The 54837-nt window shown below is 65.9% G+C and carries 60 protein-coding genes and 1 tRNA gene (2 of these 61 running past the window's edge); 39 read left to right on the top strand and 22 right to left on the bottom strand.

What is annotated here, in order from left to right:
• From C7I84_RS21285 to C7I84_RS21275, 3 genes are all read left to right on the top strand, one after another.
• Positions 1-971: the 3' portion of an NAD(P)/FAD-dependent oxidoreductase gene (locus C7I84_RS21285; protein ID WP_106774233.1), read on the top strand. 355 nt of this gene lie to the left of the window's left edge; the window shows 971 of its 1326 coding nt (coding positions 356-1326); its start codon lies beyond the left edge, outside the window; the stop codon is at positions 969-971.
• A 302-nt stretch (positions 972-1273) separates the two neighbouring features.
• Positions 1274-1738, top strand: coding sequence for a (2Fe-2S)-binding protein (locus C7I84_RS21280; protein ID WP_106774232.1), 465 nt, complete (start codon positions 1274-1276; stop codon positions 1736-1738).
• Positions 1735-3930 (top strand): xanthine dehydrogenase family protein molybdopterin-binding subunit, encoded by a 2196-nt coding sequence (locus C7I84_RS21275; protein WP_106774231.1) that lies wholly within the window; start codon positions 1735-1737, stop codon positions 3928-3930. The genes C7I84_RS21280 and C7I84_RS21275 overlap by 4 nt, the downstream gene beginning before the upstream one ends.
• Positions 3931-4312: 382 nt before the next feature.
• Here C7I84_RS21275 and C7I84_RS21270 read toward each other — a convergent pair.
• Positions 4313-4387, bottom strand: a tRNA-Gly gene (locus C7I84_RS21270).
• Between the two features lie 191 nt (positions 4388-4578).
• On the opposite strand from C7I84_RS21270, the gene C7I84_RS21265 reads away from it, so the two are divergent.
• From C7I84_RS21265 to C7I84_RS21250, 4 genes are all read left to right on the top strand, one after another.
• Complete coding sequence (locus C7I84_RS21265) at positions 4579-5079, top strand: prolyl-tRNA synthetase associated domain-containing protein (RefSeq protein ID WP_106774230.1); 501 nt, start codon at positions 4579-4581, stop codon at positions 5077-5079.
• Between the two features lie 57 nt (positions 5080-5136).
• Positions 5137-6102, top strand: coding sequence for a thioredoxin (trxA, locus tag C7I84_RS21260; RefSeq protein ID WP_106774229.1), 966 nt, complete (start codon positions 5137-5139; stop codon positions 6100-6102).
• A gap of 186 nt (positions 6103-6288) precedes the next feature.
• Complete coding sequence (locus tag C7I84_RS21255) at positions 6289-6960, top strand: LON peptidase substrate-binding domain-containing protein (protein WP_106774228.1); 672 nt, start codon at positions 6289-6291, stop codon at positions 6958-6960.
• 14 nt (positions 6961-6974) lie between these two features.
• The gene (locus tag C7I84_RS21250) at positions 6975-7193 is read left to right on the top strand and encodes a Trm112 family protein (RefSeq protein ID WP_207771049.1); all 219 of its coding nucleotides are present in this window, start codon (positions 6975-6977) and stop codon (positions 7191-7193) included.
• Positions 7194-7368: 175 nt separating this feature from the next.
• Here the strand turns inward: C7I84_RS21250 and C7I84_RS21245 are convergent, their stop codons facing one another.
• The 3 genes from C7I84_RS21245 to C7I84_RS30670 are packed head-to-tail and all read right to left on the bottom strand — an operon-like array spanning position 7369 to position 13104.
• Complete coding sequence (locus tag C7I84_RS21245) at positions 7369-10758, bottom strand: error-prone DNA polymerase (protein ID WP_106774227.1); 3390 nt, start codon at positions 10756-10758, stop codon at positions 7369-7371.
• Positions 10755-12257: a Y-family DNA polymerase gene (locus tag C7I84_RS21240; protein WP_425351371.1), complete on the bottom strand. Its 1503-nt coding sequence runs from the start codon at positions 12255-12257 to the stop codon at positions 10755-10757. Before C7I84_RS21240 ends, C7I84_RS21245 begins: the two co-directional genes overlap by 4 nt.
• Positions 12139-13104, bottom strand: coding sequence for an ImuA family protein (locus tag C7I84_RS30670; RefSeq protein ID WP_245428530.1), 966 nt, complete (start codon positions 13102-13104; stop codon positions 12139-12141). Before C7I84_RS30670 ends, C7I84_RS21240 begins: the two co-directional genes overlap by 119 nt.
• 181 nt (positions 13105-13285) lie before the next feature.
• On the opposite strand from C7I84_RS30670, the gene C7I84_RS21230 reads away from it, so the two are divergent.
• The 8 genes from C7I84_RS21230 to holA all read left to right on the top strand — a co-directional run bounded on the left by C7I84_RS21230 (position 13286) and on the right by holA (position 20937).
• Complete coding sequence (locus C7I84_RS21230; protein ID WP_106774224.1) at positions 13286-13708, top strand: metallopeptidase family protein; 423 nt, start codon at positions 13286-13288, stop codon at positions 13706-13708.
• Between the two features lie 111 nt (positions 13709-13819).
• A complete protein-coding gene (gene cysQ / locus C7I84_RS21225) occupies positions 13820-14653 on the top strand; it encodes a 3'(2'),5'-bisphosphate nucleotidase CysQ (protein WP_280954227.1) in 834 nt (277 codons plus the stop codon).
• A gap of 133 nt (positions 14654-14786) precedes the next feature.
• Positions 14787-16400, top strand: a complete 1614-nt coding sequence (locus C7I84_RS21220) for an ABC transporter substrate-binding protein (protein ID WP_106774223.1) — start codon at positions 14787-14789, stop codon at positions 16398-16400.
• A gap of 61 nt (positions 16401-16461) precedes the next feature.
• The gene (locus C7I84_RS21215) at positions 16462-17445 is read left to right on the top strand and encodes an ABC transporter permease (protein WP_106774222.1); all 984 of its coding nucleotides are present in this window, start codon (positions 16462-16464) and stop codon (positions 17443-17445) included.
• Positions 17442-18269, top strand: a complete 828-nt coding sequence (locus C7I84_RS21210) for an ABC transporter permease (protein WP_106774221.1) — start codon at positions 17442-17444, stop codon at positions 18267-18269. Before C7I84_RS21215 ends, C7I84_RS21210 begins: the two co-directional genes overlap by 4 nt.
• Positions 18266-19051, top strand: a complete 786-nt coding sequence (locus C7I84_RS21205) for an ATP-binding cassette domain-containing protein (protein ID WP_106774220.1) — start codon at positions 18266-18268, stop codon at positions 19049-19051. Before C7I84_RS21210 ends, C7I84_RS21205 begins: the two co-directional genes overlap by 4 nt.
• Entirely contained in the window at positions 19048-19836 is a 789-nt protein-coding gene (locus tag C7I84_RS21200) for an ATP-binding cassette domain-containing protein (RefSeq protein ID WP_106774219.1), read from the top strand. The genes C7I84_RS21205 and C7I84_RS21200 overlap by 4 nt, the downstream gene beginning before the upstream one ends.
• A gap of 48 nt (positions 19837-19884) precedes the next feature.
• Positions 19885-20937 carry a DNA polymerase III subunit delta gene (holA, locus tag C7I84_RS21195; protein WP_106774218.1) on the top strand — a complete coding sequence of 351 codons (1053 nt, stop codon included), beginning with the start codon at positions 19885-19887 and terminating at the stop codon, positions 20935-20937.
• A gap of 107 nt (positions 20938-21044) precedes the next feature.
• Here holA and C7I84_RS21190 read toward each other — a convergent pair whose 3' ends face one another.
• The 7 genes from C7I84_RS21190 to hemJ form a co-directional block, all read right to left on the bottom strand.
• A complete protein-coding gene (locus C7I84_RS21190) occupies positions 21045-21920 on the bottom strand; it encodes a ParB/RepB/Spo0J family partition protein (RefSeq protein WP_106774217.1) in 876 nt (291 codons plus the stop codon).
• Between the two features lie 39 nt (positions 21921-21959).
• Positions 21960-22757: a ParA family protein gene (locus tag C7I84_RS21185; RefSeq protein WP_106774216.1), complete on the bottom strand. Its 798-nt coding sequence runs from the start codon at positions 22755-22757 to the stop codon at positions 21960-21962.
• A gap of 25 nt (positions 22758-22782) precedes the next feature.
• Positions 22783-23418 carry a 16S rRNA (guanine(527)-N(7))-methyltransferase RsmG gene (rsmG, locus tag C7I84_RS21180; protein ID WP_106774215.1) on the bottom strand — a complete coding sequence of 212 codons (636 nt, stop codon included), beginning with the start codon at positions 23416-23418 and terminating at the stop codon, positions 22783-22785.
• Positions 23415-25295, bottom strand: coding sequence for a tRNA uridine-5-carboxymethylaminomethyl(34) synthesis enzyme MnmG (gene mnmG, locus C7I84_RS21175; protein ID WP_106774214.1), 1881 nt, complete (start codon positions 25293-25295; stop codon positions 23415-23417). Before mnmG ends, rsmG begins: the two co-directional genes overlap by 4 nt.
• Before the next feature lie 88 nt (positions 25296-25383).
• Complete coding sequence (gene mnmE, locus C7I84_RS21170; RefSeq protein ID WP_106774213.1) at positions 25384-26727, bottom strand: tRNA uridine-5-carboxymethylaminomethyl(34) synthesis GTPase MnmE; 1344 nt, start codon at positions 26725-26727, stop codon at positions 25384-25386.
• A 202-nt stretch (positions 26728-26929) separates the two neighbouring features.
• Positions 26930-28195 (bottom strand): transcription termination factor Rho, encoded by a 1266-nt coding sequence (gene rho, locus C7I84_RS21165; protein ID WP_106774212.1) that lies wholly within the window; start codon positions 28193-28195, stop codon positions 26930-26932.
• Between the two features lie 165 nt (positions 28196-28360).
• Positions 28361-28843 carry a protoporphyrinogen oxidase HemJ gene (gene hemJ, locus C7I84_RS21160; RefSeq protein WP_106774211.1) on the bottom strand — a complete coding sequence of 161 codons (483 nt, stop codon included), beginning with the start codon at positions 28841-28843 and terminating at the stop codon, positions 28361-28363.
• Positions 28844-29350: 507 nt separating this feature from the next.
• Between hemJ and C7I84_RS21155 the strand changes: the two genes are divergently transcribed.
• The 5 genes from C7I84_RS21155 (at position 29351) to dnaQ (ending at position 33134) form a co-directional block, all read left to right on the top strand.
• Complete coding sequence (locus C7I84_RS21155; protein WP_106774210.1) at positions 29351-30172, top strand: pyruvate, water dikinase regulatory protein; 822 nt, start codon at positions 29351-29353, stop codon at positions 30170-30172.
• Positions 30173-30308: 136 nt separating this feature from the next.
• Positions 30309-30902 carry a Maf-like protein gene (locus C7I84_RS21150; RefSeq protein WP_106774209.1) on the top strand — a complete coding sequence of 198 codons (594 nt, stop codon included), beginning with the start codon at positions 30309-30311 and terminating at the stop codon, positions 30900-30902.
• On the top strand, positions 30895-31740 hold the full coding sequence (locus C7I84_RS21145) for a shikimate dehydrogenase (protein WP_106774208.1): 846 nt from the start codon (positions 30895-30897) through the stop codon (positions 31738-31740). The genes C7I84_RS21150 and C7I84_RS21145 overlap by 8 nt, the downstream gene beginning before the upstream one ends.
• Positions 31737-32330, top strand: coding sequence for a dephospho-CoA kinase (gene coaE / locus C7I84_RS21140; RefSeq protein ID WP_106774207.1), 594 nt, complete (start codon positions 31737-31739; stop codon positions 32328-32330). The genes C7I84_RS21145 and coaE overlap by 4 nt, the downstream gene beginning before the upstream one ends.
• 78 nt (positions 32331-32408) lie before the next feature.
• Positions 32409-33134: a DNA polymerase III subunit epsilon gene (gene dnaQ, locus C7I84_RS21135; protein ID WP_106774206.1), complete on the top strand. Its 726-nt coding sequence runs from the start codon at positions 32409-32411 to the stop codon at positions 33132-33134.
• Here dnaQ and secB read toward each other — a convergent pair.
• Positions 33127-33630, bottom strand: coding sequence for a protein-export chaperone SecB (secB, locus tag C7I84_RS21130; RefSeq protein ID WP_106774205.1), 504 nt, complete (start codon positions 33628-33630; stop codon positions 33127-33129). The two genes, dnaQ and secB, sit on opposite strands and share 8 nt — an antisense overlap.
• 147 nt (positions 33631-33777) lie before the next feature.
• Complete coding sequence (locus C7I84_RS21125) at positions 33778-34281, bottom strand: FxsA family protein (RefSeq protein WP_106774204.1); 504 nt, start codon at positions 34279-34281, stop codon at positions 33778-33780.
• Positions 34282-34471: 190 nt separating this feature from the next.
• Between C7I84_RS21125 and C7I84_RS21120 the strand changes: the two genes are divergently transcribed.
• The 6 genes from C7I84_RS21120 to C7I84_RS21095 all read left to right on the top strand — a co-directional run bounded on the left by C7I84_RS21120 (position 34472) and on the right by C7I84_RS21095 (position 38534).
• Positions 34472-35173, top strand: coding sequence for a Tim44/TimA family putative adaptor protein (locus tag C7I84_RS21120; RefSeq protein WP_106774203.1), 702 nt, complete (start codon positions 34472-34474; stop codon positions 35171-35173).
• A gap of 24 nt (positions 35174-35197) precedes the next feature.
• Positions 35198-36307 carry a murein transglycosylase A gene (gene mltA, locus C7I84_RS21115; protein WP_106774202.1) on the top strand — a complete coding sequence of 370 codons (1110 nt, stop codon included), beginning with the start codon at positions 35198-35200 and terminating at the stop codon, positions 36305-36307.
• Positions 36304-36846 (top strand): Smr/MutS family protein, encoded by a 543-nt coding sequence (locus tag C7I84_RS21110; RefSeq protein WP_106774201.1) that lies wholly within the window; start codon positions 36304-36306, stop codon positions 36844-36846. The genes mltA and C7I84_RS21110 overlap by 4 nt, the downstream gene beginning before the upstream one ends.
• Positions 36843-37214, top strand: a complete 372-nt coding sequence (locus C7I84_RS21105; RefSeq protein ID WP_106774200.1) for a helix-turn-helix domain-containing protein — start codon at positions 36843-36845, stop codon at positions 37212-37214. The genes C7I84_RS21110 and C7I84_RS21105 overlap by 4 nt, the downstream gene beginning before the upstream one ends.
• Positions 37215-37264: 50 nt before the next feature.
• The gene (locus C7I84_RS21100; RefSeq protein ID WP_106774199.1) at positions 37265-37651 is read left to right on the top strand and encodes a DoxX family protein; all 387 of its coding nucleotides are present in this window, start codon (positions 37265-37267) and stop codon (positions 37649-37651) included.
• Between the two features lie 238 nt (positions 37652-37889).
• Complete coding sequence (locus C7I84_RS21095) at positions 37890-38534, top strand: NYN domain-containing protein (protein ID WP_133170128.1); 645 nt, start codon at positions 37890-37892, stop codon at positions 38532-38534.
• A gap of 6 nt (positions 38535-38540) precedes the next feature.
• Here C7I84_RS21095 and C7I84_RS21090 read toward each other — a convergent pair whose 3' ends face one another.
• From C7I84_RS21090 to hslV, 5 genes are all read right to left on the bottom strand, one after another.
• Positions 38541-39479 (bottom strand): DUF1402 family protein, encoded by a 939-nt coding sequence (locus C7I84_RS21090; RefSeq protein WP_245428534.1) that lies wholly within the window; start codon positions 39477-39479, stop codon positions 38541-38543.
• A gap of 151 nt (positions 39480-39630) precedes the next feature.
• Positions 39631-40941: an ATP-dependent protease ATPase subunit HslU gene (hslU, locus tag C7I84_RS21085; protein ID WP_106774196.1), complete on the bottom strand. Its 1311-nt coding sequence runs from the start codon at positions 40939-40941 to the stop codon at positions 39631-39633.
• An 8-nt stretch (positions 40942-40949) separates the two neighbouring features.
• A complete protein-coding gene (locus C7I84_RS21080; protein WP_106774195.1) occupies positions 40950-41558 on the bottom strand; it encodes a DUF2585 domain-containing protein in 609 nt (202 codons plus the stop codon).
• Positions 41555-42076, bottom strand: a complete 522-nt coding sequence (locus tag C7I84_RS21075) for a GNAT family N-acetyltransferase (protein WP_106774194.1) — start codon at positions 42074-42076, stop codon at positions 41555-41557. Before C7I84_RS21075 ends, C7I84_RS21080 begins: the two co-directional genes overlap by 4 nt.
• Positions 42066-42614: an ATP-dependent protease subunit HslV gene (gene hslV / locus C7I84_RS21070; RefSeq protein WP_106774193.1), complete on the bottom strand. Its 549-nt coding sequence runs from the start codon at positions 42612-42614 to the stop codon at positions 42066-42068. Before hslV ends, C7I84_RS21075 begins: the two co-directional genes overlap by 11 nt.
• Before the next feature lie 153 nt (positions 42615-42767).
• Here hslV and C7I84_RS21065 point away from each other — a divergent pair, with 153 nt between their 5' ends.
• From C7I84_RS21065 to coaA, 11 genes are all read left to right on the top strand, one after another.
• Entirely contained in the window at positions 42768-43280 is a 513-nt protein-coding gene (locus C7I84_RS21065) for a hypothetical protein (protein ID WP_106774192.1), read from the top strand.
• Positions 43281-43367: 87 nt separating this feature from the next.
• A complete protein-coding gene (hisB, locus tag C7I84_RS21060; RefSeq protein ID WP_106774191.1) occupies positions 43368-43970 on the top strand; it encodes an imidazoleglycerol-phosphate dehydratase HisB in 603 nt (200 codons plus the stop codon).
• A 2-nt stretch (positions 43971-43972) separates the two neighbouring features.
• Positions 43973-44467 (top strand): DUF2628 domain-containing protein, encoded by a 495-nt coding sequence (locus C7I84_RS21055; protein ID WP_106774190.1) that lies wholly within the window; start codon positions 43973-43975, stop codon positions 44465-44467.
• Complete coding sequence (hisH, locus tag C7I84_RS21050) at positions 44467-45117, top strand: imidazole glycerol phosphate synthase subunit HisH (protein ID WP_106774189.1); 651 nt, start codon at positions 44467-44469, stop codon at positions 45115-45117. Before C7I84_RS21055 ends, hisH begins: the two co-directional genes overlap by 1 nt.
• Positions 45114-45404, top strand: a complete 291-nt coding sequence (locus C7I84_RS21045; RefSeq protein WP_106774188.1) for a DUF1330 domain-containing protein — start codon at positions 45114-45116, stop codon at positions 45402-45404. The genes hisH and C7I84_RS21045 overlap by 4 nt, the downstream gene beginning before the upstream one ends.
• A gap of 4 nt (positions 45405-45408) precedes the next feature.
• A complete protein-coding gene (hisA, locus tag C7I84_RS21040; protein WP_106774187.1) occupies positions 45409-46137 on the top strand; it encodes a 1-(5-phosphoribosyl)-5-[(5-phosphoribosylamino)methylideneamino]imidazole-4-carboxamide isomerase in 729 nt (242 codons plus the stop codon).
• An 11-nt stretch (positions 46138-46148) separates the two neighbouring features.
• Positions 46149-46985: an arginase family protein gene (locus C7I84_RS21035; protein ID WP_106774186.1), complete on the top strand. Its 837-nt coding sequence runs from the start codon at positions 46149-46151 to the stop codon at positions 46983-46985.
• Positions 46986-46997: 12 nt separating this feature from the next.
• Positions 46998-47558: a Uma2 family endonuclease gene (locus C7I84_RS21030; RefSeq protein ID WP_106774185.1), complete on the top strand. Its 561-nt coding sequence runs from the start codon at positions 46998-47000 to the stop codon at positions 47556-47558.
• An 8-nt stretch (positions 47559-47566) separates the two neighbouring features.
• Positions 47567-48361, top strand: a complete 795-nt coding sequence (hisF, locus tag C7I84_RS21025; RefSeq protein WP_106774184.1) for an imidazole glycerol phosphate synthase subunit HisF — start codon at positions 47567-47569, stop codon at positions 48359-48361.
• A 10-nt stretch (positions 48362-48371) separates the two neighbouring features.
• Positions 48372-48698 carry a phosphoribosyl-ATP diphosphatase gene (locus C7I84_RS21020; protein ID WP_106774183.1) on the top strand — a complete coding sequence of 109 codons (327 nt, stop codon included), beginning with the start codon at positions 48372-48374 and terminating at the stop codon, positions 48696-48698.
• Positions 48699-48827: 129 nt separating this feature from the next.
• The gene (gene coaA / locus C7I84_RS21015) at positions 48828-49787 is read left to right on the top strand and encodes a type I pantothenate kinase (protein WP_106774182.1); all 960 of its coding nucleotides are present in this window, start codon (positions 48828-48830) and stop codon (positions 49785-49787) included.
• 81 nt (positions 49788-49868) lie between these two features.
• Here the strand turns inward: coaA and C7I84_RS21010 are convergent, their stop codons facing one another.
• From C7I84_RS21010 to arfB, 4 genes are all read right to left on the bottom strand, one after another.
• Positions 49869-50504 (bottom strand): alpha-ketoglutarate-dependent dioxygenase AlkB family protein, encoded by a 636-nt coding sequence (locus tag C7I84_RS21010; protein ID WP_106774181.1) that lies wholly within the window; start codon positions 50502-50504, stop codon positions 49869-49871.
• A gap of 51 nt (positions 50505-50555) precedes the next feature.
• Entirely contained in the window at positions 50556-50900 is a 345-nt protein-coding gene (locus C7I84_RS21005) for an immunity protein TriTu family protein (protein ID WP_106774180.1), read from the bottom strand.
• A gap of 79 nt (positions 50901-50979) precedes the next feature.
• Entirely contained in the window at positions 50980-51498 is a 519-nt protein-coding gene (gene lysM / locus C7I84_RS21000) for a peptidoglycan-binding protein LysM (protein WP_106774179.1), read from the bottom strand.
• A gap of 188 nt (positions 51499-51686) precedes the next feature.
• Positions 51687-52124, bottom strand: coding sequence for an alternative ribosome rescue aminoacyl-tRNA hydrolase ArfB (gene arfB, locus C7I84_RS20995; protein ID WP_106774178.1), 438 nt, complete (start codon positions 52122-52124; stop codon positions 51687-51689).
• Positions 52125-52269: 145 nt separating this feature from the next.
• Between arfB and lepA the strand changes: the two genes are divergently transcribed.
• Positions 52270-54084: a translation elongation factor 4 gene (gene lepA / locus C7I84_RS20990; RefSeq protein ID WP_106774177.1), complete on the top strand. Its 1815-nt coding sequence runs from the start codon at positions 52270-52272 to the stop codon at positions 54082-54084.
• A gap of 11 nt (positions 54085-54095) precedes the next feature.
• A protein-coding gene (locus C7I84_RS20985) for a DNA-methyltransferase (protein ID WP_106774176.1) crosses the window boundary here: on the top strand, positions 54096-54837 show its 5' portion. The gene runs 86 nt beyond the window's last position; only the first 742 of its 828 coding nucleotides appear in the window; the start codon lies at positions 54096-54098; its stop codon lies off the right edge, out of view.

The following is a 54837-nucleotide window of genomic DNA, read 5'->3' as shown; positions in this document are numbered from 1 at the left end:
AGCGCGCCGGCGACTATGCCCTCGACACCCGTCTGATCGACGGAGAGGCGCTTTCGGCGCAGATGCCCGGCGCGCGGCGCGGCTTCAGGGCTGCGCTCTACACGCCGAGCGACGGCCGCGCCGAACCGCAGAAGGCGGCCCCGGCGATCGCCCGCGCGGCAAGGCGCGCCGGCGCGAAAATCCTTCTGAACTGCGTGGTGCGCGCGATCGACACCGCCGGCGGGCGGGTTTGCGGCGTCGTCACCGAGAAAGGTCTTATCCGCGCTTCCACGGTGATCGTCGCCGGCGGCGCCTGGTCGAGCCGGCTGTGCCGGCCGCTCGGCCTGCGCCTGCCACAGCTGGTCGTGCGCGCCTCGGTCCTGCGCACCGGTCCGGTCGAGGGCGGACCGGAGACCGCCGCGTGGGCGGACGGCTTCGCCTACCGCAAGCGTCTGGACGGCGGCTACACCATCGCCGGCGGCGCCCTGAGCTACCATGAGATCGTTCCGGACAGCTTTCGCTATTTCCGCGACTTCCTGCCGATGCTGATGAACGAATGGCGCTCGGTCGGCCTGCGCGTCGGCGCGGGCTTCGTGACCGGCCCGGCCGGACTGGCGCCTGCGCTGGGAGACAGCGGCTCGGTGTACGAACGCCATCGCACGCTCGACCCGGCGCCGGTGCCGCATATCGACCAGGCGCTGCGGACCATGGAGGAAGTCTTTCCGGTGCTGAAGGGCGTGCCGGTGCTGCAGCGCTGGGCAGGCTTCATCGACGCCACGCCGGACGCCGTTCCCGTCATCGCGCCGGTGAAGTCGCTGTCCGGCCTGGTCATTGCCACCGGCTTCTCCGGCCATGGCTTCGGCATTGGGCCGGCGGCGGGCCGGCTCGCCGCCGATCTGGCGACCGGCGACGCGCCGCTCGTCGACCCCGCCGCCTTCCGCTACGAACGCTTCATCGACGGCACGCGCCCGCGCCCGACGACGGGCGTTTGACGCCGACGCCCGCTTCGGCCCTCCGGCCTCATCGCGCGCCCGGCAAGAGCAAGGGCGGTCGCCGTAGCAGCTCCGTACCGTGAAAGCCAATCGCCCGCGTCGACCGCATCAACAATTCGTGACAATTGTATCCAATTGTATCGGCAGCCATGCCTGGACAAGCTTCTGCGACAGTGCCTCGCTAGCATTTCCCCTGCGGCCGTCCCGCTTCGGACGGATGGCGCAACGGAGAATATCCGGACCCGGACAATGAACGGCGAGACGGAAGTCGACATCAAGTTCTGGACGTGGAGAATGCCGGCATGACACTCACGCTGACCGTGAACGGCGCCACCTATGAGGTGGATGCCGAGCCCGAAACGCCGCTGCTGTGGGTGCTGCGCGACAGCATCGGCCTGACCGGCACGAAATTCGGCTGCGGCGTGGCGCAATGCGGCGTCTGCACCGTGCATGTGGATGGCGAGGCGGTCAGGTCCTGCGCCCTTCCCCTCGACAGCGTCGTCGGCACGCAAATCACCACCATCGAAGGCCTTTCAGGCGACAACAGCCATCCGGTCCAGCGTGCCTGGATCGAGCATGCCGTCCCGCAATGCGGCTACTGCCAGTCGGGGCAGATCATGTCCGCTGCGGCGCTGCTGCGGCAGACGCCCGATCCGACGGATGACGACATCGATGCCGCCATGGCGGGCAATTTGTGCCGCTGCGGCACCTACCCGCGCATCCGCCAGGCGATCCGCCGCGCCGCCGAGCTGATGGAGGACGCATGACCGTCATGGACACGCACATCTCGCGCCGGACGCTGATGCGGGCGATGCTCGGGGCCGGCGGCGGACTGGCCCTCGGCTTTCACATTCCCGGCGCGGCAGCCGCCGTGGTCGCGCCGAAACCCTGGACCACACCCACCGAAGGCGTCGAGATCAACGCGTGGCTGACGATCGACGCGGCCGGCAAGGTCACCATCCGCGTGCCGCATACCGAGCAGGGCCAGGGCGCCCTGACGTCGGTGTCCATGATGGTGGCGGAAGAGCTGGACGTGCCGTGGAAGAGCGTCCAGGCCGTGTTTGCCGACATGAACCGCCATGTCAACCAGGGCGGCGAGTACATCGTCACCAGCACGCACGGCTCGCAGCTGGTGCGCATGCAGCATCCCCACATCATGCGGGCCGGGGCCTCCGCGCGCGAGCGGCTGAAGCAGGCGGCCGCCGAGGCCTGGGGGGTCGACCGCTCGGCCGTCACCGCCCGGCAGGGCACGCTCTCGGCCGGCAACCGCAGCGGCAGCTATGCCGAGTTCGCCACGGCCGCGGCGGCGGTGACGCTGGACCGGGAGCCGGGCATCAAGCCGCCGGATCAATGGTGGCTGCTCGGGACGGCGGTCGCGAGGCTGGACGTCCCGGTGAAGGTGAACGGCAGCGCCCATTACGCCATCGACACGCGCCTTCCCGGCATGGTCTATGCCGCGGTCAAGAGCTGTCCCGTGCCGTGGGGGCGCCTGGCCGGCTACGACGCCGGCGAAGCGAGGAACCGCCCCGGCGTGGTGGACGTCGTCGAGTTCCGGGCGGTGCCGGGCAGGACTGGGCCTAATCACCTGCAGGACGGCATCGCCGTCGTCGCCGACAGCTGGTACCGCGCCAGGAGCGCGCTCGATCTGATCACGGTGGAGTGGGATTTCGGCACCGACGGCGGGGTCAGCGACGAAACACAGGCTGCCGAGGCAAGACGGCTTTGGGAAGAGCCCGGACAGGTCAGTCACGAGGAGGGCGACGACACCCTCGCCATGATCGCAGCCTCCGCGCGCGTGGTGAGCGCCGAATACCATCGGCCCTACGAGACGCATGCCCGCATGGAGCCGATCAACGCGACCGTCAGCGTCACTGGCGAACGCGTCGACGTCTGGTCGCCGACGCAGAACCAGGCGAGCGCGCTGGAGATCGTGGCCGACGAGCTCGGCCGCGATACCAGGGATGTCTTCGTCCACACCGTGTTCATCGGCGGCGCCTTTGGCGGCAACGGCGGCGGCAACACCGCCGTCACGCGCCAGGCGGCAATGCTTTCCCGGCAATTGGGCCGGCCGGTCAAGGTCATATGGTCGCGCGAGGAGGACATCGCCCAGGACAAGCAGCGGCCGCCGCATTACACTCGGCTCTCGGCCGCGCTGGGCGAGAACGGCCTTCCCGAGGCGTTCTTCTCGCGCGCCGTCTGGTTCGCGTACCAGGGGGCGTCGAGTCATGGCCCGGCGACGGCCGACTACGCCATCGGGACGATGCCGTACCGCGTACCGAACCGGCGCCACGAACGCCACAACCCCGCCGCCCATATCCCGACCACGACGCATCGCGCCCCCGGCGCCAACCAGAACGGCTTCATCATCGAACAGTTCGTCGACGAGATGGCCTTGGCCGGCGGCTGGGATCCGCTCGAATGGCGGCTGGAGATGACCAAGGGCATGGAGCCCTGGCAGCGGGTGCTCATTAAGCTGAAGGAGGTCTCGGGCTTCACAACCGATCTGCCGCGCGGCGAGGGCATGGGCGTCGCCGTCGTCGAGGACCATGGCTCCTATTGCGGCGCCTGCGCCACCGTAACGGTCAGCCGCGGCGGCGAGCTTCGCATCGAAAAGATCGTCCTGGTGATGAACAGCGGCTACATCATCAATCCGCTCAACGCGGCCGAGCAGATGGAGGGTGCCGCCTGCTGGGAGCTGAGCCATGCGCTGAACGGCGGTCTGCAATTGCGGGACGGACAGTTCGCCAACCTGAACTTCGACAGCTACAATCTGATGCGCATCGACCAGATGCCCGCGGTGGAATGCCATTTCGCGCTGTCGCAGGACGGCTGGTGGGGCGGCGTGGCCGAACCCGGCGGCCCGCCAGTGCCACCCGCCGTCGCCAACGCGATCTTCTTCGCCACCGGCAAGCGCGCCCGCTCGACACCGATCAGCCGGCATGATCTGAGCTGGTCCTGACGCGACCCGGCAGGACCAGCCCATCAATGCTGCACGGCCATCCTTGAAGGCTTTTGCCGACCTGCACGCGTCCTTGCGCGGACGGATGTATTTCGGTTGAACGGAGAACGAACGCAGCGGGAGTGTGGCTGGTCACCATCGCTTCGCTTGCTCCGGGCCGTATCGGCGGAATTGGTTCGCCGCCTGCACTCCGATGGCGGGCACGAAACAAAGCCCGGCCTATGACCGGCTGCATATCCTCACCGGCAAGGGGCACGGCTATGACGGCATCGCCGCGCAATTTGCACGGCACGGCCCTCCGGCTCTCAGCAAAACTCCCCGGCGCCAAAAAGCAGAAGGCCCGGTCGCCCGAGCCTGTAAGCCATTCAAACCTAAGTAGAATTGGAGCGGGCGAAGGGATTCGAACCCTCGACCCCAACCTTGGCAAGGTTGTGCTCTACCCCTGAGCTACACCCGCTCGCGCGGCGCAGGCGCCGCAAGCCGCGCCTATATGGCCGAAGCGCCGGCCGATTGCAACAGGGAAATTGGACGAAGCGGAGCAGCGATGAGCCGGGGTTCGGCGGACAGCGCGGCGTGTCGCAGCGGAAGGCTTGTTTCGGCTTCGCGCATTGGCCATAAGCAAGGCTTCAGCCGAACCCGAGCCCGATCATGCCGAAGACCCCCGCCGAGCTTTTTGCCTTCCTGGATAAGCTCGGCATCGCTGTGGTGACGAAGGAGCACCCGCCGCTGTTCACCGTGGCGGACTCCCGGGCCCTGCGCGGCGAGATCGCCGGCGCCCACACGAAAAACCTGTTCCTCAAGGACAAGAAGGACAATTACTTCCTGGTCACGGTGGACGAGGAGGCCGAGGTCGACCTCAAGCAGATTCACCATCTGATCGGCGCTGCCGGCCGGGTGTCGTTCGGCAGGCCCGAAGCGCTGATGGGGTTTTTGGGCGTCGTGCCCGGGGCGGTCACGGTATTCGGTCTGATCAACGATGACGGCCGCCGGGTCCGCGCCGTATTGGACGAGTCGCTCATGCGCAATGCGTTGGTCAACGCCCATCCGTTGACCAACGAGGCAACGACGACGATTGCAAGCGGCGACCTGCTGCGCTTCGTGCAGGCGACCGGCCACGAGGCTGCCATCTTGAAAGTGACGGCGGGATAGCCACATGCTGGGCAAACCGGCTTTTGGCGCCAGAGACAGGGCGGACGACGAACACAGATGAGCAACGAGCACAATCCCTACGCAAGCGCGGCCAGCCCCTATTCGGCTAGCGTCCAGTTCGGCACGCAGCCCGACGCCGATGCCCAGGCGGCCGCGACCGCGATCAAGGACACGACGACGGCGAGTTTCGCCACCGACGTGCTGCAGGAATCGCGCAAGCAACCGGTTCTGGTGGATTTCTGGGCGCCCTGGTGCGGCCCCTGCAAGCAGCTCGCCCCGGCCCTGGAAAAGGTCGTCCGCGCCTCCGGCGGCAAGGTCAAGCTCGTCAAGATGAACATCGACGAGCATCCCTCCGTTGCCGGCCAGCTCGGCATCCAGTCGATCCCGGCGGTCATCGCCTTCAAGAACGGCCAGCCGGTCGACGGTTTCATGGGCGCCGTTCCCGAAACCCAGATCCGCGAATTCATCGACCGTGTCGCCGGCAAGGGCGCGGGTCCGCAGATCGCCGAGGCGCTTGCCGCCGCCGCGCAGGCCCGCGAGGCAGGAGACCTGCAGACGGCCGCCGGCCTGTTGGAGGCCGTTCTTGCCGAGCAACCCGACAATGTCGAGGCGCTCGGCGGACTTGCCGATCTGCTGCTCGAGACCGGCGACCGCGCCGGCGCTGAGGAGCTGCTGGCTGGCGTGCCGGAGGACAAGAAGGACGCGCCCGCGGTTGCGGCGGTACGCGCCAAGATCGCGTTGGCCGCGCAGGCCGCCGAACTGGGCGACTCCGCGGAGCTCGAGCGCCGGCTCGCCGAGAATCCGAAGGATCATCAGGCGCGCTTCGATCTCGCCATGATCCAGAACGCGCTCGGCAAGCGTACAGAGGCGGCCGACAATCTGCTCGCCATCGTCAAGGCCGATCGGACATGGAACGACGACGCCGCGCGTGCCCAGCTGCTGCAGTTCTTCGACGCGTGGGGCTTGATGGACGAGGTCACACTGGCGACCCGCAGAAAGCTCTCTTCGATGCTGTTTTCCTGATCGTCGGAGAGTCTCGTGGAGCCGGCCTTGCGAATGAAGGCCGGCGCTCCAGATTAGGGCATGATCCCGAAAAGCTGCAGACTTTTCGGACAAAGATCATGCGGCAAGACAAAAAGGTGGAGCGGGATGCCGGTTCAACCTGATCGCATTCCGCTTTAAGGAAGCGGATGGCAACGGAGGAGATGGATGCAGGCGGGAAACGCCAATTACCGAACCGCCTCCGACGTGCCGACGATGGTACCGGTGTTTCCGCTGTCGGAAGCCCTGCTGCTGCCCGGCGGCCGCATGCCCCTCAACATTTTCGAGCCGCGTTACCTGCAGCTGATCGATGATTCGATGCGCGGCGAGCGCATCGTCGGCATGGTGCAGCCGGCGCTCGACGGGAGCAAGCGCGAGGACGGCGAGCCGGAACTCTGCGAAGTCGGTTGCCTGGGGCGCATCATCTCGCTCACCGAAACCGGCGACGGCCGCTACATGATCTCGCTGCAGGGCATCTGCCGCTACAGGATCCTGCAGGAGCTGCCGGTGAAGACGCCGTTCCGCCAGTGCCGCATCGCACCCTTCATCGGTGATCTCGCCGAGGACCAGGGCGGCGGCGACGTCAATCGCCCGGCACTCCTGAAGGCGTTTCGCGCCTATCTCCAGGCGAACGATCTGGAAGCCGACTGGGAGAGCGTCAGCCGCGCCGACAATGCGATGCTGGTGAATGCGCTGTCGATGATGGCGCCCTACGGCATGGCCGAGAAGCAGGCGCTGCTCGAGGCACCGGATCTGAAGACGCGCGCCGACACGCTTATCGCCATCACCGAGATGACGCTGGCGCGCGAGAACGACGATTTCGGCTCCAGCCTGCAATAGATGGGCCGGGACGGATGCGCGAGGAGACGGACAGGAACAGGATCGATCCAAAGCTTCTGGAGCTTCTGGTCTGCCCGCTCACCAAGGGCCCGCTGCGCTTCGACGCGGAGCATGACGAACTCGTCTCGCGCGCGGCGAAGCTCGCTTATCCCATTCGCGACGGCATCCCGGTGATGCTGCCCTCGGAGGCGCGGACGCTGTCCGAAGACGATGGGCCGCGAAAAGAACCCTGAGCCCTCTCTTGACGGACACCTCCTTCCGTTCAGTGTAAATGCGGCAGGCATTGGCAGGCGACGGAATGGTTGGCCTTCCCGCTCGCGCTGCCGGAGCAACTCCGGCGGGATTTCCGCCCGAATTGCGAAAGACAAGGGGAAGAGCAGTTCCGTCGCTTCGAAAACAGGAAATGCTCTATTGAAAATTGCGTCCCTTCGGCATGACCTTCTGCACCTCCTGCACCATCATTCTCGGCGTTTTCGATCTTGCGGGGTTTGGCGGGGCTCGTGGCCTGTCCTCGGGAGCATGGACATGGTCCGCAGCCGGAGGGGGAGAGCCCGTTTCGGGTCCTTCGAGCAGCAGGCCGAGCCAGGAAGACAGGTCCTCCATGCGCTCGGCGACGATGTGGACGACTCCCGACTCCGACTGCAGCTTGCCGGTGACGCGGATGAATTTCGAGCCCATGACGACCGGCCGGAACCGCTCGAACTCGCGTGCCCAGATGATGATGTTGGCGACCGCCTTCTCGTCCTCCAGGGTGAGGAAGATGGCATTGCCCTTGCCGGGCCGCTGACGCACCAGCACCAGCCCGGCGACGGAGACGCGCCTGCCATTCTCCACCGCCGCAAGCCTTTCATTGGGCACGATGCCGGCCCGGTCGAGACGCCGGCGCAGGAATGAAACCGGATGGGCCTTCAGCGACAGACCGAGCGAACGGTAGTCGTGGACCACATGTTCGCCGACGGGCATGACCGGCAGCACGGTTTTGGGTTCGTTGTCGACCAGCCGGATTTCCGGCCGGTCGAACAGGGGCAGCCGTTCGGCCGCGCTCCTGCCGTCGAGCGCCCGCACCGCCCATAGAGCGGCGCGCCGGTCGAGGCCGAGCGACCCGAACGCATCGGCCTGTGCCAGCTTCTCGATCTCCTCGATATGGAGCCCGGAACGCAGCCACACGTCGCGCACCGATTCATAGCCGCTCCCGCGCCTGTCGAGGAATCGCTCCATCCGATCCTCGGACAACCCCTTGACCTGGTTGAAGCCGAGGCGGACGGCATTCATGGTCCTGATCACGCGGCGCATCTCGACATGGCGGGCGATGATGCGCGCGGGATCGAAGCGGGCCCGCTCCAGCGTGCAGCTCCAGTCCGAAAGATTGACGTCGACGGGCCTCACCTCGACGCCATGATCCTCCGCATCGCGCACCAGCTGGGCAGGCCGGTAAAAGCCCATCGGCTGCGAGTTCAGGATCGCGGCGCAGAAGACGTCCGGATAGAAGGTCTTGAACCAGCAGGAGGCATAGACGAGCAGCGCGAAAGACGCCGCATGGCTCTCGGGAAAGCCGTAATCGCCAAAGCCCTTTATCTGGTTGAAGCAGCGCTGTGCAAAATCCCTGGAGTAGCCGTTCTTGATCATCCCCTCGATCATTCGGGCTTCATACTCCTCGATCGTCCCATTGCGCTTGAAGGTCGCCATCGCACGGCGCAATTGATCCGCCTCGCCCGGAGAGAAGCCGCCGGCGTCGATGGCGATCTTCATCGCCTGTTCCTGAAACAGCGGCACGCCCAAAGTCCGGACAAGGATCTTCTTCAGCTCCGGGCTCGGATAATCCACCTTCTCGATGCCCATCCGCCGCCGCAGATAGGGATGCACCATGTCGCCCTGGATCGGACCGGGGCGGACGATCGCCACCTCGATGACCAGATCGTAGAATTTTCGCGGCCGCAGCCGCGGGAGCATGGACATCTGGGCCCGCGACTCGATCTGGAACACGCCCAGCGTATCGGCCCGGCAGATCATGTCGTAGACGCGCGGGTCCTCCTTGGGCATGGTGTCGAGCGTCAGCAGCCGGCCATGGCGGTCGCGCAACCGGTAATGTTCCTCGAGCAGGGCAAAGGCTCGCTTGAGGCAGGTCAGCATGCCGAGCGCCAGCACGTCGACCTTGAGGATACCGACCGCGTCGAGATCGTCCTTGTCCCATTCGACCATCTTGCGTTCCTCCATCGCCGTCTTGACGATGGGCACGATCTCGTCGAGCCGGTCCCGGGTGATGACGAAGCCGCCGACATGCTGTGAGAGATGGCGCGGGAAGCCCATGATCTCGTTGGCGCGCGCGATCACGTGCCGGGTCAACGGCTCGGCCCTGTCGAGGCCGCCGGCCTTCGCCTCCTTGTCGCCGAGCTCGGACGACGACCAGCCCCAGATCGATCCCGACAGCGCGCCGCGCACGTCGTCGGACAGGCCCATGGCCTTGGCGACCTCGCGCATGGCCGAGCGGCCGCGATAGCAGACCACGGCAGCCGCAAGGGCGGTGCGTTTCTCGCTGTATTTCCTGTAGATGTAGGCGATGATCTCGTCGCGCCGCTCGTGTTCGAAATCGACGTCGATGTCGGGCGGTTCGTCGCGTTCCGTCGACACGAAGCGCTCGAACAGAACCTCCGTTAGGTTGGGGTTCACCTCGGTGATGCCGAGACAATAGCAGATGACTGAATTCGCCGCCGAGCCGCGCCCTTGGCAAAGCACCTTGGCTTCCTCGCGGGCAAACCGGACGATGTCGCGGACAGTCAGAAAATACCGGGCATATTTCTTTTCGCCGACGATCCCCAGCTCATGCCGTATCAGGCCGGCGACCTTGTCCGGAACACCGTCGGGATAGCGTTTCCCTGCTCCCTCCCAGGTCAATCTTTCCAGTTCGGTTTGCGGGTCTACTCCCTCCTCGGTGGTCTCTTCCGGGTAATTGTGCTGCAGTTCCTTCAGAGAAAAGGACAGGCTTTGCGCGAACCGCAGCGTTTCGGCCAGGGCCTCGGGATAGCGGCGGAACAGGCGTGCCATCTCGGCCGGCGGCTTCATGTGGCGTTCGGCATTGGCGGAAAGCGCGAAGCCGGCCTCGCCGATCGGGACATTGAGCCTTATGGCGGTCAGCGCATCCTGCAGCGGGCGCCGGCTGGCCGAGTGATAGAGCACGTCGTTCGTCGCCATCAGCCGAAGCCCCGCCGATGCCGCAATTGCCGCAGCCTGCTCGATCCGGAATCGATCGTCACCGCCATAGTCGGGAGCGACGGCCAGCCAAAAATTGCTGGCGAAGCGCGCCTTGAGCCGGCGAAGCAGCGCAAGCGGATCATCGGCTGCGGGCGACAGGTCGGGCAGCACTGCAAGCGACATCCGGTCGCCCCATTCGAGCAGATCGCCCAGTTCGAGGAGCGTCGCGCCTTTCGGATTTTCCTCGCGCATGTTCGCCTGGGTGAGCAGGCGGCAGAGATGTCCCCAACCCTCCCGATCCTGCGGATAGGCAAGGATGTCCGGCGTGCCGTCCCCGAAAACCAGCCGGCAGCCGGGATGATAAGCCAGTGAAACCGGTTCGTCCTCTTCCGACAGCTTGATGAGTTTCGACCGGCTCCAGGCGCGGACCACGCCGGCGACGGAGTTGCGGTCGGCAAGCCCCATGCCGGCGTGTCCGAGAGCGCATGCCGCGACCACCAGCTCCTCCGGGCTGGACGCGCCGCGCAGGAAGGAAAAATTCGACTGCACGCCGAACTCGACATAATGCGGCGAAGCCGGCTGATGAGACCTTGCAGGCTGCGTGCTCATGCGAAGATCCCCTGCATGAACCAGCGCGGCGCTGTCGTCGCACCGTAAAGACCCTGCCGATAGAGCCAGTAGCGGCGGCCCTCCTCGTCCTCAATGCGGAAATAGTCGCGCGTCTCGCTCTTCTCCGCCTCGCGCCACCATTCCGGCGCGATGCGCTCCGGTCCCTCCGCGCGCACCACGCGATAGGACACCCGTCGCCAGCGGAACCGCAGCGGCGGTCCCTCCGGCACCTCGGCAGCGGTGATCTCGACATGTTCGGGCTGGTCGAAGACGCGGAGCGGGCGCTCCTTTCCGACAGCCGGCTGACGGATCGCCGTTCTTGCATCATCGGGCAGGCTGGAGAAGGGAACTGCCGCCGCTGCCCGCTCCGGAAGATGGCTTTCCACGAGGCGCGGCCTGCGGATGGCCTCGTCGCCGAGCTTGGCGCGCACCCGGTCGGCGAAAAGCGCGATGTCGCCGGCGGCGTCCGCCATGGTCCCGTCGAGATCGGCCTGTGCGGGATCGAGGCGTGCCGCCGCCAGCACGCACAGCCTGATCAGGTCGAAACCGAAACCCGCGTCGATGTCCGTTGCGAGCGCAGTCAATTTTTCGTGGAAGAGTCTCTGGATCAGCCCGGGTTCGCGCAGCGGGCGCGAACTGCCCACCATGATCCGGCTCACGGCCCCGTCGACCCGGAACAGATGCAGCTGCAGCCGCTCGGCGCCTTCGCCGCGCCGCTCCAGATCCCTCTTCAACTGCCTTGCCAGCAGCGCCACCATCATCTCGATGTCGTCCAGCAGGCCGATCGGCTCGGCGAGCGGCCGCTCGGCCGAGAGCGATGGAACCGGCAGCCGCGGCGAGATGGTTTCCTGCACCCGCCCCAGCGCCTGGTCGAGCCTCAGCACCACCTTTTTGCCGAACCGGCGCACCAGCGGCGCCCGCGGCGCGGCCATGATGGCGCCCGAGGTGCGCAGCCCGACGCTTTCGAGAAGGGCGCGCGTCTCCGGTTCCAGCCGCAGCGCCGCCAGCGGCAAGGGCGCCAGCAGGTCCTCCTCCTCGCCGGGCCCGACCACCGTGGCACCGCCGAAGCGCGCCGCCGCCCAGGCAGCCCCGGCCGTCGAGGCAAGGCCGGCGCGCACGTCGAAACCCTGATGGAAGAAGCGGCCGAGCAGGTCGTCCAGCATGGCGCGCTCGCCGCCGAACAGATGCGCGCAGCCGGTGATGTCGAGGAACAGCCCGTCCTCGTCGTCGAGTGCCACCAGCGGGGTGTAGCGGTCGCACCAATCGGCAAGGCTTTCGAGCAGCCGCCGGTCGGCCGCGCCATCCGCCTCGACGACCTCGATCGCCGGATGGATGGCGCGCGCCTCGGCGATGCCCATGCCGATCCTGAGCTTCAGCTCCCTAGCCCGTGCGTCGAAGGCGGCGATGCGCCGCGTATTGCTCTCCAGCCGGCTGAACACCAGCGGCTGCGTCCCGCCGTGCCCCTGCGCCCGCCAGGCCTTTCCCAGCCGCTGCCGCAACAGCCGGTCCGCGGGGAGGTAGGGGAACCACAGGGACAGTATCCGTTGCGGAGTGCTTCCGTCTTTCGCGAAAGGCATCATCGATCCACTCCAGGGTGAAGGCGGCGTGAATTGCGGTCCGGCTCTTGCCGATCGTCACCCGGAAGGCCGGCGGGCCGATCGAGCCGGCGAGAGGGCCCGCCAGGGTAAGCCGCGGTGCCGCCGGCGCCGCCGCGACGGTGAGGCGCAGCGGTGCCGCCGTCGGTTCCGGTTCGCCGGCGGCGCGGACGAGGAAGAGCGGCAGCCCGGCAAGCAGGGCGCGCCGGTGCAGGCGCCGCGTCGCGGTGAGGTCGAGCACCGGCGGATTGCCGCGGATTTCGAGCAGGACGGCCTGGAAGGCATCGAGACGCGCGGCCTCCTCGGCGATCCACAGCACGTCGGTGAGCTTTTCGGCTTCGGCGACGAGAAGGTTTTCCGGCGACAGGCCGAAACGTGCGGTCAGCCCCGGCGCATAGGGCCGGCCCGCCTCCCGGAAGATGTCCGCCGTGCCGACCCAGAGCAGGGGCCGGACGCCCTTCTCCTGCGCCAGCAGGCGCACGAGCGCCAGCGCGAAACCGGCGGCCGCGCCGGCATCGCGGCTGGCATGGCCGTGGATTTCGGCAAGGCCGCTGGCGGGAAGTCCGCCGCCGAGGGCCGCATCCAGGCGCTGCACGCCGATGGGGAGCATGTCCTTGCCGCCTGTGGCATCCAGCTCCTGAGAAGCCGCCTCCTGCCGCTCGTCGAGGCGTTCGGCCAGACGTCCCTCGATCTTCGCGATTTGATGGCGCAGGGTGCGAACGAGATCCTGCGCCACGGCATGCGCTGCCATGACGATAAACTTCCGACCGACATTGTTCCTGTTATGTTCTAATAGATTCCAGAGCGCCTCCCGGGAGTCAAGCAGACTCTGCAAGAATTTATTCCTCTGGGCTGGCGCTTTTCTCCGGTTCCCGCGCAAAAGCCTCGAAACCCGCGGGCCAAAAGGCTATATGCGCCCGAAAGGACAGGAAATGGCCCGCATCTATCAGACCCGCGCCTGGCATGACCAGCTTTCGCCCTCCATGGAGGAATTCGAGCTTCTGGCGCTGGAGGCCTATGCGCATCTTCCGCAAGAATTCCGCAAGCTGACGGGCGAGGTGATCATCCAGATCGCCGAATTCCCCACCGAGGAGATCATGGACGACCTCTCGCTGGAAACGCCGTTCGACCTGCTCGGCCTGTTCGAGGGCCGCGGCATCGCCGAACGCTGGAACCCGGCGACCGGCGAAGGTCCGAACCGGGTGACGCTCTACCGCCGCGCCATCCTCGATTATTGGGCCGAGAACGAGGAGACGCTGGGCTCGATCGTCAACCATGTGCTGATCCACGAGATCGGCCATCATTTCGGCCTTTCCGACGACGACATGGAAAAGATCGAGGAAAGCGTCGAATAGCGCATCCCTCAACCTTGAGCCCGCTTCACGACCGGCATGCGATCCTCGTGGATTTCCGGGTGCGCAATGCTATAGCGGCAGACAGCAACGGACCCGATCGGACACTCTCGCGTGACCCCAAAAACCCTGATCGACATCGGCCTCGCGGCCGGCCGCGAAATCATGGCGGTCTATGCCGACGGGGCGTTCGGCCACCGCCGCAAGACCGACGGCTCGCCGGTTACCGAAGCCGATCATCGCGCCGAGGCCGTGATCCTGCGGGGACTGGCGGCTGAATGCGCCGGCATTCCCGTGGTCGCCGAGGAGGAAGCAGCCGCCGGTCGCGTGCCGCGCACGGCGGAACGATTCTTCCTGGTCGACCCGCTGGACGGCACCCGCGAATTCATCCAGCGCAACGGCGAGTTCACCGTCAACATCGCCCTGATCGAAGGCGGCCGTCCGGTCATGGGCATGATCCATGCGCCGGCGCTCGGCCTGGTCTTCGCCGCCGCCGGCAACGAGGCCTGGCGCGCCGACGTCGAGCACGGCCTTGCCGGGCCGCTGCGCCGCATCGTCACCCGCCCTGCGCCGACGCGCCTGGCTGTCGTCGGCAGCCGCGTCAACTGCGCCGAGGACACCATCGAATGGCTGAAGCGCTTCGACGTCGAGGCGCTGGTGTCGCGCGGCTCGTCGCTGAAATTCTGCCTGGTCGCCTGCGGCGAGGCCGATCTCTACCCGCGTTTCGGCCGCACCATGGAATGGGACACGGCCGCCGGCGACGCCATCCTGCGGGCTGCCGGCGGCATGACCATGACCGTCGACGGCATTCCGCTCACCTATGGCAATCGCAACCGGCCCGGCCAAGCCGATTTCGCCAATCCTTCTTTCGTGGCGCTCGGCGACCTTATGCTGCGTGACGCTGCCGGAAGGCGGTTGCTGGAGCCGGACAGGCACGTTGTCCGCTGATCGGGCCGTCCCGCGTGCGCAACCGCGTTCCTGCCGCGGCTGCCTCAACGACATTTCCGTTCTCGCCCCTTGTGGGCGGCCGGGCTATTCTGGCTAATTGACGCAGACGAACCGCCCAGCAAGGACCGCCACGATGCCCCTTCTCCCGCTCTCGAGACGTTCGCTGCTGTCCGGCTCGGCCGCGCTGCTCGCCTCCACCGCCTTGCCGGCCCATCTGCGGGCGCAGGAGACGCCGAAGAAGGGTGGGCGCCTGATCGTCGCCGCCGATTCGGAGCCGCGCAACCTCAATCCGGCGATGGTCGCCTCCAACGGCGTGTTCTTCGTGGCGAGCAAGGTGGTGGAGCCGCTCGCCGAAGCCTCCTTTGACGGCGCCGACGGTCTGGTCCCGCGGCTGGCGACGAGCTGGGAAGGTTCCGACGACGGATTGTCCGTCACCTTCCGGCTGCGCGAGGGCGTCACCTGGCACGACGGAAAACCCTTCACCTCGGCCGATGTCGCCTTCTCGGCGCTCAACGTATGGAAGCCGCTGCAGAATCTCGGCCGCGTCGTCTTCAAGGACCTGGAGTCGGTGGACACGCCGGACGAGCATACCGCCGTCTTCCGCTTCTCCAAGCCGACGCCGTTCCAGCTCATCCGCAACGCTCTGCCGCCGCTGACCAGCGTGCTGCCGAAGCATGTCTACGAGCAGGGCGAGATCGCCGACAACCCGGCCAACACCGCGCCGATCGGCACCGGCCCGTTCCGCTTCGCCGAGCACAAGCCTGGCGAATATTACCGGCTGGAGCGGAATGCGTCCTATTGGGACAAGGACCTGCCGCTTCTCGACGAGATCGTCTACCGCGTCCTGCCCGATCGCGCCGCCGCCGCCGGCGCGCTCGAGGCGGAGGAGATCCATCTTGCCGCCTTCTCGGCCGTGCCGCTCGCCGACCTCGCTCGCATCGCCGAGGTCCCCGGCCTCAAGGTGGTGTCGCGCGGCTATGAGGATCTCACCTATCAGCTCGTCGTCGAGATCAACCACCGCCGCAAGGAACTCGCCGACCGCAAGGTCCGCCAGGCCATCGCCCATGCGATCGACAGGAAGTTCGTCGTCGACACCATCTTCCTCGGCTACGCCACCGCCTCGACCGGCCCGGTGCCGCTCAACAGCAAGACCTTCTATACCGACGAGGTGCCGCTCTACGCCTTCGATCCCGCCAGGGCCGATGCGCTGCTCGAAGAGGCCGGCTATCCGCGCGGCGGCGACGGCAAGCGCTTCTCGCTGAAGCTGCTGCCGGCCCCCTATTTCAACGAGACGCGGCAGTTCGGCGACTATCTGCGCCAGGCGCTCGCCGTGGTCGGCATCGATGCCGAGATCGTCAACAACGACGCCGCAGCGCATCAGAAGGCCGTCTACACCGACCATGCCTTCGATCTTGCGGTGGCCCCGCCGGTCTTCCGCGTCGATCCGGCGATCTCCACCACAATCCTCGTGCAGAGCGGCTTGCCGGACGGCGTGCCCTTCTCCAACCAGGGCGGCTACAGGAACGAGGCCATCGACGCCCTCATCGCCAAAGCGTCGGAGACGATCGATCCGGAGGCCCGCATCGCCCTTTATCGCGAATTCCAGAAGCTCGTCGCCGAGGACCTGCCGCTGATCAACGTCGCCGAATGGGGTTTCGTCAGCGTCGCGCACGAATCGGTCGGCAACATCGCCAACAATCCGCGCTGGGTGGTCTCCAACTGGGCGGACACCTGGCTCGGTGCGTAATCTGTGACAAATGCTTGCATACCGGCGTCGCGGATGCTGAATTCCTGAGGTGAGCGCCCTCATGAACCGCGTCCGCGCCGTCATCCTGCGCCGCCTTGTGGGCGCCGTCGCGGTCCTGGCGATCGTCATTGTCGGCGGCTTCTTCCTGCTCGAGGCAGCACCGGGGGATGCGGTGGACGCCTATGTCGTGTCGACCGGCGGCGATGCCGGCATGATCGAGGAGCTCAGAAAGGCCTGGGGTCTCGACCGCTCGCCGCTCGCCCGCTTCGGCCTCTATGTCTGGTCGCTCGCGCAGCTCGATCTCGGCCGTTCCGTCACCTTTTCGCGGCCGGTGCTCAACGTGGTGCTGGAGCGGCTGCCCAACACGCTGCTGCTGATGGGCAGCGCCACGGCGCTATCGTTTTCACTCGGCTCGCTGCTCGGAATCCTTGCCGGCTCACGCCCGGGCAGTTTTCGGGATCGCCTGCTGTCGATCGGCTCGCTCGCCCTCTATGCCGTGCCCGGTTTCTGGCTCGGCCTCGTGCTGACGGTGTTGTTTTCCGTGCAACTGCGCTGGTTCCCGGTGAGCGGCATCGAGACCATCGCGTCGGGCAAGCAGGGGCTGGACCGCGCCCTCGACATCGGTCGGCATCTGGTCCTTCCCGTCGCCAGCCTCGGCCTCATCTACCTGGCGCTCTACCTGCGGGTCATGCGCGCCGGCATGGCGGAGGCCTGGCGCATGGATTTCGTGCTCGCCGCCCGCGCCCGCGGCCTGCCGCGCCGCCGCATCGTCATCGGCCATGTGGCGCGCAACGCGCTGCTGCCGCTGGTCACCATGCTCGGCCTGCAATCTGCGGCGATGCTCGGCGGCAGCGTCGTCATCGAAAGCCTGTTTTCGGTTCCCGGGCTCGGCCGGCTGGCGCAGGAGGCGGTGGCCGGCCGCGACACGCCGCTGCTGCTCGGCATCATCCTGGTCAGCGCCGTGCTGGTGGTTCTCATCAACCTGGCGGTCGACATCCTCTATGCCGTGCTCGACCCGCGCGTCGGCGCCGGCGAGGCGGCATGACCTTGCGACGCTTCCTGCACTCGCCCGAGGCGCTTGCCGGCGCGGCGATCGTGTCCGCGCTCGCGGTGATGGCGCTTGTCGCCCCGCTCCTGTTCCCGGCCGATCCGCTGTCGATCGCCGGGCGGCCGCTGACCCCGCCGTTCCAGGACTGGTCGCTGCCGCTCGGCACGGACAGGCTCGGCCGCGACGTGCTCGCCGGCCTCTTCCACGGCGCCCGCACCTCGCTCGCCGTCGGGCTGGCCGCCGCCTCCGCCGCAATCGTTGCCGGCTCGCTTGTCGGGACTGCGGCCGGCTTCGCCAGCGGCCTGACCGATGATGTGCTCATGCGCATCACCGACGCCTTCCAGACCGTTCCCGGCTTCCTGCTGGCGCTGGCCTTCGTCAGCGTCGCCGGCCCGTCGCTGGCCACCGTGGTGGGCGCCATCGCCCTCGGAGCCTGGACCGGACCGGCCCGCATCGCCCGCGCCGAGATCCTGTCCATCCGCGAGCGCGATTTCGTCGCCGGCGCCCGCATCGTCGGCATGCATCCGGTCGAGATCGCCCTGCGCGAGGTGCTGCCCAATGCCCTGCCGCCGGTGCTGGCGCTGAGCTCGGTCATCGTCGCCGGCGCCATCCTGATCGAGGCCTCGCTGTCCTTCCTCGGCCTGGGCGACCCCAACCGCGTGACCTGGGGCGGCATGATTGCCGAGGGCCGCGCCGTGCTGCGCTCGGCACCCTTCCTCTCCATCATCCCCGGCATCGCGCTGGTGCTGTCGGTGCTCGGCGTCTATCTCGTCAGCGAAGGCGTGGTCGAGGCTTCGGCGACGCGCAGGAGCCTGTCGTGACGCCGCTGCTGGAAATCGCCGGGCTGCGCGTGCGTTATGCATCCGCGGCAGGCGAGGCGCTGGCCGGCATCGACCTGACGATCGGTGCCGGCGAGCGCGTCGCCGTCATCGGCGAGAGCGGCTCGGGCAAGAGCTCTTTGGCGCTGGCGATCGCCGGCCTGCTGCCGCGCGACGCGCGGGTCGGCGGCTCACTGTCCTGGCCCGGCCTGTCGCAGCCGCCACGCAACGGCAAGGATGTCGGCTTCGTCTTCCAGGACCCGGCGGGAACCCTCGACTCGGTCGTGCCGGTGGGTCGTCAGGTCGCCGAGGTCGTCGAAGTCCATCTCGGCCTCGACCGCCGCTCCGCCATGAGCCGTGCCGCAGGATTGTTCGGCCGGGTCCGCCTGCCCGATCCGGACAACCTGCTGCATGCCTATCCGCACCAGCTCTCCGGCGGCCAGAAGCAGCGCGTCGGCATCGCCGCCGCCATCGCGGCCGAGCCGGCCCTGCTGATCGCCGACGAGCCGACCAGCGCGCTCGACACCATCGTCCAGGCCGGGATCGTCAGGCTGATCGACACGCTGGTGCGCGACACCGGCATGGCGCTGCTGATCGTCACGCACGACATCGCCCTCGCCGCGTCGATCGCCGACCGCATCGTCGTGCTGAAGGATGGGGCGGTCGTCGAAACCGGCACCGCCACCGGGATCATCCTGGAACCGCAGGCCGATTACACACGCGCGCTGCTTGCCTCCTGCCTGCCGCTCGACGATCCGGCATCTCCCGGCGAGGGTCGGGCATGACCGAACTCCTGCTGGCTGCCACCGGGCTGCGAAAGACCTTCAGGCGGGGCGAGAACCGCCTGGCCGCACTGGACGGCGTCGATTTCTCGCTGGCGCGCGGCGAGACGCTGGCGCTGGTCGGCCCGTCCGGCAGCGGCAAGTCGACGCTCGCCCGCGTGGTCATGCGGCTCGTCGAGCCGGACGCAGGCAGCCTGTTCTTCGACAGAATAGACCTGCTTGCGCTACGCGGCGCCCCGTTGCGCCGCCTGCGGCCCAGAGTTCAGATGGTGTTCCAGGATCCGCTCGCCGCCTTCAACCCGCGCGCCACGGTCGAGCGCGTGCTCGACGACCCCCTGCGTATCCACGGCCTCGTTCCTCGATCCGGACGCCCGGCTGCGATCGACGCCCTGTTGGAGGAAGTCGGCCTCTCCCGCGCCTTGCGAGAGCGGCGTATCCACGAGATCTCGGGCGGGCAGCGGCAGCGCGTGGCGATTGCCCGCGCCATTGCCACGCGGCCGGAGCTGATCGTGCTCGACGAGGCGGTTTCGGCTCTCGACGTCTCCGTGCGCGCCGACATCCTGGACCTGCTCGCCGGTCTGCGTCAGGACCGGCAGATCGCCTATCTGTTCATCACCCATGACGTCGCCGTCGCCCGCAGCTTCGCCCACCGCATCGCCGTGATGGACGGCGGACGCATCGTCGAGACCGGCGACGCCCGTCGCGTGATCGCCGCGCCGCAATCGGCCATGGGTCAGGCACTGGTCGCGGCGGCGATACGGCTGCCGGCCGCGTCCCCGCGGCCATGATGCTCGACGCCGTTTCGCCCCATTCGTAACCATGCTAACCCCAGGCGCATGGCACAGCTGAAAGCCCATGAAGTCGATGCGTGGCTCGCCCGGCCGCGCCAGGAGACGCCCGTCGTCCTCATCTACGGCCCCGACCGCGGCCTGGTCAGCGAGCGGGCGCGCCGTTTCGCTCAAAACACGGGGATTGCACTGGACGACCCCTTCTCGGTCGTTCGTCTCGACGCCGCCGAGCTCGACAAGGATCCCGGCCGGCTTCTCGACGAGGCCAACACGATCCCGATGTTTGCCGGACGCCGGCTGTTGTGGGTGCGCAATGCGCAGGGCCAGAAGACTTTTGCCGAAGACGTGAAGGCGTTGTGTGCGTCCCCGCTCGCCGACGCCGTCCTGCTGATCGAGGCAGGCGACCTCAAGAAAGGGACCGGCCTGCGGGCGGCGGTGGAGTCGGCGGCTGCCGGCATAGCACTGCCTTGCTATGCCGACGACGCCCGCTCGGTCGACGCGGTCATCGACGACGAGCTGCGCAAGGCCGGCCTGTCGATCGATCCGGAGGCTCGCGCGCTGCTGCGCCGCAATCTCGGCGGCGATCGCATGGCCAGCCGCGGCGAGGTCGCCAAGCTGGCGCTTTATGCACTCGGCACCGGCAGCATATCGGTGGAGGACGTCCGCGCGCTGACCGGCGATGTCTCGTCAATTTCCGTGGACGAGGCCGTGGACGCCGTTCTGGAGGGCAATCTCCAGGCCTTCGATGCGGCCTTCGCGCGCCAGGCACTCGGCTCCAGCCAGGCCTATGCGGTTCTTTCGTCGATGCAGCGGCAGCTCCAGGCGCTTCAACTCATGCGCGTGGCGATGGAGAGGAACGGGACGAATGCCGCCTCCGCCGTCGCTGCCGCAAAACCACCCGTCTTTTTCAGCCGTCGGCGGCTGGTCGAACAGGCGCTGGGGCGATGGACCAGCCGCGGGCTGGCCCGCATCCTGTCCAGACTGCACGATACGGTGCTGCAGACCAGGCGGCGGCCCGACCTTGCCGTCGCCCTGGCGCACGGCACCCTGCTGCAGATCGCGGTGGAGTCCCGGCAGAACGCCAAGGGCGCTTTACGCTAGAGCATGATCCCGAAAAGTCGCGGACTTTTAGGATGAAGATCATGCGCTAAAACAAAGAGATAGAGCGGAATACCCGTCTAGGATAAGCCGGCAAACTATCTCGGCAATTATGTCTTTAGCCGGCGGCACAAATCGTCGAGCTGTTCCAGGCTGCGGTAGGCGATGCGCATCTCGCCGCCCTGTTGCTTGTGGTTGATCGCGACCTTCAGCCCGGTCACGTTGGTCAGCAGCTTCTCCAGCGCGACCGTATCGGCATCCTTCTCGCGCTGCGTCTTGGCCGGCGCCTCTTGCGGCGTCTCCGCCGGCTGCTGGGCCAGCGCCTCGGCCTGGCGCACCGACAGGCCCTCGTCTACGATGCGCTTGGCCAGGCCGGTCGGGTCCTGCGCCGTCACCAGCGTCCGTGCATGGCCGGCCGACAGGGCGCCATCGATCAGCATGCCGCGAACGTCGTCGGGCAGCTTGAGTAGCCGCAACGTATTCGCGACATGGCTGCGGCTCTTGCCGATCACCTGGCCGAGATCGGCCTGGGTATAGCTATGGTCGTCGATGAGCTGCTGATAGCCCATCGCCTCCTCGATCGGGTTGAGATCGGTGCGCTGGACGTTCTCGATGATCGCAAGCTCCAGCGCCGTGCGGTCGTTGACCTCGCGCACGATCACCGGGATGTCGATCAGCCCCGCCCGCTGGGCCGCCCGCCAGCGCCGCTCGCCGGCGATGATCTCGTAGCGCCCCGGCGTATTGCCGGACGGCCGCACCACCACCGGCTGGACGATGCCGTGTTCCTTGATGGATTGAGCCAGGTCGGTGAGGTCGGCGTCGCCGAATGCACGCCGGGGATTGCGCGGGTTGGGTTCGATGAACTCGATCGGCACCTTGCGCTCGCCCTGCACAATAGGCTGCTGCGGCTCCGCCGGCTTGTCGATTTCGCCGATCAACGCGGCAAGCCCGCGCCCAAGCCTGCGTCTGGAAGGATCATCGTTCATTGGCATGTCGCTCAGCCTACAATTCGGCCCGGATAAATCTCACGCAGCCCGCAGGCGGCGCTCCTGCCGGATCACTTCTGACGCCAGTTGCAGATACGCCTGGCTGCCCGTGCATTTGAGATCGTAGAGGATCGCCGGCTTGCCGTGCGACGGCGCTTCCGACACGCGCACGTTGCGGGGGATAATCGTGTTGTAGACCTTGTCGCCGAGATGAGCCCGCACGTCGTCGACGACCTGATTGGCCAGGTTGTTGCGGCCGTCATACATGGTCATGACGATCCCCTGGATGGTGAGATCGGGATTGACCGTCCGGTGGACCTCTTCGACCGTCTCGAGCAACTGGCTCAAGCCTTCCAGCGCAAAGAACTCGCATTGCAGCGGGACAAGCACGGAATCCGCCGCCGCCATGGAGTTCAACGTCAACAGGTTGAGGGAGGGCGGACAATCGATCAAGATATAGCTGTAGAGACCCACTCTCGCTGCCGAGGAGCGAACCGCATTGCGCAGCCGCAGCACGCGGTCGGGAGTGCCTGCGATCTCCATTTCCACGCCGAGCAGGTCGAGCGTGGAGGGAACGAGGAACAGGCCAGGAACGGCCGTCTCCATCGCCGCGTCTTCGAGCGACAGCGCCCCGGTGAGCACGTCGTAGGAGGACGAGACACGATCCCGGCGGTCGATGCCCAAGCCGGTGCTGGCATTGCCCTGCGGATCGAGATCGACGAGCAAGACCCGCTCCCCGATCGCGGCCAGGGCCGTCGCCAGGTTGATGGCGGTGGTGGTCTTGCCCACCCCGCCCTTCTGGTTGGCGATGGTGATGATCCGAGGCGATTGGGACATGGTTCCGCCGCGATGGCTGTTTCTGTCAGCGCGCCCGATCCAGCCGGCTTATCTCTAGGATAACGCTCTGCGATTCGACCGCGCTTGGGTGTTCTATCAGGTGATAGTGCCACAAGTGAGAACTTTCTTCGATCTCGCGGCGATATTCCCGACCTTTGTGAAAAAGCGCCGTTGCACCCTTTGTCAGCCATGGCTCCGAAAGAGCCAGCAGGTGGGATAGGGGTGCGAGGGCGCGCGACGTGACGACGTCGACCTGCCCGATTTTTTCGTGGACCTGTTCGATCCGCCGTCCATGGATGGCCGCCGGCAGGCCGAGCTCGCCGCTTGCCGTCTGAAGGAACCCGGCCTTCTTTCGGTTGCTCTCGACCAGGTCTATACGGAAGCCCGGCGTCTCGCGCCCCAGAATGGCCAAGACGAGGCCCGGAAAGCCGCCGCCGGACCCGAGATCGACCCATCTGCCGGACAGCGGCCGGAGCTTTGCCAATTGCGCGCTGTCAAGAATGTGGCGGGCCCACAGATCCTCCACCGTCGAAGCGGCAACCAGATTCGTTACCGCGTTCCAGCGCTGGAAAAGTGCGACAAACCGCTGCAGGCGGGAGAAAGTTTCACGTGAAACAGGCCCTGCGATCTTGACAAGCGCCTCGAATGCTTCGGCGCTCACGCCGCCCGGTCTCCAGCGGTCCGCTCTGCCTCGCGGACACGCGCGGCGATGATCGCCATCGCCGCCGGCGTCATGCCTTCCATCCGCGCCGCCGCGGCGATCGATGCCGGCCTGCGATGCGCCATCTTCTGCTTCAACTCGTTGGACAAGCCGGGAAGCGAAGCAAAATCAAGGCCTTCTGGAATCAGCCTTTCCTCGTCCCTTCTTATCTGCTCGATATCCCCGGTCTGCTTGTCGAGGTACACCGCATATCCTGCTTCGATCTCCAGGCTCTCCGCGGTCTTCGCGTCGAGAGCAGCCAACTCGGGCCATATGCCCGACAGCAGCGGGACATCGATTTCGGGATAGGACAGCAGCTCGAAGGCCGACCGTCGCTTGCCGTCCATATTGATGTTCAGACCGTGCCGCCGCGCTTCGTTGGGCGTCAGTGACAAGGATTGCGCAAGACCCATGGCCTGCTCCCGCCGGCGAGCCAGCGCCGCAAAGGCACTACGGCGCTCGACCGACGCCAGGCCCCATTTTTCCGCAAGCGGAGTCAGCCGCGTGTCGGCATTGTCGGCCCGAAGCGACAGGCGAAACTCCGCCCTGGACGTGAACATGCGGTAAGGTTCGGTCACGCCCCTTGTCGTAAGGTCGTCGACCATGACCCCGATATAGGCCTCGGAGCGGCCGATGACGACGCCGGCTTCGCCCGAAGCGCGCCGTGCCGCGTTGAGCCCGGCCAGCAGGCCCTGCGCCGCCGCCTCCTCGTAACCGGTGGTGCCGTTGATCTGCCCGGCCAGGAAAAGGCAGGCGATCTTGCCGGTCTCGAGCGTGGCGTGGAGCTCGCGCGGATCGACGTGGTCGTACTCGATCGCGTAGCCCGGCTGCAGCATCTTAGCGCGCTCCAGCCCCGGAATGGTCTTGAGCAGGGCGAGCTGCACGTCTTCTGGAAGAGAGGTCGAAATCCCGTTGGGATAGACCACCGGATCGTCCAGGCCTTCCGGCTCGAGAAATATCTGGTGGCCGTCTCGGTCGCCGAACTTGACGATCTTGTCCTCGATCGAAGGGCAGTAGCGCGGCCCGACACCCTCGATCGAGCCGGAATACATCGCCGACCGATGCAGATTGTCGCGGATGACGCGATGCGTAGCCTCCGTGGTGCGGGTGATGCCGCATTCGATCTGCGGATTGGCGATCGATTCGGTCATCAGCGAGAAAGGCACGGGCTCCTCGTCCGCGGCCTGCCGGCCGAGACCTGCCCAGTCGATCGTTGCGGTATCCAGGCGCGGCGGGGTTCCCGTCTTCAGGCGCTTTAGCGCGAAGCCGGCATGGCTCAGCGAAGCCGACAGGCTGGCGGCCGCCTTCTCGTTCATCCGGCCGGCGGGAATGCGCCGCTCGCCTATATGGATCAGGCCGCGCAGGAAAGTACCCGTGGTGAGCACCATGGCCCCGCAAGCGATATGCGTGCCGTCGGCCAGTATCAGGCCACGCGTCTGTCCATCCCCGACAACGATCTCGGCAACTTCGCCTTCCAGGACGGAAAGGTTCGGCTGCAATTGGATAAGGTGTTGGACCGCCTCGCGATACAATTTGCGATCGGCCTGGGTGCGCGGCCCGCGCACCGCCGGGCCTTTGCGCCGGTTGAGCAGGCGGAACTGGATGCCGCCCATGTCGGCCGCACGGCCCATGATGCCATCCAGCGCGTCGATCTCGCGCACGAGCTGGCCCTTGCCGATGCCGCCGATCGCCGGGTTACAGGACATGGTGCCGATCGCCGCGGCGCTCATCGTGACCAGAGCGGTCCGGGCACCGACCCGCGCAGCCGCCGCGGCAGCTTCGCTGCCGGCATGGCCGCCGCCGACCACCACCACGTCGAACATCACTGATTGTGCCATGTCGTTTGCAATAGGCGCCTTGCCGCGCCTGTCAAGTATTCGCGCTCGTGCACGGGCCGTGAAGCGCATGTTTCACGTGAATCACGAGCTACTTGCCGATGCAGAACTGGCCGAAGATCGCGTCCAGCAGATCCTCCACGTCGATTTCTCCGACGATCCGCCCCAGGGCATTGCTCGCCAGCCGAAGCTCCTCCGAGCGGAGTTCCAATGGTATCGCAGCCAGGCTGCGCCGAAGATGGGTCATGGCTTGCTCAAGCAGCCCTACATGGCGGATCCGCCATGGTATCAGTTCGCCACGCTGCGGCCCCGCCTTTGCCGCACGGTCCTCGATCGCCGCCAGCAACTCGGGCAAACCTTCGTCGCTTACGCAGGAGATCAGAAAGTCATACGGGTCCGTTGACTCCATCTGGCCGACCAGGTCGCGCTTGGTCCCCACCCGCAGGACTTCGCCGGGGAAGCGCTCGCTGACCGCCACGGGAGCGGACAGGTCTTCAAGCGCCAGCACGAGCGAGGCTCCTTGCGCCCGTGCCCGCGCCTTCTCGATGCCGAGGCGCTCCACCTTGCCGCCGGTTTCGCGCAGTCCGGCCGTATCCGTTAACCTTACTTTCGTGCCGTTCAGATCGAGCGCGATTTCGATCAGGTCGCGGGTCGTGCCTGGCTCGTCGGTGACGATTGCCACCTCGCGGCGAGCCAAGGCATTCAGCAGGCTGGATTTTCCGGCATTCGGGGCGCCGACGAGCACGACATCGAAACCGTCGCGAAGCATTTCGGCTTTCGCATAGCTGCCCGCATGCCCGCGGATTTCGGTCAGAAGCGTCTCCATGTCGGCCCAAACCTGATCCGAGACGGAGCCGGGCACGTCGCTTTCGTCGGCAAAGTCCAGCTCGGCTTCGACCAGCGCCCGCGCCCGGATCAACCGGCCACGCCATCCGCTGTAGAGCTTCGCATGCTGGCCGCTGCTGTTCTCGACAGCGAAGCGCCGCTGGCCTTCGGTCTCGGCGGCGATGATGTCGGCCGTCGCTTCGGCGTCCAGCAGGTCCATCTTACCGTTTTCGAAGGCGCGGCGCGTGAACTCTCCCGCCTGCGCCAGCCGGCAGCCCGGCCGCTGGACAATGGTCCGCAGCAACGTATCGACCGCCGCCCGGCCACCATGAATCTGGAACTCGCCGCAATCCTCGCCGGTAAAACTGTGAGGTCCGGGAAAGAACAACGTCAGGCCGCTGTCCAGCACCGACCCGTCAGGCAGCCTCAGGACACCGAACCGCGCCATTCGCGGTGGCGGCAGCAATCCGGCAAGATCCGTGATCGTCTCCCTGACCGCCGGTCCGCTCATGCGTACGACCGCGACCCCTGCCGGCAGACGCCCGCTCGACAGGGCAACGATCGTGTCACTTGTTTTGCCGGCAACAGGAGAGGAGCCTGTAATACGCATCTTCCAGCCGTTGGAATCCGGCGTCAGCCTAGCGTGGACCGCAGGCCTGTGGCCACTCGATTTCGCGGTGGCAGACCATCGCGGACCTCCGCGACAGTCGCGGCTCTATCCAACGGTTGCCACGTACGTTCCGGAGCCGAATCGAACCGCTTATCAGAAGACTTGTTTCGAGTGCGAATCGACAACCCTCGTCGATCTCGCGTCAGGTGTTCATCGAATCGAAGAAGTCCGAATTGGACTTGGTCTGCTTGAGCTTGTCGATCAGGAACTCGATCGCGTCGGTGGTGCCCATCGGCGCCAGGATGCGGCGCAGCACGAACACCTTCTGCAGGTCCTGCCGCGGCACCAGCAGGTCTTCCTTGCGGGTACCGGACTTGAGGATGTCCATGGCCGGGAAGATGCGCTTGTCCGCCACCTTGCGGTCGAGCACGATTTCCGAATTGCCGGTGCCCTTGAACTCCTCGAAGATCACCTCGTCCATGCGGCTGCCGGTATCGATCAGCGCGGTGGCGATGATGGTGAGCGACCCGCCTTCCTCGATGTTGCGCGCCGCGCCGAAGAAGCGTTTCGGCCGCTGCAGCGCGTTGGCGTCCACGCCGCCGGTCAGCACCTTGCCGGAGGACGGCACCACGGTGTTGTAGGCGCGGCCGAGGCGGGTGATCGAATCGAGCAGGATGACGACGTCGCGCCCGTGCTCGACCAGTCGCTTGGCCTTTTCGATGACCATCTCGGCCACCTGGACGTGCCGCACGGCCGGTTCGTCGAAGGTCGACGACACCACCTCGCCCTTCACCGAGCGCTGCATGTCGGTCACCTCTTCCGGGCGCTCGTCGATCAGCAGCACGATCAGGTAGCATTCCGGATGATTGCTGGTGATCGAATGCGCTATATTCTGGAGCAACACCGTCTTGCCGGTGCGCGGCTGCGCCACGATCAGCGCGCGCTGGCCCTTGCCGATCGGCGCCACCAGGTCGATGACGCGCGGCGAGATGTCCTTCGTGGTCGGGTTTTCCATCTCCATCTTCAACCGGGAGGTCGGATAGAGCGGCGTCAAATTGTCGAAGTGGATCTTGTGCCGGATCTTCTCCGGATCGTCGAAATTGATCGAGTTGACCTTGAGCAGCGCGAAATAGCGCTCGCCTTCCTTCGGGCTGCGGATCGGTCCCTCGACCGTATCGCCGGTCTTCAGCGAGAAGCGGCGGATCTGCGAAGGCGAGATGTAGATGTCGTCCGGGCCCGGCAGATAGTTGGCGTTGGCCGAGCGCAGGAAGCCGAAACCGTCCTGCAGCACCTCGACGACGCCGTCGCCGATGATCTCGACATCCTGCGCCGCCAGCTTCTTCAGGATCGCGAACATCAGCTCCTGCTTGCGCATGACGCTGGCATTCTCGACATCGAGCGATTCGGCGAAGGCGATCAGGTCGATCGGCTTCTTGTTCTTGAAGTCCTGAAGTTTCATTTCCTGCATAGGAGGCCTTGGCGAAGGTGAGAAAAGCTATCGACGAATGCGATGAGCGCGCCTGACGCAACCGACTGCGAATTCCAAGATGAGGGGCGGCGTGTGGCGGAGAGGAGGGCCCCGCTTTTACCGCCTCGCTAGAGAAAGAGCAAGGCGCCTTTTCGGTTCCAGCGATCAGAACGGTTTGACCACGACGAGGATGACGATCACGATCATCAGCACGGTCGGAACCTCGTTGACGATGCGCCAATGCCGCGCCGGCTTTTCGTTGCGGTCTTCGGCGAAGCGCCGCAGCGCACCGCCGAGATAGCCATGCACGGCCGACATCGCCACCACCAGCGCTATCTTGGCATGCAGCCAGCCGCCCATGAAACCGAACTGGCTCCAGGCCAGCCACAGTCCGAACACCCAGGTGGCGATCATCGCCGGATTGATGATCAGGCGGTAGAGCCGCCGCTCCATGACCTTGAAGGTCTCGGATTGCACCGAGCCCGGTTCGGCTCCGGCATGATAGACGAACAGCCGGGGCAGGTAGAGCATGCCGGCCATCCAGGAGATGACCGCGATCACATGGGCTGCCTTGATCCAGAGGCTGAGATCGACCGGATCGAGAAGGAAGAGCAGGCCCGCGGCGACTGCGAAAAGGACGAGGGCCATCGCCGCTCGCCTGGCGGCGACACGGCCGCTGCTGGTGTTGCTGTCCGTGCTGCTCACTGCACTGCTCCCACGCTGGTCGCCGAATGAAGCGTCCCGTCCGGCCGGAGACGGACTTCGCTGTCCCTGGCGCTCCTCTAAAACTTTAAACATTCATAAAGGAATTTCTGATTCTATGACTCTGTTGGAATCGGTGATTGGACGTTTTCCCGGCCGGGCATTGTGTCGCGGGCCGGCTTTCGGCTGTGGGTGCCTCCCACCGGGATGGGGAGAACTTCGGGGAAAACTTCTGAACCCGTTGTTTTTCAGAGAGTTCCAGGCAGTCGGATTCCTACTTTCGCGAAATGACGATTCGACCCGCCGGCTTTTCCCCATAATTGCCAGCACCGCGCCATCAGGCTCCGCGTCGCGGTGAATTGTGGACAAGCGGCGTTCTGATACAGTCCGCCCGACGGGCAGGGCGGATTCCGGCCCGTTGTCCACACCCCCCCACAGGACCGGGCGCGCTCTGTGAACAAGCCGCAGAACTTCTTCCACCTCCACCTGATTTCCGATGCCACCGGCGAGACGCTGCTCGCCGCCGGCCGTGCCGCGGCCGCGCAGTACAAGCATGCGCGGGCGATCGAACACATCTACCCGCTGATCCGCACTGAAAAGCAGCTCGACAAGGTGTTCGAGGACATCGACGAGGAGCCGGGCATCGTCCTCTACACCATCGTCGACCAGCATCTGGCGGGACTGATCGATTCGCGCTGCGCCGAGATGGGCCTGCCCTGCGTCTCGGTGCTGGAGCCGGTGCTCGGCGTCTTCCAGTCCTATCTCGGCACGCCGGCCGGCCGGCGCGTCGGCGCCCAGCATGTGCTCGACGCCGAATATTTCCGCCGCATCGACGCGCTCAACTTCACCATGGAGCATGACGACGGCCAGTCGCCCGGCGACGTCGACGAGGCCGACATCGTCCTGATCGGCATATCGCGCACGTCCAAGACGCCGACATCGATCTATCTCGCAAACCGCGGCATCAAGACCGCCAACATCCCGATCGTGCTCGGGGTGCCTATGCCCGAAAGCCTGGCGCTGGCGACCCGGCCGCTGATCGTCGGCCTGATCGCCAGCGCCGAACGCGTTTCGCATGTCCGGCAGAACCGTGTGCTCGGCATGACCACCGGCTTCGACTCCCAGGCCTATGTCGACCGCGCCACCATCGCCGAGGAGCTGGCCTACGCCCGCCAGATCTGCGCGCGCCACAATTGGCCGACGATCGACGTCAGCCGGCGCTCGATCGAGGAGACGGCGGCGGCGATCGTTGCCCTGCGCGGCAAGACGCGTTAGAGCATGATCCCGGGAAGCTGCAGACTTTTCCGACAAGATCATGCGGCAAAACAACGAGATAGAACGGGATGCCGGTTCGATCGGATCGCATTCCGCTCTAGGCGATTACCGACACCACTTGCGCGAGGGCGCGACGATGACGCTCATCCTGGCTTCTGCGAGCCCGTTCCGCAGGACGATGTTGGTCGATGCCGGCCTCGACATCCGGCCTGTCGCCGCCCGGATCGACGAGCGCACGGTCGAGGCGCCGCTCGCCGGTTCCGGTGCGACGCCGGAGGAGGTGGCCGAGGTGCTGGCCGAGGCCAAGGCGATCGAGGTGAGCGGGCGCAATCCCGGAGCCCTGGTGCTGGGCTGCGACCAGACGCTGTCGCTGGGCGACAGGCTGTTTCACAAGCCGAAGGACATGGAGGATGCGCGGCGCCATCTGCTGGCGCTCTCCGGCAAGACCCATCATCTCAACAGCGCGGCGGTCCTGGTGCGCGACGGCGAGACGCTGTGGCGCACTGTTTCGGTCGCGCGACTGACCATGCGGCCTCTCGACCCGGCCTTCATCGGCCGCCACCTCGCCCGCGTCGGCGACAAGGCGCTACGGAGCGTCGGCGCCTATCAGATCGAGGGCGAGGGGATCCAGCTGTTCGAGAGGATCGACGGCGACTATTTCACCATTGTCGGCCTGCCCCTGCTGCCGGTGCTGGCGGCGCTGCGCGACCTGGGGGCGATCGATGCCTGAGGCAAGACGCAGGGCCTTCGTCTGCGGGCACCCGATCGCCCATTCGCGGTCGCCGAAGATTCATACGCATTGGCTCGCCCGTTACCGGCTTTCCGGAAGCTACGAAGCCGTCGACGTTGCGCCGGGCGACTTCGAGGCCTTTGTTTCGTCGCTCGCAAGCGGCGCCTTCGTTGGCGGCAACGTCACCCTGCCGCACAAGGAGGCGGCATTCCGCACCGTCGACCGTCGCGACGACGCGGCCGAACGGATCGGCGCGGTCAACACGCTCTGGCTCGAGGACGGCCTGCTGCATGGATCGAACACCGACGCCTACGGCTTCGCGGCCAATCTCGACGAGCATGCGCCGGGGTGGGCGCATGCGGGGACCGCGGTGGTCCTCGGCGCCGGCGGAGCGGCCCGGGCCGTGCTCTACGCGCTCAAGGCACGGGGCTTCCGCGACATCCGTATCGTCAACCGGACGCTGGAGCGGGCTCGGCTGCTTGCCCGCGAGTTCGGCCCGGCCTTCTCCGCCCATCAGCTCGCCGCGACCGGCGAGCTGCTTGGCGATGCGGCGCTGCTGGTCAACACCACCTCCGTCGGCATGCATGGCGAGGCCGAGCTTCCGCTGGGCCTCGGGCATCTGCCGGACAACGCGCTGGTCACGGACATCGTCTATGTTCCGCTCGAGACGCCGCTGCTGGCCGCGGCGCGGCGTCGTGGCCTGAAAACCGTCGACGGCCTGGGCATGCTGCTCCACCAGGCGGCACCCGGCTTCGAGAGATGGTTCGGCGTCAAGCCGGAGGTGACGCCGGAGCTGCGCGCGCTGGTCGCCGCCGATATCGTCGCGAAGGCGGCATGATCGTCCTCGGCCTCACCGGATCGATCGGCATGGGCAAGTCGACGACCGCCCGCATGTTCGCCGACGCCGGCGTGCCCGTGCATGATTCCGACGAGACGGTGCACCGGCTCTATTCAGGCGCCGCCGCGCCGCTGGTCGAGGCTGCGTTTCCGGGTACGGTGCGCGATGGGGTGGTCGACCGGGCCGACCTCGCTGGACACGTGCTCGGCAGGCCCGAGGCGCTGGCCAGGCTGGAGGCGATCGTGCACCCGCTGGTACGAGCCGATGCCGATGCCTTCGTCGCCCGGCACCGCGCCGCCGGCGCGCCACTGGTGGTCCTCGACATTCCGCTGCTGTTCGAGACCGGCGGGCGCGGCCGCGTCGACAAGGTCGCCGTCGTGACGGCGGATCCGGAAATCCAGCGCAGGCGGGTGCTGGCACGGCCGGGCATGACGCAGGTGAAATTCGATGCCATCCTGGCGAAGCAGGTCCCCGACGCCGAGAAACGGCGCCGGGCCGACTACCTCATCGATACCGGGCTCGGCATGGAGAGTGCCCGTGAGGCCGTTGCCGCCATCATCGCCGATCTGGCGGGGGAAAACCGCAGCTGAGGCGGCGGACACCTTGCTCCGGCGGCCTCCCTGCCGGAAAATCGGTTTCATGAACGTCAGGCGGAAGAACTGATTCGGATGCGGGAAATCATCTTCGATACCGAAACGACCGGGCTCGACCCGCGCGATGACCGCGTGATCGAGATCGGCGGCGTCGAGCTGGACAACCGGTTCCCCACCGGCCGCACCTTCCACATGTACATCAATCCGCAGGGCCGGCCCGTCCACCCCGATGCGCTGGCCGTGCACGGCATCAGCGACACCGACCTCGTCGGCAAGCCCACCTTTGCCCAGATCGCCGGCGATTTCGTCGACTTCATCGACGGCGCCCGGCTGGTCGCCCACAATGCCGGCTTCGACATGGGCTTCATCAATGCCGAGTTCGCGCGTCTCGGCCTGCCGCCGGTGGCGCCGGAGCGGGTCGTCGACAGCCTGGCGCTGGCGCGCCGCAAGCATCCGATGGGTCCGAATTCGCTCGACGCGCTCTGCCGCCGCTACGGCATCGACAACAGCCGGCGGACCAAGCACGGTGCGCTGCTCGATTCCGAACTGCTGGCGGAAGTCTATATCGAGCTGATCGGCGGCAAGCAGGCGACGCTCATCCTCGACACCGCCGAGACGGCGCGCGTCGAGCAGTCGATCGAAGCCGTGGAGATCGCCATCAGGCTGCGGCCGCGGCCGCTGGCGCCGCGGCTGACGTCGGGAGAGACCGAAGCGCATGCGCGCCTGGTCGCACAATTGGGAGACAAGGCGCTGTGGCTGCAGGTGCCGGGCGCGGTGCGCCCGGCCGAGGCGCTCAGCTGACCTTGACCTTGGCGGCGGCCTGATCTTCCGCCAGCTTCTGCTGGAACATCTGGGCGAAATCGATCGGGTCGAGCATCAGCGGCGGGAAGCCGCCATTGCGGGTCGCCTCGGCGATGATCTGGCGCGCGAACGGGAACAGCAGCCGCGGGCATTCGATGAACAGCAGCGGCAGCATGTGCTCCTGCGGAAAGCCCTCGATACGGAAGACGCCGCCATAGACCAGCTCGACGTTGAACAGCACTTCCGCCTCGAAGGTCGCCTTGGCGTTCAGCGTCAGGTTGACGTCGAATTCCTTCTCGGAAAGCGGATTGGCGCTGACATTGACGTTGATGTTGATGCCGGGGGCCTTGTCGCGGCCGCGCAGCGAGTTCGGCGCGCCGGGGCTCTCGAAGGACAGATCCTTCACATACTGCGCAAGCACGTTGAGCGTCGGCTTGGCCTGCTGGGCGTTCCCGTTGGTCGCCGTTCCCGCCGGCGTGTTCTCGTTGCTGGCCATCGGCCGGAATCCTCTCGTTTCGGCCGCCTTGCGGCCCGATCAAAATCGCGGCCTCGCTAGCATGCTCGGCTGGGCAACACAAGTTATGCCGGGCAGGCGGACATGGTCGGATCCCGGGCTCGAGGTGACCTGCTATCGAACTTCGGGTCAGCCCCGGTCGATGCGCCGCCAAGGCGAATCCGGATCGGGCGTCCGTTTATAGTCGTCCTCGTCGAGATCGATCGTCGGCCCCTTGCCGCCACCGCGCCCGCCGCCCGCATGGGGTCGGCCGCGGAACGTCCCGAAGTCGCCGACGACCTGCACGCGGTCGCGGACCAGCCGCCAGCCGAGGTCGCGCACCGGCGGCAGGAACAGCAGCAGGCCGATGATGTCGGTGAAGAAGCCGGGGATGATCAGCAGGATGCCGGCGACCAGAATCATCACGCCATGCGCGAGTTGGCGTCCGGGGTCGCGTCCCTCGGCGACATCCTGGCGGATGCGGCTGAGTACGCCAAAACCCTGCAGGCGCAGCAGGATCGAGCCGAGGATGCAGGACGCCAGCACCAGGGCCATCGTCGCCAGCACGCCGATCTCGCTGCCGACGATCACGAAGCCGGCGATCTCGATCAGCGGAAGGGCGAGGAGGAACAGGGGCAGGAGGATGCGTCGCACTGGGATTCCGGATTGAAGGGGTTGGCCGAGCCGGCAATTGCTGCTGGCACATTGTGCCATACATAGGTATGCAGGTGTTTGATTTGAATGATCGCCCCCTGCGATCTATATGAATTGCTGCGACACGCGGTGCCGTGCCCGGTTCCTGTGCCGGGGTCGCACCTTCAATAAGATCGGGTTGGCGGAAGATATGGAATTCTTCGACTTCGGGACGATTTTTTTCTTGGTCGCGGCGGTCGTGATCTTCTTCCAGTTGCGCAACGTGCTCGGCCGCCGCACCGGCAACGAGCGGCAGCCCTTCGATCCCTATACTGCCGGCCGCACCCGCGACAAGGATCCTTCCAAGACGGACAACGTCGTGTCGCTGCCGCGCAAGCGCGGGCCCGGCGAGCCGGACGACACCTATGCGGCGATCGACGCCGTCGCCCCGCCGCCGAGCGACCTCAACAAGGGGCTGCGCGCCATCCGCGACGCCGACCCGACCTTCGAGCCGAAATCCTTCGTCGAGGGCGCCAAGATGGCCTACGAGATGATCGTCATGGCCTATGCCGACGGCGACCGAAAGACCTTGAAGAACCTGCTATCCCGCGAGGTCTATGACGGTTTCGTCGCCGCGATCGGCGATCGCGAGAGCCGCTCGGAGAAGATCCAGTCCTCCTTCGTCGGCATCGACAAGGCCGACATCGTCTCGGCCGAGATGAAGGGCGGCGAGGCGCACATCACGCTGCGCGTCGTCAGCGAGCTGATCTCGGCGACCCGCGACAAGGCCGGCGAGGTGATCGACGGCGATCCGGAGACCGTCGCGGAGGTCAAGGACGTCTGGACCTTCGCCCGCGACACCCGCTCCAAGGACCCCAACTGGAAGCTGGTCGCCACCGAAGCCGAAGACTGATCGTCCCGGCCGCCGAGCGCCGCCATGCCGCCGCTCTCCCCGTATTTCGTTTTCGGGCATTTCGACGAGCTTCCGGGCTGGCATGAGGATGATTGCCGGGCGGCTTTCGCCGCTTTTCGGCGCTCTGCCGTCCACGTCCTGTCGAAACCCTACCGGACCGGCGGCCTCGGCGTCGACTTCGCCGCCTTCGAAGCCGTCTATGCCGAGGCGAGGGTGGCGGAGGTCGCGGACGGCGCGCAGGCGCGGGCCTTCTTCGAGCGGCATTTCGTCCCGGCCCGGATCGCCGCGGAGGACGGCGGCAGGGGTTTCGTCACCGGTTTTTACGAGCCCGAGGTTTCTGCCTCGCCGGTCCGAACGGCAGATTTCACGGTTCCGCTGCTGGCGCGCCCCGACGATCTGGTCGACGTCGACGACGCGAACCGGCCGGCCGGCTTCGATCCCTATCTCGCCTTCGGCCAGAAGACCGAGGCCGGCATAAAGCCCTATTTCGACCGGCAGGCCATCGAGCAGGGCGCGCTCGACGCCGGAAAATTGGCGATCGCCTGGGTCGCCGGCAAGGTCGAGGCCTTCTTCATCCATGTCCAGGGAGCGGCGCGCCTCATCATGCCGGACGGCACGACCCGGCGAGTGAGCTATGCCGCGAAATCGGGACACCGCTTCACCGGACCCGGCGGAATCCTCGCCGATCTCGGCGAAATTCCGCTGGAAAAGGTGACGATGCAGTCCATTCGCGCCTGGTTTTCACAGAATCCGGATCGGATCGACGAGATTTTGTGGCGCAACCGCTCCTTTATCTTCTTCCGCGAGGCGACCGTCGACGATCCCGCCCTCGGCCCGGTGGCCGCCGCCAAGGTACCACTGACGCCCGGCCGGTCCATGGCGGTCGACCGCCTGCTGCACACCTTCGGCACGCCGTTCTTCATCCATGCGCCGGACCTGACCGCTTTCGGTGGAGAGCCGTTCCGGCGGCTGATGATCGCCCAGGACACCGGCTCGGCGATCGTCGGCCCGGCGCGCGGCGACCTGTTCGCCGGTTCGGGCGACGCGGCAGGAGAGATCGCCGGCGTGGTGCGGGCCAAGGCCGACTTCTTTGCCTTGATTCCGCGATCGCTTGCCATGGGCATCCGGCAATGAGCCGTCGGTCGCACAAGACGCTCACCGACGAGGACCGGGTGCTGTGGAGCCTTGTCGCGCGCTCGGCGACGCCGCTGAAAGGGCGAAAGCATCCGGAAGCGCCGGCCGAGCCGCCGCTGACCAAGAAGGAGGTGCTGGACAAGGCGCCTCCTGCTGCGCCGGCGTCGCCGCCGGTTGCGCCGGCTCGTCCGAAAACGCTCGCCCAGAACGCCCTCGACCGCCCGACGCATGACAAGCTTGCCGCCGGCCGGCTGCCGATCGAGGGTCGCGTCGACCTGCATGGCCTCACCCAGGACGAGGCCTATCCGCTGCTGTTCTCCTTCCTTCATCGCGCCCATGCCAACGGCATCCGCTACGTGCTGGTGATCACCGGAAAAGGCTCGTCCTCGGGCGGTGACGGCGTGCTGCGCCGCGCCGTGCCCGGCTGGCTCGCCACGGCGCCGTTCCGCGGTCTGGTCAGCAGCCACGATCACGCCGCGCGCAATCACGGCGGCGGCGGCGCGCTCTATGTGCGGCTGCGCCGCCCGGCGCCGCGATGACCCCGTTCGGCGCCAAGATGCGGGCGCTGCGCCGGGAGCGCGGCATCAGCCAGAAGGACATGGCAGCCGCGCTCGGCGTCAGCCCGGCCTATCTTTCGGCCCTGGAGCATGGCCGCCGGGGCGCGCCGAACTGGGCGACGGTGCAGAAGATCATCGGCTATTTCAACGTCATATGGGACGAGGCCGAGGAACTGGAGCGGCTGGCCTGGGAATCGCATCCGCGAATCATCGTAGACACCGCCGGTCTGAGCCCGGAAGCGACGCTGCTGGCCAACCTTCTGGCGGACAAGATCGGGCGCCTCGACAAGGCGACGCTGGACTCCTTGATCGCCATCTTGCAAACAGCCGGCCGGCCCATGTCGGAGTGAGCACGTGGCATTCGTCCTCGGCGTAGCAACGCGAACCGAGGGACGATGAAATGAACCGACGCATGATGACGATTGCCGGCTGGATCCTGACCGGCCTCTACGCGCTGTTCATGCTGGGAGCGTCGGTGACGCCGAAGCTGTTCGGCATGCCGGTGGCGGAGGAAACCATGGCGCAGCTCGGCTGGCCGGCCGGTTACGCCGTGATGATCGGCGTGATCGAACTCGCCTGCGTGCTGCTCTATCTCTATTCGCGCACCAGCGTCCTCGGCGCGGTGCTGACCATGGGCATTCTCGGCGGCGCGATGGCGACGCAGATCCGCGTCGGCAACCCGCTGTTCAGCCACGTCCTGTTCTCGGTCTATCTCGGCCTGCTCATGTGGGGCGGCCTGTGGCTGCGCGACCCGGCGCTGCGGGCAATCTTCCCCTGGCGGCGCTGACTTTAGGTAAGGGTCAGAACGCTGCGATATTCTGGAGAGCCTTTTGTGTGTCATAGGAGATTGCCCACAATATGCATGTCATTCCTTGACAATTTGCCGAAATCGAGTCTATTCAAGGTGATTCGTCTTTACATTGCCTAGGCAAATCACCTATATATGCACACGTAATCCCGTCGTGGCCTCGGCTGCGGCGCCTCCCCCGGGCCTCGGCTCGGGGGTTCTCATTTCTGGGGGGAAAATGGGAGAACGGACTCGGGTTGCATGCTTTATTGACGGCTTCAACTTGTATCACGCGATATCGAGGCTTGGTCGTCCCCATTTGAAATGGGTTGACCTCCGAAAGCTGATTGAGACGTTTACCGATCCTTCGGTACACGAAATTCGCGCCATCTACTATTTTTCCGCTTTCGCGACGTGGCTGCCCGATGCCCATCTACGGCATCGGCAATATGTTGAGGCTTTAAAAGCGCGAGGCGTTACGCCCATAATCGGACGATTCAAGGAGAAGGATATTCTCTGCAAGAAATGTGGAAAGCCGTTCAGGTCACACGAAGAAAAAGAAACGGACGTCAATATAGCACTTTGGCTCCTCAATCAGGCCTACAAAGACAACTACGATCAAGCTTTCATTATGAGCCGCGACAGCGATCTTACTCCAGCTATTCGAATGGTACGTCAGGAATTTCCAACGAAGAAGATCAAAGTCATTTCTCCTCCCAACGCCGGTCATAGCAAGGAAATGGCAGGTGTGGTCGGTAAGAACATGCTTGCCTCGGTCAAGCAGATACACCTTGAACGAAGTCTGCTATCAGCGACGGTCACAGACCCTGATTCCGGTCTTGTTGTAGCAAGGAGACCGCCGGCATATGATCCACCGAGTTGAGTTCCATCAGAACAGCGCCTGCAGCTCCGGCAGCTTCTCGTTGACCAGCCAGCCGTAATAGTTCTCCTCCGGCAAACGAGGCTCCTTGCCCTCGGCGACGCGCGCCTCGTTCTCGGTCCGCAGGAAATAGGCGCGTTCTTCCGGGTTGCCGGTGTTGTAGAGCGTCGCCGTGATGCCGGGATTCTGCGAGATGTCGAAGCCGGCGATGTCGCGATAGGCCTCGATCGCGGACTTCAGCGTCGCCGCCACATAGGCGAGCGTCAGGTCCGGCTCCATGATGGTCTCGTAGACCTGGTTGGGGTTGCCGGCGTCGAGCCGCGGCAGGCCGGAGACCTCGTGGACGAGGTCGCTCATCTGCAGCGCGGTCAGCGGATTGAGCTGGCCGATGCCGAAGGTCTGGCCCGCATAGAAGGGCTGGAAGAACACCGCGCTGAAGCGGTTGTCGGGGAATGCCTTGCCGTCCACGGTCTTGCCGCGGAAGTCGCGGTTCCACACCTGCTCGCGGCAGGTCCACAGCGCATCGCTGCCCTGTTGGTCCGCGCAGGTCTGGAATTGCGGCCGCTGGATGAAGTCGGTCACGTCCTCGCCTTCATAGGCGAAATGCAGCTTGCTGGAGAGGTAGGATACCGCCTTGACGTAGTAGGTCTGCAGCCGGTCGTAGGCATCGACGTTGTAGGTGTGCTCGCCGACGATGGCGCCGACCATGTGCATCGGGTCGATGCCGTAGGCGGCGGCCTGTTCCTTGATCTTGCTCCTCAGCTTGGCGTCGGTCTTCAGCAGCCGGTAGACCTTGCGGTATTTCGCGTCGAACGTCGTGCCGCCCGACTTGGTGCGTCGTGACGAAGCGCCGGGGATCGGCGGCTGCTCGGCATGGACGTTGCCGGGCGGGACGAGGGTCTGGGCGGTCGCGGGCCCGTCGGCCGTTACGAGCGCCAGCGTGGCCACCCCAAGGGTGAGAAAGAACTGTCGTAGAAGTTGCCGCACGTGCCCGAGCCCTGCCTGTCCCGACAAACTAGAAAAAGCGCCCGCATCCGTCGAGCGGTTTTCTCTCGGGCATTGTCTTGATCGGCCGCCGCGCGGCAGCCGGCCGGTATCGTCACAGGATGAAGCGCGACAGGTCGGTGTTCTTCGACAGGTCGCCGACATGCTTCTGCACATAGGCGGCGTCGATCGTCACCTTGCTGCCCGACTGGTCCGGCGCGGCGAAGGAGATCTCGTCGAGCACCCGCTCCATCACCGTCTGCAACCGCCTGGCGCCGATGTTCTCCACCGTGGCGTTAAGGTCCACCGCGATGCCGGCGAGCTGGTCGATGGCGTCGTCGGTGAAGTCGAGTTCGACGCCCTCGGTCCTCATCAGCGCGACATACTGCTTGATCAGGCTGGCCTCGGTCTCCGTCAGGATGCGGATGAAGTCTTCCTTCTCGAGCGCGCGCAATTCGACGCGGATGGGCAGGCGGCCCTGCAGCTCCGGCAAGAGGTCGGACGGCTTCGACACATGGAAGGCGCCGGAGGCGATGAACAGGATGTGGTCGGTCTTGATCGGCCCGTATTTGGTCGCCACCGTCGTGCCCTCGACCAGCGGCAGCAGGTCGCGCTGCACGCCCTCGCGCGACGGGCCGCCGGACACGTCGCTGCGCGCCGCGATCTTGTCGATCTCGTCGAGGAAGACGATGCCGTCATTCTCCGCCGATTCCAGCGCGCGCCGCACCACCTCGTCCTGGTCGAGCAGCTTGTCGGACTCGTCGTTGATCAAAAGCTCGTAGGATTCCTTGACGGTGGTCTTGCGCGACTTGGTGCGCTTGCCGCCCATCGCCTTCTGCAGCATGTCGTTGATGTTCATCACGCCGATATTGGCGCCGGGCATGCCGGGGATCTCGAAGCTCGGCATGCCGCCCGTGCCGGTGTCGGCCACCTCGACCTCGATCTCCTTGTCATCCATCTCGCCGTCGCGCAGCTTCTTGCGGAAGGAGTCGCGGGTCGCCGGGCTTGCCGTCTTGCCGACCAGCGCTTCCAGCACGCGCTCCTCGGCGTTGACATGGGCGCGCGCCTTGACGTCCTCGCGCATCTTGTCGCGCGTCAGGCCGATGGCGACCTCGACCAGGTCGCGCACGATCTGCTCGACGTCGCGGCCGACATAGCCGACCTCGGTGAACTTGGTCGCCTCGACCTTGACGAAGGGCGCGCCCGCGAGCCGGGCGAGGCGCCGCGAGATCTCGGTCTTGCCGACGCCGGTCGGGCCGATCATCAAAATGTTTTTCGGCATCACCTCCTCGCGCATCTGGCCCTCCAGCTGCTGCCGGCGCCAGCGGTTGCGCAGCGCGATGGCGACGGCGCGCTTGGCGTCCTTCTGGCCGATGATGTAGCGGTCGAGTTCGGAGACGATTTCGCGGGGGGAGAAGGTGGTCATGGTACTTCTTACAATCCACTTTGCCACTGCTTGATCGCGTCCAGCGGGTACAGCAGCATGATGATGTTGAGGGTCAGGTTGTCGCGGATGACGTAGCCGACGCCGATCTCGAAAACGACCGCGAGCGCCACCGTCACCCATATAGGAAGCCGCGCGGCGAGAGCAAAACCCAGCACCATCCACAGCGTGTCGGACACCGAGTTGATGACGCTGTCGCCGAAATAGTCGAGCGAGATCGTCGATTCACGATAGCGGTTGATGATGAAGTCGGTGTTTTCGAGCAGCTCCCAGGCCGCCTCGATGATCACCGCGCCGACGAGCCTGAGGCCGACATTGACGCGCGGCATCACCAGCCAGAGCAGGCCGTAGAACAGGAAACCGTGGATGACGTGCGAGAAGGTGTACCAGTCGGCGAGATGCTGGCTGTTCTCGCTGCTCTGCACCACCCCGTGCCAGAGTTTCACATAGCCGCACTTGCAGATGAGGGGCTGGCCCATCAGGTAGAGCGCCACGCCCTGCGCGGCGACCAGCGCCGCCGCCAGCAGCAGCCCGGCGAGGAAGACGCGCTTCTTCGCCGCGATCCCGGGATCGTCCGCCGGCGCCGGTAGCGTCGTCATGGAGAAAGCTCCCCCTCCTCGTTGTCCCGCGCCATCAGCAGCGCATGGCCGTATTGCGAGGTCCGCTCGCCGATCGGCCTGAACCCCGCCTTCTCATAGGCGCGGATCGCCCGCTTGTTGGCCTGATCGGGATCGATGATGACGCGCGGCGTGCCTTCTGCAAAGAGCTCTTCGATGAACTGCGCGAGCAGCGCCGAGCCGTGACCCTGCCCGACCAGTTCCGGCTCGCCGATCGAGAGATCCAGGCCGAGCGTGCCGAAAGGCTGGTCGGCATAGGGGTGGTCGTCCTCCAGATGCGGGTCGTAGCTCTGCAGATAGGCGATCGGTTTTCCGTCCAGCTCGACGATCAGCGGCTCGACCGAGATCGAGTCCATGTGCTCGCGGATCGCTTCAAGCTCCTCGTCGGCGTCGTCCCACCACTCGGCCACATGCGGCTCGCGCAGCCAGCGCCCGAGCAGGGGAAAATCCCGCTCGGTCACCGGCCGGAAGCGGTAGCGCGGCGCTGTCTTAGCCGGCATCGAGCGTTTCGACGACGAAATTGCCGTTGGTGTAGACGCAGATGTCGGCGGCGATCTGCATCGCCTTGCGGGCGATCTCCTCGGCGTCCTTGTCGCTGTCCATCAGGGCGCGCGCCGCCGCCAGCGCATAATTGCCGCCCGAGCCGATCGCCATCACGCCGTGCTCCGGCTCCAGCACGTCGCCGGTGCCGGTCAGCGCCAGCGAGACGTTCTTGTCGGCGACCAGCATCATCGCCTCCAGCCGGCGCAGATAGCGGTCGGTGCGCCAGTCCTTGGCGAGCTCGACGGCGGCGCGGGTGAGCTGGTCCGGATACTGCTCGAGCTTCGCCTCGAGCCGCTCCAGCAGCGTGAAGGCGTCCGCGGTCGCCCCGGCGAAGCCGGCGATCACATTGCCCTTGCCGATGCGGCGCACCTTCCTGGCATTGCCCTTCATGATCGTCTGGCCGAGGCTCACCTGGCCGTCGCCGGCGATCACGACCTTTCCTCCCTTGCGCACCGTCACGATCGTGGTGGCGTGCATGGTCAGTTCGTTCGACATGTCTTGCTCCGATTCCGCGCGGTCCCGGCAGGCGGCGATCCGCGCGACACGAGGGTTTGATGCGCCATATGTATGCCGCGGATGAGGGAATGCAAATTGTAGCACTCCTCGCGATTGTGTTGACAAAACCCTGCTTTCGACGATCGATGAGCCATGCGCATTATCGGTGCCCTCGCAGCTTGGCTTTCAGTCTTGGCAAACCTTGCTGCCGCCGCGGGCGAGCAGGTGACGGCGATTCAGGGCGAAATTCCCACTCTGAAAAGGATAGCCGAAGTTTGCAACAAGGCCGTGCATGGCGAGGTGGGTTCCGATCCGAATTTGCCGGCGATCCTTGTCCAGGAACAGTGCAATATTCAATGGCCGTCTTTGCTCGTGCTCCCTGCCGCCTGCCCGGACCGAAGAGCCATGGAAAAGTGCATTTCGGATACCTTCGACCGATCATTCCCGCTACCTCTCGGTGCGCCAAGGGTCATGCTCTCCCGCTGCGACGACGCTGACGCATGCTTTGACGTATACGAAGCCGAGGACCCCTATGGAAATGGCACCCGGCGGCCGGAGGTGTGCGGCTACGAAGTGAGTGGGAAGGCCATCGTTCGCACCGGCAAGATCTATGTCGCGATTGCCGACCTTGCGATCGTTCCAGTCTGTTGGGAGAACAACGGCTAAGCGTTTCAGCCGCCACGCGGCCCAACTTTCAATCCCCCGACCATGCTGTTACAAGGCTCGCGCTTTCGCCAGCAGCAAGGACCGCCCATGGCCGCCGCCCGCACCGCCGACGTCACCCGCTCGACCAGGGAGACGCGCATCTCCGTCTCGATCGCCGTCGACGGCACCGGCAAGGCCGAGATCGCCAGCGGCGTCGGCTTCTTCGACCACATGCTCGACCAGCTCTGCCGCCATTCGCTGATCGACATGAAGATCAGGGCCGAGGGAGACCTGCACATAGACGACCATCATACCGTGGAGGATACCGGCATCGCGCTCGGCCAGGCGCTGGCCAAGGCGCTGGGCGACCGGCGCGGCATCATGCGCTACGCCTCGCTCGACCTTGCCATGGACGAGACGCTGACGCGCGCCGCAGTCGACGTGTCGGGCCGGCCGTATCTCGTCTGGAACGTCGCCTTCTCCTCGCCCAAGATCGGCACATTCGACACCGAGCTGGTGCGCGAGTTCTTCCATGCGCTGGCGCAGAATGCCGGCATCACGCTGCATGTCGCCAATCTCTACGGCGCCAACAACCATCATATCGCCGAGACCTGCTTCAAGGCGGTCGCCCGGGTGCTGCGCGCCGCGCTGGAGCGTGACCCACGCCAGCCCGACGCCATCCCGTCCACCAAGGGCAGCCTGAAGGGATAGTCATGGCCCGTTTCGTCATCTTCGAGCCGGACGGTGCGCTGGGCAGCGATGCGGTCGCCGAGGCGCGCATCGTCCGCGACGGCTTCGCCGTGCTCGGCTTCCTCGTCCCGCCGCTCTGGCTGCTCTGGCACGGCCTGGTGATCGAGGCGGTGCTGGTCTTCGCCACCATGTTCGGCATCGGCGCCGTCGGCGAGCTGCTCGGCCTCGGCCCTGCCGGCTCGGCGCTGTCGCTGCTCGTCTCCGTCTATGTCGGGCTGGAGGGCGCGGCGCTCAGGATGGCGGCGCTGCGTCGCCGCGGCTGGCGCGAATGGGGCGCCGTCGAGGCCGACAGGATCGCCGACGCCGAGATCCGCTACGCCACCGAGGCGGTCGGAGCGGCCTCCTTGCCGCACGATCACGTCGCGAGCCCTCCCGAACCTCGGCCGGCGCGCCATGCCGCGCCACGACCCTCCACCGGCCCGGCGCTCGGCCTGCTGCACTATCCCGGAGGCGCCTGATGCGTGTCGCCATCATCGACTATGGCTCCGGCAATCTGCGCTCGGCGGTGAAGGCGTTCGAGCGGGCGGCGCGCGAGGGCGGCATCGCCGCCGAGATCGAGCTGACGGCGGATGCCGGGCGCGTGCGCGGCGCCGACCGCATCGTGCTTCCGGGCGTCGGCGCCTATGCCGACTGCGCCGCCGGACTGCGCGCCGTCGACGGCATGTGGGAGGCGGTCGAAGAAGCCGCGATCGAGCGCGGAAGACCGTTTCTCGGCATCTGCGTCGGCATGCAGCTGATGTCTGAGCGTGGTCTGGAAAAGACGGTGACGCGCGGCTTCGGCTGGATCGCCGGCGATGTGAAGGAGATCGAGCCGGCCGACCCGGCGCTGAAGATCCCGCAGATCGGCTGGAACACGATTCACGTGAAACATCCGCATCCGCTGTTTGCCGGCATCCCGACGGGCGAGGGCGGCCTGCACGCCTATTTCGTGCATTCCTATCATCTTGATTCTTTGCGTGAAGATGAGGTTCTGGCGGTAACCGACTATGGCGGCCCGGTGACCGCGGCGGTCGGCCGCGACAATCTTGCCGGCACGCAGTTCCATCCGGAAAAGAGCCAGGCCCTCGGCCTCGCTCTGATCGCCAACTTCCTGAGGTGGAAGCCATGACGAAAAAAGCCTATTGGGTCGCGATGGTCGACGTGACCGATCCCGAGACCTACGGGAAATACATCGAGACCAATGCCGCCGCCTTTGCCAAATACGGTGCGAAGTTCGTCGTGCGGGCAGGACAATATGCGAACCCGGAAGGTCCGACCGGGAACCGCCACGTGGTGGTCGAGTTCTCGTCCTACGAGACGGCGCTGGCCTGCTACAACTCGCCCGAATATCAGGAGGCGCTGAAATACCGCCTCGCCGCCTCGACCGGCCATTTCGTCATCGTCGAAGGTGCGTGACACCATGATCCTTTTCCCGGCGATCGACCTGAAGGGCGGCGAATGCGTGCGCCTGAAGCTCGGCGACATGGCGCAGGCCACGGTCTACAACACCGACCCGGCCGCGCAGGCAAAAGCCTTCGAGGACCAGGGCTTCGAGTGGCTGCATGTGGTCGATCTCGACGGCGCCTTCGCCGGCGAGAGCCGCAACGGCGCGGCCGTCGAGGCGATCCTGAAGGCGACCAAAAATCCGGTGCAGCTCGGCGGCGGCATCCGCACGCTCGCTCATATCGATGCCTGGCTGGAAAAAGGTCTTGCCCGCGTCATCCTCGGCACGGTCGCTGTGCGCGATCCAGAACTGGTGAAAGAGGCCTGTCGCCTGTTTCCCGGAAAAATCGCCGTTGGCATTGATGCCCGCGGCGGCAAGGTCGCGGTCGAGGGCTGGGCCGAGGCCTCGTCGCTCGGCGCGGTCGAGCTGGCGCAAAAATTCGAGGGCGCCGGCGTTGCCGCCATCATCTACACCGACATTGATCGCGACGGCGTCTTGGCCGGCATAAACTGGGAAGCCACCATCGCGCTCGCCGAAGCGGTGTCGATCCCGGTCATCGCCTCGGGCGGCCTCGCCTCGCTCGCCGATATAGGTCGCATGACCATGCCGGATGCGAAAAAGCTGGAAGGCGCCATCTCCGGACGCGCCCTCTATGACGGCCGCATCGATCCGGCCGAGGCGCTGGCGATCCTGAAGGCGGCATAGGAGACAGTCTGATGCGGCTTACGCTCGTTCTGGCGCCCTACGACAGCGGTCACCATCATGCCGGCATGGGCCTCGGCCCGGAAGCGATCCTGGCCGGCGGGCTGGTCGAGGCGCTCACCCTCAACGGTCACGACGTGGCGGTCGAGGACATCGGCGAGGTGGGCGACGCGCAGGGCCGCGAGATCACCACCGGCTTCGCCGTCTGCCGCGCGGTGGCCGAAAAGGTCCGCGAGAGCATCGCCGCAGGCCGTTTTCCGGTGGTGCTGGCCGGCAATTGCCTGACGGCCGCCGGCGCGGTGGCCGGGGAGGGGGCGGATGCGATCGTCTGGGCCGACCAGCACGGCGACATCAACACGCCGGAGACCTCGACCTGGGGCTATCTCGACGGCATGGCTCTGGCGACGGTGCTCGGCCTGTGCTGGCGTCCTCTCACCGCATCGATCCCCGGATTCCACACGATCGACCCGGCGCGCTGCCTGCTGGTCGACGCCCGCGACCTCGATCCCGACGAAAAACGGCTGCTGGAGAGCCTGCCCATCCTGAGGGCCCCATGCGGCGATGCGGTCGCCCAGGTGGAGAAGCTCAAGGCAGCCGGCGCGACCAAGGCGCATCTGCATCTCGACCTCGACGTGCACGACCCGGCGCTTCTGCAGGCGAACCGCTACGCGACGCCGGGCGGCCCAAGCCCGGAGGAGCTGCGGCGCATGGCCTGCGGCGTAGCCAGGTCGATCCCGGTCGCCGGCGTCACCATCTCCGCCTACGACCCGGCCTATGATCCCAAGGCCGAGGTGCCGCCGCTGGTCGGCGAACTGCTCAACGAACTGCTCGCCGCGCTGGAGCGGATTTGATAATCTGACCCCATGAACATCCAGTCGAAACTTCCGACCACGGCGGACGAATTCCTGCGCTGGAACGAGGGGCGCGAGGGCAAGCGCGAATTCGTAAGGGGGAGGGTGGTCGAAATGATGATTAACGTCACCAGGAACCATTGGCGTATTGCCACCCGGCTCACCCATCAACTGGTGTTGCAGCTTGGCCTGGAAGCCTACGACATCGGTGCAACGGATTTCGGCGTGCGGACTCGAGATGGCGTCCGTTATCCCGACGTTCTGGTAGAACCGACCGCAGGGGACGGCAAGGCGCTGGCGACCTCAGCACCTCTTCTGGTGGCGGAAATCCTGTCGCCGGCCAGCGTGGCAGAGGATTTCGGAACTAAGGCCAGCGACTATTTGGCATTGGCTTCGTTGCGCCACTATCTCGTTCTCGCACAGGACGAGCCGCGACTGTGGCTCTGGTCGCGCGCCGACGACGGCGCCTGGACCGAGCCGGACATGATCGAAGGCCGTGGCGAGACCGTGTCGCTGGCCGGACTGGGCATCACGCTTCAACTATCCGAACTCTACGCCGGCATCGAAGGCTGAGCTCCCGCATGACCCTGAAATCCCGTGTCATTCCCTGCCTCGACGTGAAGGACGGCCGCGTCGTCAAGGGCGTCAACTTCGTCGACCTGATCGACGCCGGCGATCCGGTCGAGGCGGCGCGCGCCTATGACGCCGCCGGCGCCGACGAGCTGTGCTTCCTCGACATCACCGCCTCCTCCGACAACCGCGAGACCATCTTCGACGTGGTGGCGCGCACCGCCGAGCAGTGTTTCATGCCGCTCACCGTCGGCGGCGGCGTGCGCCAGGTCGCTGACATCCGAAAACTGCTTCTGGCCGGCGCCGACAAGGTGTCGATCAACACGGCGGCGGTGAAGAACCCGGATTTCGTCGCCGAGGCCGCCGACAAGTTCGGCAACCAGTGCATCGTCGTGGCGATCGACGCCAAGAAGGTTTCCGCGCCCGGCGAGGCCGGCCGCTGGGAGATCTTCACCCATGGCGGCCGCGAGAAAACCGGCATCGACGCCGTCGAATTCGCGCGCAAGGTGGTCGATCGCGGCGCCGGCGAGATCCTGCTCACTTCCATGGATCGCGACGGCACCAAGGCCGGCTACGACATCGCGCTGACGCGCGCCGTGGCCGACGCGGTGCGCGCGCCGGTCATCGCCTCCGGCGGCGTCGGCACGCTCGACCATCTGGTCGCAGGCATCCGCGACGGCCATGCCACCGCGGTGCTCGCCGCCTCGATCTTCCATTTCGGCACCTATTCCATCGCCGAGGCCAAGCGGCACATGGCTGACGCCGGCCTGGCGATGCGACTCGACAGCGCCCCGCGGACAGCCTAAACGGCGCTCGATGAGCGGGTTCAGCCTTTCCGACCTCGAGAAGATCGTCGCCGAGCGCGGCAGCCAGGGCGATTCCGCCTCCTCCTGGACGGCAAAGCTGTTTTCGGCCGGCATCGACAGGGCCGGCAAGAAGCTGGGCGAGGAAGCGGTCGAGACAGTCATCGCGGCAGTCCGCGGCGACCGCGCGGAGCTGGTCTCGGAAAGCGCCGACCTTCTCTACCACCTGCTGGTGGTGCTGGCGATTTCGGGCGTGCCGCTGTCCGACGTTCTTGCCGAGCTCGAGCGCCGGACGGCCCGCTCGGGAGTAGCCGAAAAGGCATCGCGCGCCGGCGCCTAGCGCCGGCGGCCTAGAGCATGATCCCGAAAAGTTGCAGACTTTCCGGACACAGGTCATGCGGCAGAACAAGAGATAGAGCGGAATGCCGATTCATTTGATGGCGTTCCGCTCTAACGTCGAGGAGATCAGATGGATCAGCTCGTTCGGTCGGAAAAATACTCCCCCTACCGTTTCTTTTCCGCCGAGCGATGGGCTGAGTTCCGCGCCGACACGCCGCTGACGCTGACCGCCGAGGAGGTCGAGCGCCTGCGCTCGCTGCAGGACCGCGTCGACCTCGACGAGGTGCGGCGCATCTACCTGACGCTGTCGCGGCTGCTCTCCGCCCATGTCGAGACGAGCCAGTTGCTGTTCCGCCAGCGCCAGTCCTTCTTCAACGCCGGCGAGGTGCGCAAGACGCCCTTCATCATCGGCATGGCCGGCTCGGTCGCGGTCGGCAAGTCGACCACCGCCCGCCTGCTCAAGGAGCTGATGCGGCGCTGGCCGTCGAGCCCCAAGGTCGACCTGATCACCACCGACGGTTTCCTCCATCCCAACGAGGTGCTGCGCCGCGAGGGGCTGATGGAGCGCAAGGGCTTTCCCGACAGCTACGACGTCGGCGGCCTGCTGCGCTTCCTGTCGGCGATCAAGTCGGGTGAGGCCCATGTGCGCGCGCCCGTCTATTCGCACCTCACCTACGACGTGGTTCCCGGCCAGTTCGTCACCATCGACCGGCCCGACATCCTGATCTTCGAGGGGCTCAACGTGCTGCAGCCGCGCGACCTGCCGAAGGACGGCAAATACGTGCCGTTCCTGTCGGATTTCTTCGATTTCTCGATCTTCATCGACGCCGACGAGAATCTGATCCACGACTGGTACATCGCCCGCTTCATGCGGCTGCGCGAGACGGCCTTCCGCGACACGCAGTCCTTCTTCCACCGCTACTCGCAACTGTCGGAGGATGCGGCGCAGGCCATCGCCGAGGGGCTGTGGCAGAACATCAACCTGAAGAATCTCCGCGAGAACATCCTGCCGACGCGCCCGCGCGCCGACCTGATCCTGCGCAAGGGCGCCGATCACCTGATCGAGGAAGTGGCGCTGCGCAAGCTGTAGCGACCGCGGGCACCCGCACGGATAATGCCGGCGGTCGCCCGTGGATCGTCGGCGCCGACCGTCGAAGCAGGCAGCCGCTCCTCACGCCGGAGCTTCGGCCCGCCTCGGCACCGTCACCCGCCGCAGCGTGAGATTGATGCGGCCGCCCTTCGGCAGCAGCGTCGACGTGTCCGGATAGACACGGTCGACGCCGTGGAAGCAGAGCCGGCCTTCGCCGCCGAGCACGACCACGTCGCCGCTCTCCAGCCGCAACGATTCCGTCGGCCCGTTGCGCGTCGTCTGGCCGACGCGGAACAGGCAGGCGTCCCCGAGCGACACCGACACCACCGGCGCAGCGAAATCCCTCTCGTCACGATCCTGGTGCAGGCCCATTTTCGCGGTTCCGGAATAGAAGTTGACGAGGCAGGCTTCCGGCGGATGCGGATAGTCCGCGACGTCCCTCCACAGCGAAAGCAGCCGTTCGGGGATTGCCGGCCACGGTTCGCCGGTGACCGGATGGGTCGCCTGGTAGCGATAGCCGCGCTGCTTGTCGGTCACCCAGCCGAGCGCGCCGCAATTGGTCATGCGCACGCTCATCTCCTTGCCGCTCTTCGGCATGGCCGGCGTGTAGAGCGGGGCGCCGCGCACTACCTCGCGGATCGCCTCGACCAGATACTGCTGGGCCTCCCGGTCGAAATAGCCCGGCATGTGCCTGACGCCCGCTGGCAGGACGAGCATATCGCTTCCTCGTTAGATCGGCATAGAATCGGATCGCCTGCCTATGCTCGGTTAGACAACGCCGCTCCGATGCCGCGCGGGCGCCGGGCAATCGCCTAGTCCCGAATGGAATTCGAGTCCCGACAGCCATTCGTCGAGCAGCGCTGTCGACATTGGCATGTACGACCAACAGAAAAGCGTTTCTTCCGTTTGTACGGCCAGCGCCTCGATCTCCGAGACCATTTCCGGCCAGACCGTCACACGCCCCATTACGAGCTCTCCGTCAAGGTCCAGCGCAATGCCCTGCTGGTCGCAAAGCGTCCAGTTGCCGATCCGTTGCGGCTGGAATCTGCCGGCAAGACGACCGGAATTGTCCTCCAGCCATCGATCGAGCATCGCGGCTGTGCTGGCAACCATTGTGCTCACATAGGTTCTGCGGCCTCACCCTTGCCGGAAGGCGGCGGGGTCATGCACCCGCCGCTCGTTCGTCCGAAGCTCAGGCCGTCTCAATGTCCGGGATGCGCAGCACCTGGCCCGGATAGATCTTGTCCGGATGCGTCAGCATCGGCTTGTTGGCGTCGAAGATGATGGTGTTCTTGGCGCCCTTGCCCTTGCCGTACTGCGCCTCGGCGATCTTCCAGAGGTTGTCGCCCTTCTTCACCGTATAGAACACCGGCGCCTTGGCCGGCGTCGCCGCCTTGACCAGCGCCGTCATGTCGGTGCTTTCCAGCTTCAGCCCGGACTCCGGCGCCACCACCTTGAGCTCGTCGGCTTCGACCGACGAGACCCCGAGCGTATTGCCCACGGCGATGACCGCCTTCTCGAAAGCCGACTGGTCCTTGACCACGCCCTTCAGCACCACCTTGTCGCCCTTCACGGCGACATCGACCTTGTCGGTGCCGAGATTGTGCGATTGCAGTTCTTTCTTCAGCGCCTCGGTCTTGGCGGCATCGTCGTCATCCTCGCCGAAGCCCAGCTTCTTGCCGACGCTCTTCATGAAGTCGAACATACCCATGGCCGTGGCACTCCCTAGCCGTTGCATTGCCTACGGAATCTGCCCTGAAATCGCCGGGATGAAAAGCCCGGCGCACCCGCCGACTGCCCGGATGTTTAATTTCCCGCCGCGTTCGGAGCCGCCCCTCCCCAATATGCAGCCTCGTCATCCACGCATCCGCGCCGAAGCGATCGCGCCCGGGCGGCGGCTCAGTCGTCGCTGACCCTGCCGCGCAGCCGCTTCACCGTGGAGCGGCCGGCCTTGGATTTCAGCCGGCGCTCGACCGCGCCCTTCGACGGCCTTGTCTTCTTGCGTGGCGGCGGCGGCGGCTCGGCGGCCTTGGCGACCAGCGCCGCCAGGCGCTGGCGGGCGTCGATCCGGTTGCGCTCCTGGGTGCGGAAGCGGTCGGCCTCGATGACCACCACGCCGTTCTTGGTGGCGCGCTGGCCGGCCAGCGCCAGCACCCGCTCGCGCACGCGCTCCGGCAGGCCGCGCGCATTCGCGGCGTCGAAGCGCAGCTGCACGGCGCTCGCCACCTTGTTGACGTTCTGCCCGCCCGGCCCGGACGCGCGGATGAAAGTCTCCGCGAGGTCATCGGCATGGATGACGACGCCGTCGGCGATCTGGATGGGATCGTCAGGGTTCATGCACCAGACATGCCGCGACGGCGCGCAAAAGGGAAGGGGCCGCAGCCACCGGGCGGGCGCAAACGCCCGAAACCCGCGCGATCCCGCAGCCCGGCGGCAAAACAGCCTGTTCCCTTTCCGCGCGAATGCGTTATAGGCGCGGACCATGACCACGCCGCTCAAGAACATCCGCAACTTCTCCATCGTCGCCCATATCGACCATGGCAAGTCGACGCTCGCCGACCGCCTCATCCAGCTCACCGGCGGCCTCGACGCCCGCGAGATGGCCGGCAAGGAGCAGGTTCTCGACAACATGGACATCGAGCGCGAGCGCGGCATCACCATAAAGGCGCAGACGGTGCGCCTCAACTACCGCGCACAGGACGGCCAGGATTACATCCTGAACCTGATCGACACGCCCGGCCATGTCGACTTCGCCTACGAGGTGTCGCGTTCGCTGCGCGCCTGCGAAGGCTCGCTGCTGGTCGTCGACGCCAGCCAGGGCGTCGAGGCGCAGACGCTGGCCAACGTCTACCAGGCGATCGACGCCAACCATGAGATCGTCGTGGTCTTGAACAAGATCGACCTGCCCGCTGCCGAGCCCGAGCGCATCAAGGAGCAGGTCGAGGAGGTGATCGGCCTCGATGCCAGCAACGCCGTGCTCATCTCGGCCAAGACCGGCATCGGCATCGAGGAGGTGTTGGAGGCGATCGTCACCCAGCTCCCTCCGCCCCGCGAGGGCGACGCCCAAAAGCCGCTCAAGGCCATGCTGGTCGACAGCTGGTACGACGCCTATCTCGGCGTCATCGTGCTGGTGCGCGTCATCGACGGCGTGCTGAAAAAAGGCCAGCAGATCCGCATGATCGGCACCGGCGCCCGCTATCCCGTCGAGCGCACCGGCTTCTTCACGCCCAAGATGGTGCAGGCCGACCAGATCGGCCCCGGCGAGTTCGGCTTCATCACCGCCTCGATCAAGGAGGTGGCCGACACCCGCGTCGGCGACACCATCACCGAGGACCGCCGCCCCACCGAAAAGCCGCTGCCGGGCTTCAAGCCGGCGCAGCCGGTGGTGTTCTGCGGCCTGTTCCCGGTCGACGCCGCCGACTTCGAGGATTTGCGCGCCGCCATGGGCAAGCTCAGGCTCAACGACGCCAGCTTCTCCTTCGAGATGGAGACCAGCGCTGCCTTGGGTTTCGGCTTCCGCTGCGGCTTCCTCGGCCTGCTGCATCTGGAGATCATCCAGGAGCGGCTGGAGCGCGAGTTCGACCTCGACCTCATCGCCACCGCGCCGAGCGTCGTCTACCGCATGCGGCTCACCGACGGCACCGTGAAGGAGCTGCACAACCCGGCCGACATGCCCGACCTCGTCAAGATCGAGGCCATCGAGGAGCCGTGGATCCGCGCCACCATTTTGACCCCCGACGACTATCTCGGCTCCATCCTGAAGCTCTGCCAGGACCGCCGCGGCGTGCAGGCCGACCTCTCTTATGTCGGCAAGCGCGCCATGCTGGTCTACGACCTGCCGCTCAACGAGGTGGTGTTCGACTTCTACGACCGCCTCAAGTCGATCTCCAAGGGCTACGCCTCGTTCGACTACCACCTCACCGACTACCGCGAGGGCGACCTGGTAAAAATGTCGATCCTGGTCAACGACGAGCCGGTCGACGCGCTCTCCATGCTGGTCCACCGCTCGGCGGCGGAAAAGCGCGGCCGGGTGATGTGCGAGAAGCTGAAGGAGCTGATCCCGCAGCACATGTTCAAGATCCCGATCCAGGCGGCCATCGGCGGCCGCATCATCGCCCGCGAGACCATCTCGGCGCTGCGCAAGGACGTGACGGCAAAGTGCTACGGCGGCGACGTCACCCGCAAGCGCAAGCTGCTCGAAAAGCAGAAAGAGGGCAAGAAGCGCATGCGCCAGTTCGGCAAGGTCGACATCCCCCAGGCGGCGTTCATCGAGGCGCTGAAGATGGGGGACAGCTAAGTGCTGAGATCATGATCACCGAATGGTTAGGCGAAACAAAGAAAGCTATCCCTTGGCGTGTTCATAGAGGTGACATAAATGAGGTGCTCGCAAATCTAGATAAAAATCGTTTTCAGTGCGTAGTAACTTCGCCACCGTACTATTGGCAGCGAGACTATAAAGTTGATGGCCAAATAGGCCTTGAGCCGACCATTGATGGATACGTTGAAGCTATAGCAGATTCGATGAAATCGGTGCGGCGCGTCCTCAAGGATGATGGTTTACTATTCCTCAATCTAGGAGATACCTACTATTCGGCAAAGGGTCTCCCCAAGGGAACTGACGCGAAAAGTAAGGCTCGTCGGTTCGGTCTTCGTGCCGTTGATGCGAGTGGACTCGGCGTTCCTAGGAAGACAACCATAGGCATTCCTTGGCGCGTGGCATTGCGTATGATCTCCGATGGCTGGATTTTGCGTTCTCCGATTGTCTGGGAGCGTTCAAATGGGTTACCTGAACCTACGGCCAAGGATCGGCCTTGGCGCTCATACGAGTTCTTGTTCATGTTCTCAAAAAAGCCTCGCTACAAATTTTTTAGGACCGCATTGGGTGGAAGCGAGGATGTTTGGCGCATACCTGTAAAGCCAAACTCTTCAAAGGGTTTGCACAATGCAGCATTTCCGGAAGCTTTGGCACGAAAGGCCATCGATTGCTCGACGGAGAAAGGTGATGAAGTACTAGATCCCTTTGCTGGCACTGGTACGACGCTCACCGCCG

The organism is Kumtagia ephedrae, from assembly GCF_003012745.1.
Classification (GTDB): domain Bacteria; phylum Pseudomonadota; class Alphaproteobacteria; order Rhizobiales; family Rhizobiaceae; genus Kumtagia; species Kumtagia ephedrae.
Note: the sequence above shows the minus strand (reverse complement) of the source record. Positions and strands in the feature narration are given on the sequence as shown.

Excerpts from the sequence above, each read along its gene's own strand:
- C7I84_RS21280 (WP_106774232.1), top strand. The coding sequence starts at position 1,274 with ATGACACTCACGCTGACCGTGAACGGCGCCACCTATGAGGTGGATGCC.
- C7I84_RS21275 (WP_106774231.1), top strand. The coding sequence starts at position 1,735 with ATGACCGTCATGGACACGCACATCTCGCGCCGGACGCTGATGCGGGCG.
- C7I84_RS21265 (WP_106774230.1), top strand. The coding sequence starts at position 4,579 with ATGCCGAAGACCCCCGCCGAGCTTTTTGCCTTCCTGGATAAGCTCGGC.
- trxA (WP_106774229.1), top strand. The coding sequence starts at position 5,137 with ATGAGCAACGAGCACAATCCCTACGCAAGCGCGGCCAGCCCCTATTCG.
- C7I84_RS21255 (WP_106774228.1), top strand. The coding sequence starts at position 6,289 with ATGCAGGCGGGAAACGCCAATTACCGAACCGCCTCCGACGTGCCGACG.
- C7I84_RS21250 (WP_207771049.1), top strand. The coding sequence starts at position 6,975 with ATGCGCGAGGAGACGGACAGGAACAGGATCGATCCAAAGCTTCTGGAG.
- C7I84_RS21245 (WP_106774227.1), bottom strand. The coding sequence starts at position 10,758 with ATGAGCACGCAGCCTGCAAGGTCTCATCAGCCGGCTTCGCCGCATTAT.
- C7I84_RS30670 (WP_245428530.1), bottom strand. The coding sequence starts at position 13,104 with ATGGCAGCGCATGCCGTGGCGCAGGATCTCGTTCGCACCCTGCGCCAT.
- C7I84_RS21230 (WP_106774224.1), top strand. The coding sequence starts at position 13,286 with ATGGCCCGCATCTATCAGACCCGCGCCTGGCATGACCAGCTTTCGCCC.
- C7I84_RS21220 (WP_106774223.1), top strand. The coding sequence starts at position 14,787 with ATGCCCCTTCTCCCGCTCTCGAGACGTTCGCTGCTGTCCGGCTCGGCC.
- C7I84_RS21215 (WP_106774222.1), top strand. The coding sequence starts at position 16,462 with ATGAACCGCGTCCGCGCCGTCATCCTGCGCCGCCTTGTGGGCGCCGTC.
- C7I84_RS21210 (WP_106774221.1), top strand. The coding sequence starts at position 17,442 with ATGACCTTGCGACGCTTCCTGCACTCGCCCGAGGCGCTTGCCGGCGCG.
- C7I84_RS21200 (WP_106774219.1), top strand. The coding sequence starts at position 19,048 with ATGACCGAACTCCTGCTGGCTGCCACCGGGCTGCGAAAGACCTTCAGG.
- holA (WP_106774218.1), top strand. The coding sequence starts at position 19,885 with ATGGCACAGCTGAAAGCCCATGAAGTCGATGCGTGGCTCGCCCGGCCG.
- C7I84_RS21190 (WP_106774217.1), bottom strand. The coding sequence starts at position 21,920 with ATGAACGATGATCCTTCCAGACGCAGGCTTGGGCGCGGGCTTGCCGCG.
- C7I84_RS21185 (WP_106774216.1), bottom strand. The coding sequence starts at position 22,757 with ATGTCCCAATCGCCTCGGATCATCACCATCGCCAACCAGAAGGGCGGG.
- mnmG (WP_106774214.1), bottom strand. The coding sequence starts at position 25,295 with ATGGCACAATCAGTGATGTTCGACGTGGTGGTGGTCGGCGGCGGCCAT.
- mnmE (WP_106774213.1), bottom strand. The coding sequence starts at position 26,727 with ATGCGTATTACAGGCTCCTCTCCTGTTGCCGGCAAAACAAGTGACACG.
- rho (WP_106774212.1), bottom strand. The coding sequence starts at position 28,195 with ATGCAGGAAATGAAACTTCAGGACTTCAAGAACAAGAAGCCGATCGAC.
- hemJ (WP_106774211.1), bottom strand. The coding sequence starts at position 28,843 with ATGGCCCTCGTCCTTTTCGCAGTCGCCGCGGGCCTGCTCTTCCTTCTC.
- C7I84_RS21150 (WP_106774209.1), top strand. The coding sequence starts at position 30,309 with ATGACGCTCATCCTGGCTTCTGCGAGCCCGTTCCGCAGGACGATGTTG.
- C7I84_RS21145 (WP_106774208.1), top strand. The coding sequence starts at position 30,895 with ATGCCTGAGGCAAGACGCAGGGCCTTCGTCTGCGGGCACCCGATCGCC.
- coaE (WP_106774207.1), top strand. The coding sequence starts at position 31,737 with ATGATCGTCCTCGGCCTCACCGGATCGATCGGCATGGGCAAGTCGACG.
- dnaQ (WP_106774206.1), top strand. The coding sequence starts at position 32,409 with ATGCGGGAAATCATCTTCGATACCGAAACGACCGGGCTCGACCCGCGC.
- secB (WP_106774205.1), bottom strand. The coding sequence starts at position 33,630 with ATGGCCAGCAACGAGAACACGCCGGCGGGAACGGCGACCAACGGGAAC.
- C7I84_RS21120 (WP_106774203.1), top strand. The coding sequence starts at position 34,472 with ATGGAATTCTTCGACTTCGGGACGATTTTTTTCTTGGTCGCGGCGGTC.
- mltA (WP_106774202.1), top strand. The coding sequence starts at position 35,198 with ATGCCGCCGCTCTCCCCGTATTTCGTTTTCGGGCATTTCGACGAGCTT.
- C7I84_RS21110 (WP_106774201.1), top strand. The coding sequence starts at position 36,304 with ATGAGCCGTCGGTCGCACAAGACGCTCACCGACGAGGACCGGGTGCTG.
- C7I84_RS21105 (WP_106774200.1), top strand. The coding sequence starts at position 36,843 with ATGACCCCGTTCGGCGCCAAGATGCGGGCGCTGCGCCGGGAGCGCGGC.
- C7I84_RS21100 (WP_106774199.1), top strand. The coding sequence starts at position 37,265 with ATGAACCGACGCATGATGACGATTGCCGGCTGGATCCTGACCGGCCTC.
- C7I84_RS21095 (WP_133170128.1), top strand. The coding sequence starts at position 37,890 with ATGGGAGAACGGACTCGGGTTGCATGCTTTATTGACGGCTTCAACTTG.
- hslU (WP_106774196.1), bottom strand. The coding sequence starts at position 40,941 with ATGACCACCTTCTCCCCCCGCGAAATCGTCTCCGAACTCGACCGCTAC.
- C7I84_RS21080 (WP_106774195.1), bottom strand. The coding sequence starts at position 41,558 with ATGACGACGCTACCGGCGCCGGCGGACGATCCCGGGATCGCGGCGAAG.
- C7I84_RS21075 (WP_106774194.1), bottom strand. The coding sequence starts at position 42,076 with ATGCCGGCTAAGACAGCGCCGCGCTACCGCTTCCGGCCGGTGACCGAG.
- hslV (WP_106774193.1), bottom strand. The coding sequence starts at position 42,614 with ATGTCGAACGAACTGACCATGCACGCCACCACGATCGTGACGGTGCGC.
- C7I84_RS21065 (WP_106774192.1), top strand. The coding sequence starts at position 42,768 with ATGCGCATTATCGGTGCCCTCGCAGCTTGGCTTTCAGTCTTGGCAAAC.
- hisB (WP_106774191.1), top strand. The coding sequence starts at position 43,368 with ATGGCCGCCGCCCGCACCGCCGACGTCACCCGCTCGACCAGGGAGACG.
- C7I84_RS21055 (WP_106774190.1), top strand. The coding sequence starts at position 43,973 with ATGGCCCGTTTCGTCATCTTCGAGCCGGACGGTGCGCTGGGCAGCGAT.
- hisH (WP_106774189.1), top strand. The coding sequence starts at position 44,467 with ATGCGTGTCGCCATCATCGACTATGGCTCCGGCAATCTGCGCTCGGCG.
- C7I84_RS21045 (WP_106774188.1), top strand. The coding sequence starts at position 45,114 with ATGACGAAAAAAGCCTATTGGGTCGCGATGGTCGACGTGACCGATCCC.
- hisA (WP_106774187.1), top strand. The coding sequence starts at position 45,409 with ATGATCCTTTTCCCGGCGATCGACCTGAAGGGCGGCGAATGCGTGCGC.
- C7I84_RS21035 (WP_106774186.1), top strand. The coding sequence starts at position 46,149 with ATGCGGCTTACGCTCGTTCTGGCGCCCTACGACAGCGGTCACCATCAT.
- C7I84_RS21030 (WP_106774185.1), top strand. The coding sequence starts at position 46,998 with ATGAACATCCAGTCGAAACTTCCGACCACGGCGGACGAATTCCTGCGC.
- hisF (WP_106774184.1), top strand. The coding sequence starts at position 47,567 with ATGACCCTGAAATCCCGTGTCATTCCCTGCCTCGACGTGAAGGACGGC.
- C7I84_RS21020 (WP_106774183.1), top strand. The coding sequence starts at position 48,372 with ATGAGCGGGTTCAGCCTTTCCGACCTCGAGAAGATCGTCGCCGAGCGC.
- coaA (WP_106774182.1), top strand. The coding sequence starts at position 48,828 with ATGGATCAGCTCGTTCGGTCGGAAAAATACTCCCCCTACCGTTTCTTT.
- C7I84_RS21010 (WP_106774181.1), bottom strand. The coding sequence starts at position 50,504 with ATGCTCGTCCTGCCAGCGGGCGTCAGGCACATGCCGGGCTATTTCGAC.
- C7I84_RS21005 (WP_106774180.1), bottom strand. The coding sequence starts at position 50,900 with ATGGTTGCCAGCACAGCCGCGATGCTCGATCGATGGCTGGAGGACAAT.
- lysM (WP_106774179.1), bottom strand. The coding sequence starts at position 51,498 with ATGGGTATGTTCGACTTCATGAAGAGCGTCGGCAAGAAGCTGGGCTTC.
- arfB (WP_106774178.1), bottom strand. The coding sequence starts at position 52,124 with ATGAACCCTGACGATCCCATCCAGATCGCCGACGGCGTCGTCATCCAT.
- lepA (WP_106774177.1), top strand. The coding sequence starts at position 52,270 with ATGACCACGCCGCTCAAGAACATCCGCAACTTCTCCATCGTCGCCCAT.